The organism is Streptomyces sp. NPDC005070 (assembly GCF_053600395.1).
The window spans coordinates 1-55,537 of sequence record NZ_JBSFZS010000020.1 but is presented as its reverse complement, the minus strand read 5'-3'; the positions used below and the strand labels follow the sequence as shown (position 1 = coordinate 55,537).

The window sequence follows — 55,537 nt, the reverse complement described above, 5'->3', positions numbered from 1 at the left end:
CGACGCCGACCTGACGTTCGACGGCCGCGCCGACCTGCTGGAGCGCACGCCTTCCGGCGGTCTGTTCGAGCAGGACAGCAAGGGCACCTCGCTCGCCGCGCGCGCCTACCAGGGCAACGGCTGGCAGAACGCGAGCTGGGTCCTCCAGGCCGATCTGGACCGGGACTTCTACCAGGACCTGATCATGCGGGACAAGGGCGACGGCAAGCTCTACCGCAGCTACATGAACCACAGCTCGGGCGAGTTCGAGTGGATGCAGATCAGCTCGGTGTGGGGCGGCTACAAGTCGTACGCCGTCCCCGGCGACCTGACCGGTGACGCGCGCCCCGACCTGGTCGCGGTGGACGCGGACGGTTCGGTCTACCTCTACCCGGGCAAGGGCACCGGCCAGTTCTACGGCCGCGTCAAGATCGTCGACAGGGCGTGGAAGAACGTCAAGATCTTCGGTCACGGCGACCTGTCCGGCGACGGCCGCGCCGACCTGCTGGTCCGCAACAGCTCGGGCGTCCTGTACCTCTACCGGGGCACGCAGGTCGAGAAGACCCCGTTCTCGGCGCGCATCCAGGCCCGTACGGGCTGGAACTTCACCTCGAACGTGGCCAACGGCGACGTGACCGGTGACGGTGTCGCGGACGTCATCGCCCGCGACTCGGGCGGCACGCTCTGGCTCTACCCGGGCACCGGCAAGGCCTCCAGCAGCCTCTTCGGCACCCGCAAGAGCCTCGGGACCGGCTTCAACCAGTACAACCTGCTGTTCTAGGGCCTGAAGGCCTGAAGGCCTGAGGCCCTCTCGGTCCTCCCGGCCCGTGTCGGCACACAGAGATCCCCGCGTCCCTCAGGGCGCGGGGATCTTCGTCGTCCGGGTGGAAGGCGCGTGGGGCGGGCGGGCCGCCGGAGCGCGGCGGCCGGTCGCGGCCGCCGAGGGGCGGGCTACTCGCAGCCGCAGGACTGCCGTAGGACCAGGCGCGAGGGGAACAGCTTCAGCCGCTCGCGGCGGGAGCCGGGCACCCGCAGCCCGTCGTCCAGGACGAGGTCCACGGCCGCACGGGCCATCGCCGAGCGGTCCGATGCGATCGTTGTCAGAGGAGGGTCGGTCAGGCCCGCTTCCTTGACGTCGTCGAACCCGGCGACCGCGAGCTGTCCCGGCACGTCGATGCGCAGCTCGCGCGCGGCGCGCAGGACACCGATCGCCTGGTCGTCCGTGGAGCAGAAGATGGCCGGCGGCCGATGCGGTCCGGCGAGCAGTTCGAGGCCGACCTTGTAGGCGTCGTAGCGGTTGTACGGGGCCTCGAAGAGGCGTCCCTCGGTCGGCTTGCCGGCCTCCTGCATGGCGCGCCGCCAGCCCTCGACGTGGTCGGAGACGGGGTCGCCGACGGCGGGCGTCTCGGCCGTACCGCCGAGACAGGCAACGTACTCGTAGCCGTGCTCCAGGAGGTGCCGGGTGGCGAGCTGGGCGCCCCCTATGTCGTCGGTGACGACGGCGACGTCGTCGATCGCCTCGGGGCGCTCGTGCAGCAGCACCACGCGGGCGTCCCAGGCGTCGATCTCGGCGGCCGCGTGGTCGTTCAGCGCGTGGCTGACGAGGATCAGTCCGGAGACCCGCATGCCGAGGAAGGCCCGCAGATAGTGGACCTCGCGCTCGGCGATGTAGTCGGAGTTGCCGACCAGGACCATTTTCCCGCGCTCGGCGGCGGCCTGTTCGACGGCGTGCGCCATCTCCCCGAAGAAGGGCTGGCGCGCGTCCGGCACGATCAGGCCTATGAGCTCCGTCCGCCGCGAGGCCATGGCCTGGGCGACCCGGTCGGGCCGGTACCCAAGCTCCTTGATCGCGGCGAGAACGCGCTCGCGCGTGGCCGGGGCAACCGGCCGGGGTCCGTTGTTGATGACATAACTGACGACGGCGGTGGAAGTACCCGCCAGTCGCGCCACATCATCCCTAGTCACCTTGGCCACGCGCGGAGTCTACGCGGATGGACCTACCTCTGGGCAGGGCGTACGGCGGCTTCTTGGGGCTGCGCGGAGGCCTGCGTGGGAGCGGTCCCGTCCGGGCGCGCCGTCTCGTCCGCATCATCCGGCTTTGGCTGGGCCGCCTTGGCCTTCGCGGTGTCCGCGGCGCGCTCCACCTTCTCCGGAGTAACGAATCGATAACCGACGTTCCGGACGGTTCCGATCAGCGACTCGTGCTCGGGCCCGAGCTTCGCGCGCAGACGCCGTACATGGACGTCGACCGTGCGCGTACCGCCGAAGTAGTCGTAGCCCCAGACCTCCTGGAGGAGCTGGGCGCGGGTGAAGACGCGGCCCGGGTGCTGCGCGAGGTACTTCAGGAGTTCGAACTCCTTGAAGGTGAGGTCGAGGACCCGGCCCTTGAGCTTGGCGCTGTAGGTCGCCTCGTCCACGGAGAGATCGCCGTTGCGGATCTCCATCGGGGAGTCGTCGTTGACGATCTGCTGGCGGCCCATCGCGAGCCGCAGGCGCGCCTCGACCTCGGCGGGGCCCGCCGTGTCGAGCAGGACGTCGTCGATGCCCCAGTCGGCGGTGACGGCCGCCAGGCCGCCCTCGGTCACGACGAGGACGAGCGGACAGCCGGGTCCCGTGGAGCGCAGCAACTGGCACAGGCTGCGGACCTGGGGGAGGTCGCGTCGTCCGTCGATCAGGATCACGTCGGCACCGGGGGTGTCGACGAGGGCCGGGCCTTCCGCCGGAGCCACGCGCACGTTGTGCAGCAGCAGGCCGAGAGCGGGAAGCACCTCCGTCGACGGCTGAAGGGCGTTGGTCAGGAGCAGGAGAGAGCTCATCGAGCCTCACCCACTCGGGTCGTCCTGCCTTCGTGCACGGTTCGCTCGCCCATAACGTCTGGTTCCTCCTCGGTCCCTGCGAGGACGTTTGCGGCACTGCCCTGTACATACGGCTCCCGCGCCTCCGGGATCCGCCGTGCCTTCGCGGCCCGTACACCTGCGGTTTCCCGCTTCGTATACAACGCTTCTGAAAGCACAAAAGGACCCGGGGGCTACTCTGCCCGAGTCCTCATGCCCAGCAGAATAGCCCACATGAGCCCAGGTCCGGCAGGTCACATGACGCGTTCGTTCAAGAGTCCACGCCTTGAGACGGTTCCGCGCACCCCTCTGCGGAGGTTTCTGCGTACGGCCGACGGGGTGGACATCGACGCGGCCTACGACCCCGGAACGGAGTCGTCCGGTGACCTTGCGTTCATCGTCGCACACGGATTCACAGGCGATCTGGACCGTCCGCACGTTCGCCGGGCGGCCGGCGTCCTCGCCGGCGGCGGGGCGGTGGTCACCTTCTCCTTCCGCGGCCACGGCGGATCGGGCGGCCGTTCCACCGTCGGTGACCGCGAGGTCCTCGATCTGGCGGCGGCCGTCGCCTGGGCGCGTGAACTCGGGCACACCAGGATCGTGACGGTCGGCTTCTCGATGGGCGGCTCGGTGGTGCTGCGGCACGCGGCGCTCTACGGGGAGAACGGTCCCGGGGCCGCGGGTGGCGGACCGGCGGCGGCGCGGGAGCGCGAGGGGCGCGCGGAGGCACGTACGGACGCGGTCGTGTCGGTGAGCGCGCCGGCCCGCTGGTACTACCGCGGTACGGCCCCCATGCGGCGGGTGCACTGGCTGGTGACCCGTCCGGAGGGCCGGATCGTGGGCCGGGTCGGTCTGCGGACCCGAATCCACCACCGTGACTGGGATCCGGTGCCGGCGTCCCCGGTCGAGTGCGTCCCGCTCATCGCGCCGACCCCGCTCCTCATCGTCCACGGCGACCGGGACGGCTACTTCCCGGTCGACCACCCGCGCATGCTGGCCGAGGCCTCCGCCGGGCACGCCGAACTGTGGCTGGAGCACGGCATGGGTCACGCCGAGAACGCCGCCCCCGACGACCTCCTGACCCGCATCCGCGACTGGTCCGCGGCGCACGCGGGCTAGCCTGGCGGGGTTCACGCAAACAGGTGCGCGGACACCACACACCAGATCGCTTGATTGAGGAACGAGATGGCAAAGGGCACGGTGCGTTACTGGGCCGCCGCCAAGGCCGCGGCAGGCGTCGGCGACGAGCCGTACGACGCCGGCACGCTCGCCGAGGCACTCGACGCGGCCCGCGAACGGCACCCCGGCGCATTCGTCCACGTCCTGCGCCGATGCTCGTTCCTGATCGACGGTGATCCCGTGGGGACCCGCGGGCATGAGACGGTACGGCTGGCCGAGGGCGGCACGGTCGAGGTGCTCCCGCCGTTCGCAGGAGGGTGAGCGAGACGATGAGCAACCAGCCGTACGAGGGTCGCCGCGAGGCGTACGACCCCTATCAGCAAGCACAGCAGCACCAGTCCCAGGAGCCCCAGCAGCACGCCGACTGGCCGCAGCACACCCAGCAGTGGGAGGGGCGGACCTGGGAGACGCAGGCGCAGGCGCCGGTCCAGGAGGCCGACACCTCGTACCCGCCCCCGCAGGGGTACCAGGGCTACGGCGAGCCCCAGGGGTACGGCGGCGTCGCGGGCGCGACCCTGCCGCCCGAGGCCCCGGCGCAGCCGTGGAACCCGGCCCACGCGCCGGCCGCCGGCGGCCCGGGAGACCCCTCCCGCCCCGGCGGGACCCCGCGTGACGGCGGCACCTCGCCCGGGAGCGCGAGCGAGACCGACGTCGCCTACGGGCCCGCCACGGTCACCGGCCAGAGCCGGATCACCGACGCGCAGCGTGCCCGCGCCGAGGGACGGTCGCCGATCATCGAGCCCGGGATCCAGCCGGCCGCGCTGACCGCGCTGCTCGCGCTGCTGCTCTCCGGGACGGCGGTGATCGGGGAGTACGCGCTCGTCGTACCGCTCGTCCTGCTCCAGGCCGTCACCGCGGCGGGCTGGTTCCGGCTGAACGGGATGTGGCCCGCCCGGCAGGGCATCGCGCTGGCGTTCCTGGGCGCGGTGGCCGCCGACGTGGCGCTGCTCGCCGCCGGCCGGGAGAACGCGCCCGCCGCGATCCTCGGCACCCTCGGCGTATGGGTCCTGCTGACCCTCGTGCTCCAGCTCCGCAGCCACGCCGATCCGGACACCCGCATGTACGGCCTGATGGCGACCGTCGTCTCCGCGGCGCTGGCGATCATCGCGGCCGGTCATCTGGCGGCCGAGCCGGACGCCGTCACGGTGGGCGCGGCCGCGGTCGCCGCGGCGATCCTGGCCCGCGCGCTGCCGCTGCCCACGGCGGCCTCCGTGGTCGTCGCGCTGCTGGCCGCCACCGGCGCCGGCATCGCGGTCGGCGGGATGACGGACCTGGGCACGCACGGCGCCTTCCTCGGCCTCGGCGCGGGTGTCTGCGCGCTGATCGGCCACCGGGTGGCGAGCTACGACTACCCCTCTCGCTTCGTCCACTTCACCGCGGGCGTGGCGCTGCCGCTGGCCGCCGCCGCTCCGGCGGTCTACCTGCTGGGCCGCGCTCTGGGCTGACCCGCCCGCCGGGCGGTCGGTCGCGGTCCTCGGGCCGCGCCGATTCGTCACAGGTGATCGACAACTACCTTGAAGGGCCCCCGATTCGGGGGCCCTTCGGGGTTAGGCTCGCGTTCGGTGGCCACTCGGCCGTCCAGACGGGGCCGTCCCAGGTAGGGGAACAACGAGCATGCGCGCACTGCGAATAACCGTGGTTCTGTTGGTCGTTCTCGGCGGACTGTTCGTACTCGCCGACCGGGTGGCGGTCTGGTTCGCGGAGGACGAGGCGGCAGGCCGGATCAAGAGCAGCGAGGGCCTCGCGTCCACCCCCGACGTGTCCATCGGGGGCTTTCCGTTCCTCACCCAGGTCGCCTCGGGCGAACTCGACGACGTGAAGGTCGGCATCAAGGACTACGAGGCGTCGACGGGCGGCACGGGCTCCTCCGCGGGCACGATCCGCATCGACGACCTCAACGCCGAGATGCACGGCGTCGCCTTCAGCGGCGACTACAGTTCCGCGACCGCCGGCAGCGCCACCGGCACCGCGTCGATCTCGTACGCCGAGCTGCTGAAGGCCGCCAAGCCCGAGCCCCTGGACGTCGGGTTCGGCATCAAGACCCAGGTCACGGGCCTCTCCGACGGCGGCAACGGCAAGGTCAAGGTCGCCGTCGCGGTGACCGTCCCCGGCTCCAAGGCGTCCAAGACGCTCTCGGTGCTCAGCTCCGTGTCCGTCTCCGGCGACACCGTGAAGGTGCACGCCGATTCCCTGCCCAAGCTGGGTGTCCAGCTCGCCGAGGGCCGGATCCGCTCGATCACCGACTTCGAGCAGAAGATCGAGCAACTGCCCGGCGGGATCAAGCTCGACAAGGTCGAGGCGGCCCACGACGGCGTCGAGATCTCGGTGAAGGGTTCGGACGTCCGGCTGGTCGGGTAGAAGGCCGGACCGGAGGCGGGTGGAAGCCTGGCCTGAGGCGGGTGGGAGGCCGGCCTGAGACGGGCGGGAGGCCCGGCCGGAGGCGGGCGGGAGGCCCGACCGGAGGACGGCCGGAAGGGGCGACCGGACCGGTGGCGGGGCCCATCGGAAGGGGTCGTTGTCCGAAAGGCGAGACGACCCCGTCCGTACCGCAGATGGGCGGCCGGTACGGGGCCCGCGGAGCCCTCCGGAATCCGTGCGGGACGGGCTCCGAGGGCATGTTCGTATCAGAGTGCGGACGATCGTGTCTCAGCATCCGACACGCCGGTGACATGCCCGCCTGTCCGTCCCTACGATCGGACCCATGAAGCGACAGGCGGACCTCACGAAGCGGCGGGCAGTAGACCTGTGCCGCGTCGCCGCCATGCTCTGTCGCACCTTCTGAGCGGAAGCGTTCCCGTCTTCCGCGAGCCGGGCCCCTGGACCTCTCTTGTCCGGGCCACCATTGCGCCGCGCAGCCCTCACCGGCATGCAGCACCGCGCAGCCTCTCCATCGCACCACCCCGCCGCAACTGCCCCGGAGGAGAACGAGCATGAGCCGCAGCGACGTCCTGGTAGACGCCGATTGGGTCCAGGACCACCTGGACGACCCGAACGTGGCGGTCGTCGAGGTCGACGAGGACACGTCGGCGTACGAGAAGAACCACATCAAGAACGCCATCCGGATCGACTGGACCAAGGACCTCCAGGACCCGGTACGCCGTGACTTCATCGACCAGGAGGGCTTCGAGAAGCTCCTCTCGGCCAAGGGCATCGGCAACGACACGCTGGTCGTCCTCTACGGCGGCAACAACAACTGGTTCGCGTCCTACGCCTACTGGTACTTCAAGCTCTACGGCCACGAGAACGTGAAGCTCCTCGACGGCGGCCGCAAGAAGTGGGAGCTCGACTCCCGCGACCTGGTCGACGGCTCGCAGGTTCCCGACCGCGCCGCCACCGCGTACAAGGCCAAGGCCCAGAACACCGCCATCCGCGCCTTCCGTGACGACGTCGTCGCCGCGATCGGCTCGCAGAACCTGGTCGACGTCCGGTCGCCCGACGAGTTCAGCGGCAAGCTGCTCGCCCCGGCGCACCTGCCGCAGGAGCAGTCGCAGCGTCCGGGCCACGTCCCGAGCGCCCGCAACATCCCGTGGTCGAAGAACGCCAACGACGACGGCACCTTCAAGTCGGACGACGAGCTCAAGGAGCTCTACGCCGCCGAGCAGGTCGACCTCGCCAAGGACACGATCGCCTACTGCCGCATCGGTGAGCGTTCCGCGCTCACCTGGTTCGTGCTGCACGAGCTCCTCGGTGTGCAGAACGTCAAGAACTACGACGGCTCGTGGACCGAGTACGGCTCCCTCGTCGGCGTGCCGATCGAGCTCGGCGCCAACAAGTAACCCCCAAGGCCTGAAGGACGGAATCGAAATATGTGTGGAGCGAAGGCCGGCGGCCCCGACGCCTCGACGATCAAGCCCGGTGAGACCACGATCCAGGGTCAGGTGACCCGCGACGGCGAGCCGGTGACGGGCTACGTCCGTCTGCTGGACTCGACCGGCGAGTTCACGGCGGAGGTCCCCACCTCCGCGACGGGCCAGTTCCGCTTCTACGCGGCCGAGGGCACCTGGACCGTCCGCGCGCTGGTGCCCGGTGGCACCGCAGACCGCACGGTCGTCGCCCAGACGGGCGGCCTCGCCGAGGTCGCGATCGCCGTCTGAACGGCGGACCGCCGTCGATGACGGCAGTCGACTGAACGGCCGAAGGGCCGCACCCCCGGGGGTTGGACGCTTACCGGATCGGGGTGCGGCCCTTCGGCTTGCCCGCTCCCCGGCCTGCCGGCACTGCGCCGGACGGGTTGTCCGGGCCTACGCTGGTGGTATGTACGCGCGCAGGCGTCACCTGTACTTCGCCATGATGGGGACGTGCATCGTGCTGTTCGTCCTCGCCTGGGCGGTCGTACGGCTGTGGTCGGTTCCCGCGGCCGTCGCCATGTGCGTGGTGGCCATGCTGATTCCGCCGGTGGCCGCGATGGTGGCCAACCGGCGGGGGCCCGAGGACCGATGGTGGGACGACCCGTCCGGGGACCCGAAGTCCGACGAGTGGTGGGACGAGCTGGACGGCAAGAAGCGTCGGCAGCCGTGAACCGACGGCAGCCATAGGAGCGGAAAAGGCGTCTATGTCGCGTACGAGGTTGTCCACCGTGGTGTTCGACGCACCCGACGCCCATGAACTCGCCGGCTTCTACCAGAGGCTGCTCGGGTACGAGGTGCGGTCGGAGGAGCCCGACTGGGTGCTCATCGGCCCGCCCTTCGACGGGATCGCGCTCGCCTTCGAGACCGAGCCGCACTACACACCGCCGGTGTGGCCCGCGGGCCCCGGCGACCAGCGGATGATGCTCCATCTCGACATCGAGGTCGACGACCTCGCCGAGGAGACCGCCCACGCCGTGGAACAGGGCGCCCGGCTCGCCGAGCAGCAGCCCCAGGACGACGTAAGGGTGCTGTTCGACCCGGCGGGCCACCCCTTCTGTCTCTGGGTGGACACGCGCACGCGGCGCAGACGAGGTCAGTAGACGAGCGCCTGCGTCCCGTCCGTCATCGCCTCCTGCACGAACACCTGCGCACCCGCGATCCGCACGCCCTCCAGGACGTCCTTCTCCGTGATGTCGCGCCGGGCCGCGCACTGGGTGCACAGGGTGATGCGCCCGGCCGCCAGGATCGAGTCGATCAGATCGGGCAGCGGTGCCGCGTGCGGCAGCTCGAACTCGGCGGCGCGGCCCGGCAGCGCGAACCAGGAGGACTCGCCGGTCAGCCAGAGCGAGACCTCGACGCCACTGGCCACGGCCACCGCCGCGACGGTGAACGCCTGTGAGCAGCGCTCCGGGGCGTCGGTCCCCGCCGTCACCTTGATCACGAGCTTCTTCGCCATGGCCGCCATCGTAGTCCGAATCGTGATCGACACCGGTGCAACCCCATGTACGGACCATGAGTCTCCTGTGCGCGGATATGGAATCCGTGCTTCACCTTCTGTGGGGGGACGTCTTGGTAGTACCCGAAGAATCCGAATCACCGGAAAGACCGAGCGTGTCCGATGACACGCCGATTGTCGATCCGGGTACGACGTCGGACGCCCCGTCAGGGCCCAGGCCCCGTCGGCGAGGTCGTACGACGCTGCTCATCGCCACGGCCGCCGTGCTCGGTCTCGTCGCCGGTACCTGCGCCGGATTCCTGGTCCAGGCCCACCGCGAGCCGACCCGGCTGCCTTCGCTGTCACAGCCGGTGCTGACCCGCGCGAAGGGCCCCGCCCCCGAACCCCTGTCCGCCGCCCAGGACCACCGGGTGAAGACAGACGGCGACCTTCGCAAGCTGCTGATCCCCCGGCCGAAGGGCACGAAGGTGCCCGACTGGGCGCCGGAGACGGACGGTTGGCTTGACATGGCCGGCTACGCGGGCGAGCTGGAGCACTCGGACCGTGTGTTCGACCGCCTCGTCGGACAGGAGTTCCGGCGGGCCGCCGGCGCCACCTGGACCGAGACCTCCACCCGTAACGTCACCGTCCGGCTGGTGCAGTACCGCCAGGAGGAGGACCTCGTCGCCGAGGGCCGGGCCCACGGGTGGAAGACGGACGACACCCGCGGTTGGCCCATCACCAGCGGGAGCGACGGGACGGTCTATCTCTTCAAGCCCGAGCGCAAGGCGGGCTATCTGCCGCTCTACAAGGCGGGGGCGACCGCCGCGCGCGGTGACATCGCCATGGAGATCTGGATCTACGACTCCAAGCCGATCACGAAGTCGAAGATCATGGATTTGGCCAAGCGGCAGTTGGAGCGGCTGTGAACGAGCAATCCGAGAACCCTCAGGGCGCGGAGCCGGCGAAGCCCGTCGAACTCGCTACCGTGCAGGCCGCGTCCGAGCCGGCGCCTTCCGAGCCGGTATCTCCTGAGCCGACGTCCTCCGAGGTGACGCCTCCCGTGCAGGCCGCGTCCGACGCGGCCGCACCAGTACCCGAGTCCGGCAGGAAGCGCGCCCGCCGTGGCCGTATCGCCGCCGTCGCCGGTGCCGTGCTGCTCGTCGGGGCCGTGATCGCCGGCGGCGCCTGCACCGTGGTGACCGTGCGGGACGCCGACCGTGACGCGGGTGCGCCGTCCTGGAAGTTCCCGAAGTCCGCGAGCGGTGCGGTCGAGGAAGCCAAGCCCGCGTCCTCGCTCGCCGGCATGCTCGTGCCCTACGACGCCGGCCTGAACCGTGGTCCGGACATCGCCGAGTTCGGCTCCGAGGCGGTGCTCAGCGGCGGTAAGGCCGAGGCCCTGCGCAAGGAGGCGGTCCGTGATCTGCCCCGTTCCCGGCGGCGCGAGATCGAGAAGCGGATCGACGACCAGCACACCATGGGCATGGCGATGCGCAGCTACCTCGTCCTCGGCACCGCGCGGAAGGGTGAGGGCCCCTACGACGTCGAGATCGAACTGGCCCAGATCCAGGACAAGCGGGCCGTCCGGAACATGTCGACGTTCCAGAACGAGTTCTTCGACGCCCTCCAGATCTTCCGTGCCGGACCGAAGGTCGAGGGCCACAAGAACGCCAAGTGCTTCCTGTCCCCCAAGGACAAGAAGAGGAATCTCGACACGATGATCTGCTCCGCCTACCAGGGCGACGTGCTGGTCGGCCTGACCGCGTCAGGGACCGGTTCGATGGACACCGAGGGGGTCGCGCGACTGCTCCGCATTCAGCTCGACCGCATCCAGGAGCCGGGGGAAGCGGTATGACCGAGCAGACGAGACAGACACCGGCCGAGGACTTCGAACCTGAAGCAGGGTCGCGGGCCGAATCGCGGTCCGTCGAACCGGAAGCCGAAATGCAGGCAGACGAACCGCAGACGGCCGAACGACAGGCATCCGAACCATCGGCCGGGCCGGAGGCCGTGGTGCCTCCGCTGCCCGAGGCGCCGCCCGAGACCGCCGCGGTCGAGGGTGTGGCCGTCGAGGTCCTGGCTTCCCCGGTCAAGGTCAGGAAGGACCGTCGGGTGCTGCGCGCCGTCCTGCGCTGGACGGCCGCGGCCGTGGTCTTCGCGGCGGTCGGCTCGGCAGCCGCGTACGGCATCACGGGCATGGAGCGCACCGACGTACCTGGTCTTGCGACGAAGTCCGACGGCCGCTGGGACTATCCGGTGATCGTCAAGCCTCCGCTGCCCTCCGGCAGCCCGGGGCCGTTCGCCGAGTCGAACAAGGCGGGCTCCCACTACGCCGACCTGCGTGAGCTCCTGCTGCCGGCCCCGAAGGGCGCGAAGGCCGACGCGGCACTGCGCGGCGGGGACGGCTGGCTGGCGCGGAAGGACTTCCTGGCGCACTACGCGGAGCGGGGTGACCAGGAGACGGTCGGCAGGCTGCTGACCGACGACGCCGTGCGGCACATCGCCGCACGCGGCTGGACCACCGCCGACGGCACGTACACGCGGATCTTCCTGCTCCAGTTCGACACCGCCGCCGTCGCGGAGAACCTGATCGTCCAGGACCTGGCGAACTACGACTCCGCCGCGCTCGTGCTGCGCGGTGCCGCCCTGACGGAGCGGGACGAGGCGTTCCCCGAGCGCGCCAAGGTCGACCAGATCACCCGGTACGCGTACACGGAGAGCAGGCCGTACGGCGCCGAACAGGTCCGTGAGGCGTATCTGTCGGCCGGTGACGTGGTCGCCCTCGTCGTGCAGTCCCGCAAGGGCACCGCGCGGGAGATCCCCTTCCAGCAGACGGTCGTTCTGCAGAGCCAGCTCCTCGGCTGAGCGTGACGGGTCCGGCAGGACCCACCTGGAAGAGAGGGCCGGGCCCCAGCCGCGTAAGCTGGGGCCCGGCTTTTGTGTACTCCCCCATCTCGGCTGTGCCCGAGCGGGGACCCCGTTCCGCTCACCGAGGAGCACCCGCGTGGAGATCTTCTTCGAAACCCTGCTGGCCCTGGTCTGCGTCGGCGTGCTCGCCTTCGCCGCGCTGACCGTGAAGAAGCTGTACCAGGGCCAGCGCTGACCCCCACCAAGGAACTGTTCAGCTCATGATCGAGATCCCGTCGGACCTCCACAAGGACCTGGTCCCCCTTGTCTTCCTGCTCGGCGACTGGGCCGGAGTCGGTGTCCACGACTTCCCCGGCTCCGAGAAGTGCAACTTCGGGCAGGAGGCCAGCTTCACGCACGACGGGCGGGACTTCCTCGAGTACCGCTCGCACAGTTGGGTGCTCGACGAGAACGGCGAGAAAGTCCGGCCGCTGGAGACGGAGACCGGCTTCTGGCGCGTCGACGCCGACCGCAAGGTCGAGGTCGTGATGACCCGCGACGACGGCGTCGTCGAGATCTGGTACGGCGAGCTGGCCGACAAGAAGCCGCAGATCGACCTGGTCACCGACGCCGTGGCCCGTACGGCCGCCTCCGGCCCCTACAGCGGCGGCAAGCGTCTGTACGGCTATGTGAACAGCGACCTCATGTGGGTCGGCGAGAAGCAGACCCCCGAGGTCGAGCTGCGCCCCTACATGTCCGGGCACCTGAAGAAGGTCGTCACCCCGGAGGACGTCGAGCGCTGGGCCAAGGACCTGCCCGACGACATGCCGGACGACGGGATCGCCTTCTTCAAGTAGGACCCCGCCGCGCGCTCCCGGGCCGTCCTGCCGTTCCCCAGGGCGGCGTCCACGGGAATGGACCTAGACTTCCAGTGTGGTGAGCACCGACTGGAAGAGCGACCTCAGGCAGCGCGGCTACCGGCTGACGCCTCAGCGCCAGCTTGTCCTCGAAGCAGTGGACACCCTGGAGCACGCGACCCCCGACGACATCCTCGGCGAAGTGAGGAAGACGGCGTCGGGGGTCAACATCTCCACGGTCTACCGGACCCTGGAGCTCCTGGAGGAGCTCGGGCTGGTCAGCCACGCCCATCTGGGACACGGCGCGCCGACCTATCACCTGGCCGACCGGCACCACCACATCCACCTCGTCTGCCGCGACTGCTCGAACGTCATCGAGGCCGATGTCTCCGTCGCCGCCGAGTTCACCGCGAAGCTCCGGGAATCCTTCGGCTTCGAGACGGAGATGAAGCACTTCGCCATCTTCGGCCGCTGCAAGGACTGCCAGGACCTGCAGAAGTGACAGAAATAAAATCGGCGACCGCTCGGTCGTAGTGTGTATGTCCATGAAGAGTTCCCTCCTGTCCCTGCCCGGCGCCGTTCCCGCCGAGGGCGTGGACGAAGGCGTCGCCGCCCACTACGGCGACCTGTTCCGTGAGCAGCGTGCCCTCGCCGACGGCGTCGGCTTCGTGGACCTCTCGCACCGCGGTGTCGTCACCGTCACCGGGGACGACCGGCTGGCCTGGCTGCACCTGCTGCTCACCCAGCACGTCACCGACCTCCCGGCCGGCCAGGCCACCGAGGCGCTGATCCTCTCCGCGAACGGCCACATCGAGCACGCGCTGTACCTCGTCGACGACGGCACGACGGTGTGGATGCACACGGAACCCGACACCCAGGACGCGCTCGTCGCCTACCTGGAGTCGATGAAGTTCTTCTACCGGGTCGAAGTCGCCGACCGCACCGCCGACTTCGCGGTCGTCGAGCTGCCGGCCGGTTCGATCGCCGAGGCACCCGAGGGCGCCGTCGTCCGCGAGACGCCGTACGGCCGTGATCTCTTCCTGCCGCGCGCGGACCTGGACTCCTGGGCGGAGAAGGCCGGACCGCCCGCCGGGCTCCTCGCCCACGAGGCCCTGCGCGTCGAGCAGCACCGGCCCCGCCTCGGCTTCGAGACCGACCACCGCACCATCCCGCACGAGCTGGGCTGGATCGGTACCGCGGTGCACCTCCAGAAGGGCTGCTATCGCGGCCAGGAGACGGTGGCCCGCGTCCAGAACCTGGGCAAGCCCCCGCGCCGCCTGGTCTTCCTCCACCTCGACGGCAGCGAGGTCGTCCTGCCTCCGCACGGCACCGAGCTGCGCCTCGCGGACGAGGACCCCGCCGGCCGCACGATCGGCTTCATCACCACATCCGCACGCCACCACGAACTCGGCCCGATCGCACTGGCCCTCGTGAAGCGCAACGTGCCGGTGGACGCCCCGCTGATGGCGGACTCGACGGCGGCGGCACAGGAGGTCGTGGTCGAGCCGTAGGGCTCACCTCTCCGGAGCTCTAGGGCTCACCTCTCCGGAGCCGCAGGGCTCACATCTCCAGAAGGACGGTGAACGGGCCGTCGTTCGTCAGGGAGACCCGCATCTGGGCGCCGAACCGGCCCGTGGCCACCGTGGCGCCCAGGGCGCGGAGCTGGGCGACGACCTCGTCGACGAGGGGCTCGGCCACATCGCCGGGGGCGGCCGCGTTCCAGGTGGGGCGGCGCCCCTTGCGGGCGTCCCCGTACAGCGTGAACTGGCTGATGACGAGCAGCGGCGCGTCGATGTCGGAGCAGGACCGCTCGGCGGCCAGCATCCGGACGGACCAGAGTTTGCGGGCGAGTTGGGCCGCCTTCTCCTTGGTGTCCTCGTGGGTGACCCCGACGAGGACGCACAGGCCCTCGCCGCTGATCTCGCCGACCGTCTCGCCGTCCACGACGACGCTCGCGCCGTCCACTCTCTGCACCACCGCACGCATGCGGACCATGATGCCGTGTCATGGCTGCGTCGCGTGGTGCGGGCCCTTCGCGTGATTTTCCGGGGTAACCAACCCGCCATCTGGGGCTGATCGGGTCACTCGGTCACATAGCGGCCATCTGGGGTGGCACCATGCGGGGTGTTGCGGTCCGGCCGTTGGGCGGACCGCGCCGGTCGAGGGGACGGTAGAGGTACATGAGCACATCGAGGACCGGGCAGACCGGAGCCGTGTCATTGACCCGTACGAGCGCACGGGCGGAATCGATGACGGCCCGGACGCCGGTGCAGCGCACCGACAGCGGCCCGCTGGCCGTCGATCCTGCCCCGGCCGGCATCACCGTGCTCCGCCTGCCCGAACTGCGGACACTGCGCCGGGACGCCCAGCGGGACGAGGCCGACCTCAGCTATGTCCGGCGGCTGCTCCAGGGACGTATCGACATCCTGCGCGCGGAGCTCGCCCGCCGCGGGGAGCGCCGGATGCCCGCCACGGCCTCCGGACACCTCTCGCCCGTGGACAGGGGGAGGCCCTCGGTCGTGGAGCGGCTCTCGGAGATCCTCACTGACGCGCCGGCCCGGTACCGCTCCTCGGCCCGTCATGTGACCGTGGGAACGCCGCACGGCGAGGAATACCGGGCACTGGCCGCCGACATGCTCGCCGAGGTGGAGCTGTCGGACCTGGAGGCCCGTACGGACGACGAGCTGAGCGCGGGACTCGGCCGTCTCGTGCGGTACGAGCAGCAGGTCTCCCGGCAGCGCCAGCAGCTCCAGCACACGGCCGACGATTGCAGCGCCGAGATCGCCCGCAGGTACCGTGAAGGGGAAGCACAAGTAGACGACCTGCTCATGTGACGTGGCGGCCCCGGCGATCCCGGGGCCGAGGGGCGCGCCGGCATCCACGAGGCGCGCTTCCGCTCCGCGCGGGCGAGGGCGCCGCCCGGGGCACGACCCGGCCGCCGCCTTCCGAGCGGGTCCCCGTTCCGGAAGGCCACCGCCGATGTCCGCAGCCCCCCGCACGCCCGAAGGCTCGCCCATGTCCGACATACCCGACGGCACTCAGGGTGCACCGGGCGCCCCGAGCACGCCCCGTACGGCTCGTACGCCCGATACGGCTCCCGGCCCCGAGCGGACACCCCGGCCCGGCGCGTCCGGTGCGACCGGCCCATCCGGGACGCTCCCGGTGCTCGCCGAGGTCGTGCGGTCCGGCTTCGTCGAGGGGCACCACCGCGGCAGCCTGGTCGTCCTGGCCGCGGACGGCACGGTCGAGCTGGCGCTCGGCGAGGTGACGGCACCGGTCTTCCCGCGCTCCTCGAACAAGCCCATGCAGGCGGCGGGCATCCTGCGCGCGGGCCTGGACCTGGCCGCGGAGCGCCTCGCCCTGGCCGCCGCCAGCCACTCCGGCGAGATCTTCCACCGTGACCTGGTCCAGAAGATGCTCGTCGAGCACGGGCTGGACGCCGGACAGCTCCAGTGTCCGCCGGACCTGCCGCTGGACCCCGTCGAGGCCGAGACCTACCTCGCCTCCGGTGCCGTCCGCGACCGGGTCACCATGAACTGCTCCGGCAAGCACACGGCGATGCTCGCGGTGTGCGCGCAGCGCGGCTGGTCCACCGAGTCCTACCTCGATCCCGGGCACCCCCTCCAGCAGCTCATCCACTCCGTGGTCGAGGAGGCCGCCGGGGAGCCCGTCGCGGCGGTCGGCACGGACGGCTGCGGGGCGCCCCTGATGGCCATCACCCTCACGGGTCTCGCCCGCGCCTTCCGGTCCTTCGTCCTCGCGGCCCCCGGCTCCGCCGAACGCCGGGTGGCCGACGCCATGCGCGCCCACCCCGAGTACGTCGCCGGCACCCGGCGCCCCGACACCTGGCTGATGCGCGAGGTCCCGGGCGCCCTGTCCAAGATGGGCGCCGAAGCCGTCCAGGCGGTCGCGCTGCCCGACGGCCGCGCCCTCGCCTTCAAGATCGACGACGGCGGGACCCGTGCCCTGGGCCCCGTCCTCGCCCGCGGCCTGGACCTGCTGGGCGTGACGGGCCCGGTGGTGACGCGGATCGGCGCCGCCCCCCTGCTGGGCGGCGACCGCGCGGTGGGGGAGATCCGGGCGGCTTTCTGACCCGGGATCCGGGTGGGCGTTTGTGACCCGGGGATCCGGGTGGGGACGGCCAGGACCGGCCGGGAGGGGCCGTGCGGAAATCCGCGCGACACCCCGGCCGGGGTCCGCCTAGCGTGGCTTCATGACCCCGCACGAAGCTCTCGCCGCCCAGGACGCCAAAGCCGCCGGAGGCACGGGCGCGGCCGCCGACGCCGACGCGATCGACGTACGGCCGATCACCGCCCCCGACCTGCGGGACTGGCTGCGCGCCGTGAAAACGGGGTTCCTGCAGGAGCCGGCCGTCTCGGACGAGGACGTCGAGAACCGCAGATCGGCGTTCATCCCGGGGAGGACCCTGGGCGCGTTCGACGGCTCCCGCTGTGTGGCGACGTTCCGGTCGTTCCCGCAGGAGGTCACCGCGGTCGGCGGGGCGGCCGTCCCCGCGGACGCCATCTCGAACGTGACCGTCTCTCCCACACACCGGCGCCGGGGCCTGCTCACCCGCATGATGACGGCCGACCTGGCGGCGGCGAGGGAGCGGGGCGACGTCGTCGCGACCCTCATCGCCGCCGAGTACCCGATCTACGGCCGGTTCGGCTTCGGCCCGGCCACCACCTCCACCGAGTGGACCGTCGACGTACCGCGCACCGGTCTCGACCCGCGCTGGGCGGGCCCGGCCGACGGCGGCCGTATCGACCTCCTGGACGCCGAGGAGGTCCGCAAGGCGGGACCCGAACTGCACGAACGGCTCCGGCGCGGCCGGCCCGGCATGATCAACCGCGACGCCCGCTGGTGGCAGATGAACACCGGCCTGCTGAGGTTCGCCGGCTTCCCCTGGAAGGAGCCGTTCTACGCCGCCTACCGCTCGGCATCGGGCGAGATCGAGGGCCTTGTCTCCTACACCGCGGACGACGACTGGGGAGACTCCAACCAGCCCCACAACACGGCGGAGGTGAGGTGGCTGCTCGCGGTGACGACGGCGGCCGAGCGCGCCCTGTGGAACTACCTCTGCTCCATCGACTGGATCACCCGGGTCAAGACCGGCCGGCGCGCGCCCGACGACCTGCTGCCGCAGTTCCTCCCGGACCCGCGCGGCGCCCGCATCACCGGCCAGACGGACTGGCTCTGGGTGCGGATCCTGGATGTCGTACGGGCTCTGGAGGCGCGGACGTACGGCACCGCCGGGACGCTCGTGCTGGACGTGAGGGACGAGAGCGGACCGGACGGAGGCCGCTACCGGCTCCAGGCCGCCCCGGACGGTACGGCGACCTGCGAGCCGGTCACCGAGGAGGCGGACCTGTCGCTGTCCATCGCCGATCTGGCGACGCTGTGGCTCGGGGACGAGTCCGCGGTGCGGCTTGCGGCGCTGGGCCGCGTCCGGGAACGGCAAGAGGGCGCCGCCGCTCTGGCCGACGCCCTGCTGCGGACGTCCAGGCGACCGTGGTGCCCGGACATCTTCTGAACGGTGGGTGCCTGTAGGGGCGTTCTCCTTCCGTGCGGGTGGCGGGCGGTTGCTGCGACTGCCGATCCGTAGCGATTCAGTTGTGTGGTGCTGACTGACCGTGCTCCCGGCTCCCCTCCGGAGGGGAGCGCGGTCAGCCGGACTGGCGGACGGTGTCGTCCGCTCAGCCGGACTGGGCGAGCAGCATCACGAGGATCACGGCCCCGATGCCGCTGACGGTGGTGTTCCGGGCCTTGAGCCCGACGGACAGCGCGACGAACGCGATGATGCCCATCGGCCCGTACTCCCACTGGATGAGTTGCTCGAATCCGATGGCCAGGGCGGCGACGGCGAGGGCGACGAGCGGCATGACGGTCCCTCCTTCGGGACGGGGAGGCGGACCCCCGCTGAGGACCGTCCGCCCGGCCACCCGGCGTCCAGGTGGAACTTCGGCGGCCAACCCTCCGGAAGTTTGACCATGTTGTGCAAGTTGGCGACCAACTCACTGTTACTTATCTCCGTGTTGGGACGACTCATAACCACCTATCCGGCAACTGCCCAAAGATGGCGGGAAGTTGTAGTGTTCTGGTTGTGGAGCCGAAGCATGCCGTCGCCAACGGACGGAACAGGTCACCACGGCCGCCGAGGTCACACCGCGAGGTGGCCGACGAGCTGCGCAGCCGGATCAGGTCCGGTGAGCTGCGGGCTGGCCAGCGCATGCCGACCCAGGCCAGACTGGCCGACGAGTTCGGCGTCGAGCGCGGCGCGGTGCGCCAGGCGCTGCGCATCCTTCAGTCGGAGCACCTGCTCGTCAACGTGTCCAAGGGGAGCCCGGCGACGGTCGCGGACCATCCCGAGAGAGCTCTGACCGGGCCACAGGTGCGGCCGCAGTCGACCATGGTGGCGCTCGCCCCGCGGATCACGGCGGCCTTCGAGGTCCCGCACGTGGCGATCGACGCGCTGTGTCTGACCGCGGTGTCGCTCACCCTCGCCATGGGCGAGCCGTTGCGCGAGATTCACGCGGGACGCATAAAACCGGCCAGGGTCGACGTCCGGGTGCTGCTTCCCAGCCGCGACATCGACCTCGCGTTTCCCGCGCCGGTCGACGGCATGGCGGACGACCGCCCGCGGCGTCGCTGGCTGGCCCAGCGCAATGCCCAGGTGCAGGTGCTGCGGCACAACCTGCTGGCGCTGCGGGCCACACACTCCGTCGACGTGCGGGTTTCCTTCCGCGCGCTGCCCTTCACCCCGCCCGTGAAGCTCTACCTCCTCAACGAGGCGGAGGCGCTCTTCGCGTACTACACGCTGGCGCGGCGGGGCGAGGAGATCGACCACGAATACCTGGAGATGTACGACGCCGAGGGCACGCAGTCGATGCTGTTCCCCTTCGGGCAGGGGGTGGGACTGCGGGACACCACGTTCGTGGAACAGTCCCACCTCTGGTTCAACGCGTTGTGGGAGACGATCAGTTCGGAACCACTGATCACGAACTGACGGCCGGTCCCGCCACCAGCAGGGCCAGGACGACGGCTCCGATGGAGCTGCACGTGGGGTTCTTCGCCTTGATCCCGATGGTGAGCAGCAGCAGACCGACGATGCCCGTCGGTCCGTACTGCCATTGGACGAGTTGCTCGAAGCCGACGACGAAGACGGCGGAGAGGAGGGCGATGGCGGGCATGGTGGTTCCTCCTGCTTCTCTTCGGTGACCTGCTGGGGGTGCTGGGTGCCGTGGATGGGTGAGAGGAGGCAAAACTTCCGCCATCTTGGCCAAGTTGGTAACCAACTCTGGTTAGGTTGTCCCCACTTGGTAACTGTCCATAAACAACTTTCGAGTAACTCCCCAAAGATGGGAGAGAGTTGTACCGTTTGGTCGTGACTCAGGAGAACGTTGTGGTGAGTGACAGCAGCAGAAGGCTTTCGCCCCAGGAGATCGCCGAGGTCCTGCGGGAGCGCATCCGCACCGGCGAGCTGAAGGCCGGCGACCGTCTGCCCACCCAGGCGGAACTGGCCGACGAGTTCGGCGTCGAGCGCGGCACGGTCCGCCTCGCCCTGCGCGAGCTCCAGGAAGGCGGCCTGCTCAGCAACGTCAGCAAGGGCAGTCCGCCACGGATCGCGCAGGTCACTCCCAGCCGCAACGGACCGCAGCCGACCATGGTGGGCCTCGCCCCGCGTCTCACCGAGGCGTTCTCCGTCCCCCATGTGCGGATCGACGCGGCCTGTCTCACCGCGGAGACGCTGATGCTGGCGCTCAGCGAGCCGGTGCGCCAGATCCACGACGGAAGGATCCGCCCGGAGCGGATCGACGCCCGGATCCTGCTGCCCAGCCGGGAGATCAACCTGGCGTTCCCCATCTCCGTCGACGACCGAGGCGACGACGACCCGGTCCACAGGCGCTGGCTGGAGCAGCGCAACGCCCAGGGCCACGTCCTGCGCCACAACCTCCAGTCCCTGCGCTCCTCGCACGGCATCGAGGTCCATGTGACCTTCCGCGCCCTGCCCTTCACGCCGCCGGTGAAGCTGTACCTGCTGAACGGGACGGAGGCGCTGATCGCCTATTACATGATCGCCAGGAGGGAGGAGGAGATCTCTGCCGACGAGACGCTGGACATGTACGACACCCTCGGCACCGAGTCCCTGCTCTTCTCCTTCGAGAAGCGGTCCGGCGCGCGGGACACCGCCTTCGTGGACGAGTCCCAGAAGTGGTTCAACGCCCTCTGGGAAACCATCACCTCGGACCTGAAACTCAACTAGTGACTTCTGATACGACGCAGACTGATGCGGTGGCGACACAGACGGAGAACCTGCGGGACACGATCACCCAAGCGCGCTGCGTGCTCTTCGACTTCGACGGGCCGGTCTGCCGGCTGTACGCGGGGCACGCTGCCGAGAAGGTGGCCAGGGATCTGGTCGACTGGCTCGAACGACAGGGGATGCGCGGCCTGTTGACCTCGGAGGAGCGTGAACACCCCGATCCGCTGGTGGTCCTGCACGCGGTCGACCGGCGGCGTCCGCGCAGTGACCTGGTGGCCGAGCTGGAGGCGCGGTTCACCCAGCAGGAGCTGAAGGCGGTGGCCAAGGCCTGGCCCACCGAGTACGCCGACGCGGTGATACGGACCTGGCGGGCCGTCGGCGCCCGGCTGGCGATCACCACCAACAACTCGCCCCGCACGGCCGCCCGTTACCTGGAGAATCGTGGCCTGGCCGAATGCTTCGCACCCCACATCTACGGCCGCACCCAGGACCTGCACCACCTCAAGCCGGACCCCGACTGCCTGAACCGGGCTCTGAAGGCCCTCGGCGCGGAGCCGTCGAAGGCGCTCATGATCGGCGACGCCCCCTCGGACCTGTACGCGGCCCAGCGGGCCGGGGTTCCGTTCCTCGGCTACGCGCGTCACGAGGACAAGGAGAAGCAGCTCCGGGACGCCGGGGCCGAGCATGTGGTGACGTCCATGAAGACGGTGCTGCGGGCTTTGTGGGGTCAGCACTGAGCGCGTCCTGTGCCCCGACCGTGTGAACCGGAAAGAGGTCGCATCGTGGCCCACGGTGGCGTACTCGCTGCTCAGCGGCCGCTTTCCGGATCCGGCTCGTCCGTCCGCTCGGCGGATCAGCGGTATGTACAGCGGGTCTTCTGGAACTATGCCCATTTACGAGGAGCTGAGGAGTACGTTTCTCTCCTCTTTTCTCATCGGTTTGCGGTCACGTGAGAGCGGTCAATGGCACTCGAATCGGCTTCTTTGGCTTGGCGACGAGCCGTTGAGGTGAGTGGCGACGAGGCAGCGGTCGAAGGACCACTCCACGGCTACCACCACGAGACGTATGTCGTTCCGCTGCCGGGCGAACAGGTCCGCTGGAAGTGCCGGGAACCGAGACCCGGGCTGCTGTGGTTCGACCGGCGCTGTTTCGCGTCCGAGGAGGAAGTGCTCGGTGCGCTGCAGGGGCGCATCGCGGGTATCCCCGACCTCATCGAGGTGGCCCCCACCCGCCTCCAGCGGTTCATCGAGGGTGAGACGCTGGGGGCGCGGTACGGATCCGGCAGCCAGATCCCTTCGTCCCTCTTCGGACAAATCGTTTCCCTTTTCGGGCAGTTGGCCCTCGTGAAGCCCGATTCCCTGGCCGCGGAGCGGACATGCACGTCCGACGACCGGGCGGCCGAAGGTGATACCGCCGGGTTTTTGGAGCGGCTCGTCCTGTTCACGGAGAGGCGGGTGTACCAGCGGAATATGCGCAAGTTCGACGGCCTGTTCCGCGACCTGAATCTGCGCGCCGGTTCCTTCGGAAGCCTTCGTCGGCATGTGTCGGGACTGACCCCTCGCCCTTTCTGTCTGCTGCACGCCGATCTGCACCGCGAGAATTTCGTGGTCGACGGAGTGGGCCGGCTCTGGACGATCGACTGGGAGCTGGCGATGTTCGGCGACCCGCTCTACGACCTGGCCACCCACCTCTACCTGATGCGGTATCCGGAGGATCAGGAAGACCGCATGATCGAGCGGTGGTGCGAGACCGTCGAGGGCGTCGCCCCCGGCAGCTCGGCCGGCTGGGAGACGGACCTGCCCAAGCTGCTCGCCTACAAGCGGGCGCAGTCCGTCTTCACCGACGTCATCCGGACGGCTCTGTCGCTGACTGAGGAGCCGGAGGTCGACGAGCGCCTCCTGGTCCGTGCGGGCGGCGGCCTGCAGCGGGTGCTGCACGCCGCGACGGAACCGCTGGGGATCGAGTCGCCGACCGTGGAGGACGTCACGACCTCGCTCGAGAAGTGGTACTTCAAGAGCTACACGCCGGTCGGCGACAAGCGCCGGCCGTGACTCAGTCACCAGCTCCCGGCCATGCGTAGGCTCGTGACCATGAGTGACACCGGACTGCGCGAACGCAAAAGGCGACGGATGTACCAGTCCGTCTCCGACACCGCCATCGGCCTGTTCCTGGAGAAGGGGTTCGACGCGGTGTCCGTCGCCGAGGTCGCGGCCGCCGCCGAGATCTCCAAGCCGACGCTGTTCCGGTACTTCCCGTCCAAGGAGGACCTGGTCCTGCACCGGTTCGCGGACCACGAGACCGAGGCCGCGCGGGTCGTCGAGGAGGGCAGGGCGGCCGGGCGGTCCGCGATCGACGCGCTCCGCGAGCACTTCCTGGACGGACTGCGCCGGGAGGACCCCGTCACCGGGCTCAACGAACATCCCGGCGTTCTCGCCTTCCACCGGCTGCTCTACGGGACGCCCTCGCTGGTGGCACGGATGTACGGGTACCTGGAGCGGTCCGAGGCCGCGCTCGCCGAGGCCCTCGCGGAGCCGCTGGGCGCCGGGCTCGACGCACGGCTCGCCGCCGGACAGATCACGGCCGTGCGCCGCATCCTCGCCGAGGAGAACCTGCGGCGGATCGCGGAGGGGGAGAGCGTGGCCGCCGTACGGCCGGACGCGGTGGCGGCCGCCGAGCGGGCCTTCGCGCAGCTCGCGGCCGGATGTCCCGGGCTGGCCTGACCCGCTCACTCGGGCGGGCCCGCCCTGCCCCGAAAGCATTCCCTGGTTAAAAATGTTACTCGGTTACGTTACTCCGGTACCCTGGATGGAATGACGCCATCCGACCCCACCCGACGGCCTGCCCCGGACCTGCCGCCCGCCCGCTCCCTTTCCCGTTCCCTCTCCCGCGAACGCGCCTTTCACGACACCTGTCGTGCCGCCCTCGCCGCGATGGTCGACGGCGCCGAGGAACAGGTCGTCACCGGCGAGGACGTCTCCGCGTCCGGGGCCGACGCCGAAGTGCTCGGGTACCGGCTGCGCAGCCGGGCCAAGGAGATGCGGGAGCTGCCCCAAGGCCCCCTGTTCTTCGGCCGCCTGGACTTCCAGGACTCCGCGGCGGCGGCAGGCGATCACGCCGGGCAGAGCTATCACATCGGGCGGCTGCGGATCAGGGAACACCCCGCCGCCCCGCCCCTCGTCGTCGACTGGCGGGCCCCCGTCTCACGCGCCTTCTACCAGGCCGGCGCCCGCGACCCCCAGGGAGTGGCCGTCCGCCGCCGGTTCGGCTGGGCCCCCGGCAGCCGCGGCGACTCCGCCGACCTCACGGGCCTCGAGGACGAACCCATCGGGGTGGAGCGGCCGTCACCGGGCCCGCCCCCGCTGGAGGCGGCCGGCGCCGGGAGCGTGGGGGACGAGGCCGCTCAGGGAGGCTCGATCCTCACCGAGGAGATCGAGCGCCCCCGCGTCGGCCCCATGCGGGACATCGCCGCCACCATCCAGCCCGAACAGGACGATCTCGTACGAGCCGATCCGGCGGCCTCGGTCTGTGTGCAGGGCGCCCCGGGCACCGGCAAGACGGCCGTCGGCCTGCACCGGGCCGCCTATCTCCTCTACACGCATCCGCAGCGCGTCCGGCGCGGCGGGCTGCTGATCCTCGGCCCCAACCGCACCTTCCTGTCGTACATCGCGGAGGTCCTGCCCGCGCTCGGGGAGACCGGTGTGCGCCAGTCGACCATCGGGGAGGAGATCGCCCGCCGTCCGGTGACCGGGGAGGACGGCGAACGTGCCGCGGTCGTCAAGCACGACGCCCGGATGGCGCGGGTGCTGCGCCGGGCGCTGTACGGGAACATCGGCGTACCGGACGACGACCTGGCGGTGCCGGACGGCACCTACCGCTGGCGTGTCCCCGTCGCCGTGCTGCGCCGCATCGTGGACGACGTACGAGCCGAGGAACCGCCGTACGACGTGGGCCGGGAGCGGGTGCGGACGCGGGTCGTGCGCCATGTGCGGCAGAAGGCGGAGCTGCGGGGCGGGCCGCAGACGAACGCCTGGGCCCAGCGGATCTCGCGGGCCAGGCCGGTCGGCGCGTACGTCGACGCGGTGTGGCCGCGGGTGCGCCCCGAGGAGCTGCTCGCCCGTCTGCTCACCGACGCCGAGGCGCTGGAGCGGGTGGCCGACGGGATCCTCGACGCCGAGGAGCGGAAGGCGCTTCTGTGGGCGAAGCCGCCTCGGTCGTGGAAGTCGGCGCGCTGGTCGGCCGCCGATCTCGTCCTGCTCGACGAGATCGCCGGGCTGATCGAACACCCCGAGGGATACGGTCACTTGGTGATCGACGAGGCGCAGGACCTGTCGCCGATGGAGTGCCGGGCCATCGCGCGACGGGCCCCCTTCGGGTCGCTGACCGTGCTCGGGGACCTCGCGCAGGGCACGACTCCCTGGGCGGCGCGGGAGTGGGACGAACTCCTGGCGCATCTGGGCAAACCGGATGCCGCCGTCGTCCCGCTGACGGTCGGCTTCCGGGTGCCCGGAGCCGTCGTCGAACTCGCCAACCGAGTGCTGGACCGCCTGGACGTGGGCGTGCCTCCGGCCCGGTCCCTGCGCAGGGACGGCGAGTTGAGGATCCGGCCGGCCACCGACCTCTCGGCCGAGACCGTCGCGGCCGTACGGGAGGCGCTCGCGCACGAGGGGTCCATCGGGGTCATCGCCGCCGACGCCGATGTCGCGAAGGTGCGGGACGCGCTGTGCGACGCCGGGATGAGCGTCGCCGGAGTCGACGAACTCGGCGCCCGGATCGCGGTGCTGCCCGCGAGTCTGGCCAAGGGCCTTGAGTACGACCATGTGGTGGCCGTGGAACCGGCGGCGATGGCGGAGGCCGAGGCGCGGGGCCTGCACCGGCTCTACGTGGTGCTGACCCGCGCGGTGTCCCGCCTGGACGTGATCCACACCCGCCCGCTGCCCTGGTGACCCCGCGGCCGTTCCCGCGGCCCGGCGATTCGGCCGGTTCACCAGGACGGCGGCGGCCGTCGAGGAAGACCGCGAGGCCCACGGCCTGAGCGGGACAGACCGACGGCCGGTGCCCCGCCCAGGCCGCTCAGGCCGCCCAAGCCGTGCTGGGTGCGCTGGCCTCAGGCGCGCCCGCCCCGCACTACTGCCGGGCCGCGCGGCGCCGTACGAACAGGACCGCGCCCGCACCGGCGGCCACGGCTGCGGCCGAGGCACCCGCGAGGGACAGCGCCGGGCCGGATCCGGTGGCGGCGAGGTCACCGCCGGTGGTGGCGCTCCCCGAACCGCCGGTGACGTTCGCTCCACCGCCCGTGCTCCCGGATCCCCCTGTGCTCCCGGATCCCCCCGTGGTCCCGCCTCCTCCGGTGGAACCCGAACCACCCGTGGAGCCGCTCCCGCCGGTGGAACCCGAACCGCCGGCCGAGCCGGTCCCGCCCGTCGAACCGCCGCCCTCGACGTGGAGCAGGATGTCGGCCTTGTCGTTCGCCTTGTTCACGTCGTACGGGCGGGGTTCGGCACTGAGGGCCACCGCCCCCTTGGCTCCCGGCACCACCTTGTCGGTCTTCAACCGGAATGAGTAGGTGTTCACCTTGCCCGCCTCCACCCAGCCCTGCGCGACGTGGCAGGAGTAGGTTCCGGCTGCCGGGGTCTCGCAATGCCCGAGTCCCTTGACCGCGGTCGTACCCGCGGGAATCTTGATCAGGACCCTGGTCGTCACCGGAGGACCCGGTTGGTCCAGCACCCACCCGGGGCCGGCGTTGGTGAACTTCACCCGGGCGTCGACCGTGTCCCCGACCCGGCACTTCAGCTCCGTTCCCGACACCTGGAAGTCGGCCGTGTTCGCCGCGTTCACCCGCACCCGGGCCTCGGCGTGGTCCCCCGAGCCGCCGCCGGACAGAACGGAGCCGGGCCGCTCCACCAGCCGTGCCGCGGGACCGGTTCCGCGCACGGGCTCGTGGGCGAATTCGTCGCCGCCGTCGTCGTAGCTCTTGATGGCGATGTCGAACTGGTCGTACAGCGCCCGGTCGAGGACCTTGAGGGTCAGTTTCTCGGGCGCGTAGACGACACCCGGCTCGACGGCCTGGTCGAACTCGCAGGTCAGCAGGGTTCTGGCCGGCAACTCGTCGTACGAGTTGATGTTCCACCGCACGCAGTTCGAGGGCACGTCGGCGAAATCCAACCCCTGGGTGACGTAGTACGACAGCCAGACCTTCTCCAGCGCCTTGGTGCCCGTGGTGCCGAAGGTGATCGGCGACTCGAAGGTGCTCCCCGGCGTCACTCCGCTGATCGGTGCGATGTTCCCCAGCTCCAGCCCGGTCCCGGAACCGTCGGCCACGGCGCAGGGAGCGCTTCCCAAGCTGATCAGCGCCCCGGCGCCGATGACGCCGACGGCCCGGCGGAGTGTGCGGAGGCTGGGACGGGAGCGGAGCATACGGATACCTCTGGGTTGAAGTGGCGGAGACGCACGGTGAATTGCGGGTCGCAGGTCCCGAACACCAGACAGGCGCAGAGGTCGAACAGTTGTACCGGCGCCGTCGCGATCAGCCGTGGGGTCACGTCCTCGTGGCGTGGCGCACTTTTGCAAGCAGGTGCTTGCAATAGTTAGCGGCAATGAGGCAAGGTGGGGGCATGGCATCGCTCAACGTCGGCAATCTCGGTGAGTATCTGCGGGAACAGCGGCGCACCGCGCAGTTGTCGCTGCGGCAGCTCGCCGACGCCGCCGGGGTGTCCAATCCGTATCTGAGCCAGATCGAGCGCGGGCTGCGCAAGCCGAGCGCGGAGGTGCTCCAGCAGGTCGCCAAGGCCCTGCGGATCTCCGCCGAGACGCTGTATGTGCGAGCCGGCATCCTCGACGCCGAGCGGGACCGGGACGAGGTGGAGACGCGTGCCGTCATCCTCGCCGATCCCACGCTGAACGAGCGGCAGAAGCAAGTGCTGCTCCAGGTCTACGAGTCCTTCCGCAAGGAGAACGGATTCGAGATCGCGCCGGCGGACGAGGCCGGTCACGGCGGCGAGGTGCACGGCACCGACGCACCCGAGACTCAGGACATACCGGACGCCCAGCCTCCACAGGACACCGCCGTCCGCGGCCCCCGCACGGCCGACGGCAGCGATGCCGGTCCGCAGCAGAGCGCGAGCTGACCGCATGCGGATCACCAAACCCTCAGCTGAAAGCGATTACGGGAGGACCATCGTCATGGCCATCACCGACGACATCCGCAAGGCCGCCACGGACCCGACCCCGCTCTACTTCCTCGCCGGCACCGCCGACCTGGCAGTTCAGCAGGCGAAGAAGGTCCCCGGCATCGTGGAGCAGATCCGCGCCGAGGCCCCGGGCCGGATCGACACCGTGAAGAACATCGACCCCAACGCCGTCCAGGAGAAGGCCACCGCCCGCGCCAAGGTGGCGCAGGAGAACCTGCAGGCCAAGGTGACGGAGATCCTCAGCACCCTCGACACCGACCTGAAGAAGCTCGGCGAGTCCGCCCAGGACCTCGCCCTGCGCGGTGTCGGCGTCGCCGCCGAGTACGCCGTCAAGGCGCGCGAGACGTACGAGAAGGTCGCCGAGCACGGCGAGCAGACCGTGCGGACCTGGCGCGGCGAGGCCGCCGAGGAGATCGAGGACTTCGCCATCGCCGTCGAGCCGAAGGCCGAGCCGGTCGAGGTCAAGGAAGAGGAGAAGCCGGCGGCCGCCGCCGAGGACGCCCCCTCCAAGAAGAGCCCGGCGAAGAAGGCCCCGCTGCGCAAGCCGGTCGCCAAGAAGACGACTCCGCCCGCGAAGTAGGCGAGCGAAGCACCACGATTCCGCCGTGCGCGGACGGGCCGGGCACTCTCCGAGTTCCCGGCCCGTTCTCCGGGTACGGTGGCCGTAGAGACGACTCGAACCGGGCGGTGGACATTGTGCTGATGACGGCATTCGGCGGTCTGATGTGGCTGATCTTCACAGCCATGCTCGTGCTCGCCGTGGTGGCGCTGGTGCTGGCCGGGATCGCCCGCGAGGACGCCTACCGCGCCGCCGACAAGCAGAACAAGATGTTCTGGCTGATCATCCTCGGCGTCACCGTGGCGGTGAACCTGCTGGTGCCGATGCTCTTCCTCCAGCTCGCGGGTCTGGTCGCCACGATCGTCTTCTTCGTGGACGTCCGCCCCGCGCTGCGCCAGGTCTCCGGTGGAGGCCGTGGCCGCCGAGGCGGCAGCAGCAGCGACGGCCCGTACAACGGCGGCAGGTAAGCACCCCCGGCGTCCACAACCGCAACCCACCCACATCCGGGATCCGGAGCGCCGGCCCGGCAAACCGCACGAGGCACCCGCAGCCAGGAGCACACGGCCCGGAGTGCCGCGGCCCCCACGACGCACCTGCAGTCGGGCGCGCACGGAAGAAGCCGGCACGGCCCCCACGACGCACCCGCAGTCGGCGATTCGCGGGAGGGGACGTGCCGGTACATCAAATGCCCGCAGGCCGGACGGATCAGCACCCACCCGCACCTCGCAACGCCGGTGGGATCCGTTCGGATGCGGGCGGATGTACCGGCGCGGCCCCGACCCACCCACCGACCGGACCCGCGACCGCCAGAGGCGAGCGCCCGCAACGGGCGACCGCCAGAAGCGACCGCCAGAGGCGAGCGCCCGCTACGGACCCCGGTCCAGCAACAGCACCGCCACGTCGTCCGCCAGCTCCCCACCGTTGAGTTCCCGCGCCTCGTTCACCGCCGCACGCAGCAGATCCTCGCCCTGGAGCCCCAGCGCGAGCTGCCGCCGGACCATGGCCACCATGCCGTCCAGGCCCAGACGTTCCTTGCCCACGCCGGTGTGACCCTCGATCAGCCCGTCGGTGTAGAGCATCAGACTCCACGCGGCACCCAGTTCCACCTGCATCCGCGGCCAGCGGGCGTTCGGCAGCAGACCGAGCGCGGGTCCGTTGTTGTCGTACGGCAGCAGTTCGGCGGCCCGGCCCGGACGGGCGATCAGCGGGGACGGGTGACCGGCCAGGCAGAGCCCGGCCCGGCGCCCGTCCGGCGCGATGTCCACGGTGCACAGCGTCGCGAAGATCTCGTCGTTCTCGCGCTCGTGCTCCAGGACCTGCTGCAGCGTCGACAGGAGCTCGTCGCCGCACAGACCCGCGAACGTCAGGGCGCGCCAGGCGATGCGCAGCTCCACACCGAGCGCCGCCTCGTCGGGCCCGTGCCCGCAGACGTCGCCGATCATCGCGTGCACGGTGCCGTCGGCCGTCCGCACGGTGTCGTAGAAGTCGCCGCCGAGCAGCGCGCGGGAGCGTCCCGGGCGGTAGCGCGCGGCGAAGCGCAGCGAGGAGCCCTCCAACAGCGGGGTCGGCAGCAGCCCGCGCTCCAGGCGGGCGTTCTCCTGGGCGCGGAGCTTGGACTCGGTGAGCCGGCGTTCGGCCTTGTCGGAACGTTTCCGCTCCACCGCGTACCGGATCGCGCGGCTCAGCAGCCGGCTGTCCAACTCGTCGCGGAAGAGATAGTCCTGGGCGCCGACACGCACCGCCTCCGTGCCGCGCTCGGCGTCACCGGACGCGGTGAGCGCGAGGACGGCGTGGCCGGGCGCGAGCCGCAGGACGTGCTTGAGCGTCGCCAGCTCGTCGGCGCCCTCCGCCGCCCGGCCCGGCGCGGGCAGCGCGAGGTCGAGCAGGATGCAGTGGACGTCGTCGGTGAGGAGCCGCTCGGCCTCGGTGAGGTTGCGGGCGGTACGGACCCTGACCGGCTTGCCGGCCGCGTCGAGCATCTCGGGCACACCGAGCGACCCCGCCGGGTCGTCCTCGATGACCAGGAGCGTGAGATGGGTGGTGCCGGGGTTCGGGGTCGTGGTGCGGGCTTCCGGTGCTGTGCCGGCGGGGCCGCCGGTGGTGTCGCCGGATGGGCCGCCGGGTGAGAACACGGCTTGAGCCTGACCACTCTCCACGGCCGGGATCGCTCTCTGCCGCGGTACGGGTACGGGCATCGTCTGGGTTCCTTCCCTCCCCCCGAGGGCGTGGCGGGCGAAGGATCTCGACCCACCGACGGGGACCATAGCGCCCGCCGGTGCCGCAGCGGAATGGCCGACGGCGCGCCGTGGGGCAAAGGGCCACCGTCATATGCCGCATCCCGTAACGCATTTGGACAGGACGCGGTCCCGCCGGGGATGACGAAGGTCACGTCCCCGGGTTCGGGCGGCCGGGGCAACCGTGCGGTGGGTCACGTGCGGCGCGTCACGCCTGCACCCTCGGAGCGCGCCGTGCGCGGCGCAGGGTGCCTGTCGGGACGGCCCGCGCCACTATGCCGCCCGCCCGGCGCACCATCCGGACGGACGCACGGACCTGTCTCCGCGAACCGCGGACGGAACGCCGTCACGAGTGACGGCGCACCTCCTTCGTGGCGTCACCGCCCGACGAGGCGGCGTCCCGGTCCGGCCGTACGACGCCCAGGATCCGCATCGAACCCGCGCCCGTGATCGTCACCGTGCGTCCGGGGCGCGGGGCGTGCACGATCGCGCCGTCCCCTATGTACATCCCGACATGGCTGGCGTCGTCGAAGTAGATGATCAGGTCGCCAGGACGCATGTCCTTGATGTCGATGTGCTGGAGCTGCCTCCACTGCTCCTGCGAGGTGCGGGGGATGGGGTGACCGGCGGCCGCCCAGGCCTGCGAGGTGAGCCCCGAACAGTCGAACGTCTTCGGACCCTCGGCGCCCCACTCGTACGGCTTGCCGATCTGGTCGGTCGCGTACTTCACGGCCTTCTTGCCCTGTTCGGACGCGTCGCTCTTGATGTCGGCGAGGACGCCGGAGCTCAGCCAGGCCGACTGCGCCTGGTGGGCCGCCTCCTCCTCCAGCTTCGCGAGCCGCTCCTTCTCCTTCTTCTCCAGCCGGGACTCCAGCTTCTCGGCGTCGGAGATCCGCTGCTCGATCTTCTTCTGGGCCTCGGCCCGGGCCTCGCGGTCGGCCTCCAGCTTCCGCCACTGCGCGGAGGCGTCCTTCGCGTACTGCCGCAAGTCCTGCTGGGTGCGCGCCATCTCGTCCAGCAGTCCCTTGGTGGCGTGCTCGCCCTGCCGCACCCGCCCGGCGCCGTCCAGGAACTCCTCCGGGTCGTCGCTCAGCCACAGCCGTGCCTCGGGCGGCAGACCGCCGCCGCGGTACTGGGCACGGGCCGCGGCACCCGCGCGGTCCTTCAACGTGTCCAGTTTCGCCTGGCCCTTGACGATCTGCTGGGCCAGCCCGACGATCTCGGCGGACTGCTCCTGGGTCTTCTCCTCGGCGGCGTTGTACGCGTCCGTGGCGACCGCCGCTTCGTGGTAGAGCTTGTCGAGCTTCTTGCGGACCGCTTCAAGGTCCTTGTTGCTCACGGGTGTCGGGGTCGCCGTGGGAGTCCTGGTCGGCGCCGGCTTCGGTGCCGGGCTCGCGTAGGCCGTCCCTGACGGCGCCAGCACCACGCAGGCGCATGCGCAGGCCAGGGCCATGGCCGCCGTGGTCAGACTCCACTTGCCGGATCCCATCTCCGCCCCCCACCTGATTTACCGTCAGTAACTTACGGACGCCTGAGGGATCGTGCCATGTCGGCGCGCAATGCGACAGAGCCGGGCAAGAACTCCCTTCCCTCGCGCGCGAGGCAGGCAGGAACTCCCTTCCCCGGAGCCCGCGTCGGCATGACGATCTCATCCCCCCGCCTGTGTGACGTGCGACTCACCGAGATCGTTCCCCCCAGGCCACACAATGGTCGCCTCCCGGTCGCCGGACCCCCACGCTCCGTCAGGCGCGGGGCGCCAACGCCTCCCAGCGCACCGTCACTTCGCCCTGGCGCCAGCGGGCGGCCCCGTCCACGACCGACCAGTCGGCCGTCAGATCGCGGACCGTGCGTATCCAGCGCTGTCTCGCGCCGTACGCGGCGTACGGCGCGGCGGCCGCCCAGGCGCGGTCGAAGTCGCGCAGGAACGCGTGCACGGGCTCGCCCGGCACATTGCGGTGGATGAGGGCCTTCGGCAGCCGCTCGGCCAGGTCGGACGGGCGGTCCAGGGAGCCGAGCCGGGTGGCGAAGGTGACCGTGCGCGGGCCTTCCGGGCCGAGGGCGACCCAGACGTGCCGACGGCCGATCTCGTCGCAGGTGCCCTCGACGAGCAGTCCGCCCCGGGAGCCGGGGCTTGCCGGCGCGAGCCGCGCGCAGAGCCGCCGCCAGACGTCGGCGACCTGCTCCTCGTCGTACTGGCGCAGCACGTTCGCCGCCCGGATCAGATGCGGCCGGCCCGGCACCGGGACCTCGAAGCCGCCGTGCCGGAAGGAGAGGCCCTCGCGTTCGTAAGGGCGGGCGGCGGCGACCCGTGCCGGTTCGATCTCGATGCCGAAGACGTGGGTGCGGGGGGCGGCGGTGCGCAGCCGGGTCAGCAGCTCGACGGCGGTCCATGGCGCGGCGCCGTAGCCGAGGTCCACGGCCACCGGCTCCGGTGCCCGGCGGAGTTCGGCGCCGTGCACGGCCGCGATCCAGCGGTCCATGCGGCGCAGGCGGTTGGGGTTCGTCGTCCCGCGCGTCACCGTGCCCACGATGCGGGGGAGGGAGGCTGCGCGGGTTGTCATGCGTACGAGAGTAGGCGCCCCGCACCGGACCGGGTGCCCCTGTGGACAGCGGCGGCCACCCCCGCCACCCCGCTGTGGAAAACCTCGCCGGACTCGGCGCGGCCCACGGAGCAGACGCAACCCGCGATCGAACGGTTGAGCGACTTGGGGTAATGATTCGGCAAAGGGGAAATGGAGCGGACTCGTCCGGCGTTCCACCCCCTGGAGGGCGTGAACACGTCCTCCGACCGGCATGCCCGCAGCAAGGAGGATCGCCACGTGAGCCAGTACGTGAGCAGGCTCGGGCGTCGCTCCCCGGCAACGTCCTCGCGGCTCAGGCTGCACCGCAGGCCCCGCCGCGTGGCCATGCTCTCCGTGCACACCTCGCCCCTGCACCAGCCCGGAACGGGCGACGCCGGCGGCATGAACGTGTACATCGTCGAACTCGCCCAGAGGCTCGCCGCGATCAACATCGAGGTCGAGATCTTCACGCGGGCCACCACCGGGGCACTCCCGCCGGCCGTCGAACTGGCTCCGGGCGTCCTCGTCCGGCACGTCGACGCGGGCCCCTACGAGGGCCTGGCCAAGGAAGACCTCCCCGCCCAGCTCTGCGCCTTCACCCACGGCGTCATGCAGGCCTGGGCCGGTCACCGCCCCGGCTACTACGACCTCGTGCACTCGCACTACTGGCTCTCCGGCCACGTCGGCTGGCTGGCCGCCGAACGCTGGGGCGCACCCCTGGTCCACGCGATGCACACCATGGCCAAGGTCAAGAACGCGGCGCTGGCCGAGGGCGACACCCCCGAGCCCGCCGCGCGTGTCATCGGCGAGACCCAGATCGTGCGCGCCGCCGACCGCCTCATCGCGAACACCGCCGAGGAGGCCGACGAGCTCGTACGCCACTACGGCGCGGAGTCCGGCAACGTCGCCGTCGTCCACCCCGGGGTCAACCTCGACCGCTTCCGGCCCGCCGACGGCCGTGCCGCCGCCCGCGCGCGGCTCGGGCTCCCGCAGGACGCCCTGATCCCCCTCTTCGCGGGCCGCGTACAGCCCCTCAAGGCCCCCGACGTGCTGTTGCGCGCGGTCGCCGTACTGCTCGACGAGCGGCCCGAGCTGCGCCGCCGGATCGTCGTCCCCGTGGTGGGCGGTCCGAGCGGCAGCGGGCTCGCCAAGCCCGAAGGGCTCCAGAAACTGGCCGCGCGGCTGGGCATCGCCGACGTCGTACGGTTCCGGCCGCCCGTCGGGCAGGACCAGCTCGCGGACTGGTTCCGGGCCGCGAGCGTGCTGGTCATGCCCTCGTACAGCGAGTCCTTCGGGCTGGTCGCCATCGAGGCGCAGGCGGCCGGTACGCCGGTGCTCGCGGCCGAGGTCGGAGGCCTGCCTGTGGCCGTACGCCACCAGGAGACCGGCTTCCTCGTGCAGGGTCACCATCCCGCCGACTACGCGCGCGTGCTGCGAGAATTCGCCGACGACGAGACCCTCGTGGCCCGGATGGGCGCCGCCGCGGCACGCCACGCGGAGCGCTTCGGCTGGGACACCGCGGCGGCGGCGACGGCGGACGTGTACACGGCGGCGACCCAGGACCACCGGCGCCGCCTGCGCGCCCACCACGCCTGACGCGCCCATCCCGTGCCCGACGCGGGTGTGCCCCCTTCGGTGGGCCTCCCGCGGGTCACGTACGCTCGCCGCATGGCTGACGCATCGTCGATCATCGAGCAGGTCCTCACGGAGGCCGAGCTGGAGTGGGAGAGCCCCGGCGCGGGCTCGTACGTCGTGAAACTGCCCGGCACCCGCAAGCTCTCGACGACGGTCTCGCTGATCGTCGGCCGGCACTCGCTGTCGCTGAACGCGTTCGTGATCCGCCACCCCGACGAGAACCACGAGGCGGTCCACCGCTGGCTCCTGGAGCGCAATCTCAAGCTCTACGGGGTCGCCTACGCCGTCGATTCCCTGGGGGACGTGTATCTGGTCGGCAAGCTGCCGCTGACCGCCGTGACCCCGGAAGAGGTCGACCGTCTCCTCGGGTCCGTTCTCGAAGCCGCCGACGGCTCCTTCAACACCCTCCTGGAACTCGGTTTCGCTTCCGCGATCCGCAAGGAGTACGCCTGGCGGGTGTCCCGCGGCGAGTCGACGCGCAATCTCGAAGCGTTCACACATCTGACTCAGCGCCCTGCCCGCTGACGCTCTCCGTCCGGCGTTTCCGTCGAGACTCACCCTCGGTCAATTAGGCATTGCGGGACCCTTTCCCCGCCCGGGGTCTCCGTGGCATGCTCACCGCCGACGCAGATCTGAACATCGTTCACATCCATGAAAAGTCGCACGGAAACCGGAAGCGCATGGAAGGGCGGACGGGCATGAACGGCAGGCACGGGTACACGGGGACGGGGATCACCAGGCGGGCCCTGCTCGGCAGCGCCACCGCCGTGGCGGCCACCGCCGTCACCGGCACGACGGCCGCCGCGGCGGCGCCGGGGGCGGCTGAGCCGGTCCTGTCACTCGCCCCGGGCGCGGGCGTCGCCTCGTCCGGCGTCACCTCGTCCGGCGTCGCGCCGGGCACCTCCCGGACCGGAGAAGTCCCGGCACTCTGGCGGGAGTTCGCCCGCTCCCCGTTCACCCACCCGCAGATCCCGTACGTCGGCAGGTCCGGCGCGCACCGTGGGGCCGCCCGCCTGCCCCGCCGTCCCGTCGTGACCGACATCCGCGACCACGGTGCCGTCGCCGCCGACGGCACGACGGACTGCGCTCCCGCGATCAACCGTGCCATCGCCGCCGCCGGAAGGGCCGGCGGTGGCACGGTCACCATCCCTCCCGGGACGTTCCGCATCGACGGCCTGATCCACATCGGCCACTCGAACGTGGTCCTCCGGGGCGCCGGCAGCGGCCGTACGACTCTGTACGCGACCAGGAACCTCACCGAACTGATCGGCGCCTACGGATCCCGCTACGGTGGCGACAAGTCGTCCTGGTCCTGGGCCGGCGGCCTCATCTGGCTGGCCCCCGAGGCCCGTTGGGACTCCCTCGTCGCCGCCATCCGGGCGAAGGCCTGGCCCTTCGAGGGCTGGACCGGCAACACGCGCGACGCCTGGCGGACCGTCACGACCGTCGAGCCCGCGCGCCAGGGCTCCTGGACGGTGACCGTCGCGGACGCCTCCGGACTGCGCCCCGGCGCGCTCGTCCTGCTCCGCCTCGCCGACGACGCCGGCCACACGCTCCTGGAGCACATGTCGGGCGGCGGACCGGGACCGGAGGCGTACTTCTGGGACGACAAGACCAAGCTGACCTCGTACGTCCCCTACGAGTGGCCCGTCCGCGTCGCCCGTGTGCGCGGCCGCAGGGTGACCCTCGAACGCCCCCTCCCGCTCGACGTACGCCCGGAGTGGGACCCCCGGCTGACCACGCACGTCGAGGAGCTGACCGGCGCGGGGGTGGAGGGGCTGACCCTGGAGGCCGTGGAGACACCGCAGCCCCCGCACCTCCTCGACAAGGGCTACAACGGAGTCGTCCTGCAGTGCGCCTACGACTGCTGGGTGGACGACGTCACGGTCCGCCACGTCGACAACGGCTTCGGGCTCGTCGCCGCCTCCGCCTGCACCCTGCGCCGTACGACCGTCGCCGGACGCGGCTCGCACCACCCGTACTTCTGCCGCGAGGGCTCGCACGACAACCTGATCGAGGACTTCACGGTCGAGGAGCGCACCGTTCCCGCGCCCGCCGGAACCCAGTTGCACGGCATCAACGTCGAGGGTCTGTCCTCGTACAACGTCTGGTCGCGCGGCGACATGCGGATGGGCACCTTCGACTCCCACCGCGGACTGCCCTTCGCGAACGTCCGTACCGACATCACCGTCGACAACGACGGCCGGCACGGCGGCGACGCCTCCGCCGGTCCGCTGTTCGGCGCGCGCTTCACCCACTGGAACATCCGGGTCACCAACAGCCGGGCCGGTCTGATGAAGATCGACGGCCTCGCCCCCCGCAGCGCCACCGTCGGCGTCAACGAGGTCACCGAGTTCGACCAGATCGACGTCCCCGACTTCACCGGGGACCTGCGTTCCAGGCTGGAGCTGTACGGGACGACGGACGTCGTACGGCCACGCAATCTGTACGAGGCCCAGCGCGCCCTCTAGGGCCTGTGGCTCCGGGGTCTCGGCGTCCGTCCCGGCTCACGACCGTACGTACCGCCCCGGAGTCACCCCCACCAGCCGCCTGAAGTGACGGGTGAGATGGGACTGGTCGTAGAAGCCGGTCAGGGCGGCCACCTCGCCCGGCGGGCGTCCGTCGAGGAGCAGGCGGCGGGCGCGGTCCACGCGGCGGGACGTCAGGTACTGGTGCGGGGCGATGCCGAACGCGCCGCTGAACGCCCGGACCAGGTGCGCCGGGTGGGCGTTCACGAGCCGCGCGGCTTCCTCCAGGGCGATGCCCTCCACCACCCGCTCGTCGAGGAGTTCGCGCAGCCGGCGGGCGAGCGGCCGGTCGGCGGGCGGGAGTTCCCGCGCCGACCGGGGGAGGAGCAGCCCGCGCAGCCGGTCCGCGATCAGCGTCAGTCTGCTGTCGGCCTCCAGCTCGTCCCCGGGGCGGGCGAGCGCCGTGTGCACCTGGGCGACCCGGGCCCGCAGTACGGGATCCGCGAGGTCGGGGCCGTCCACGGCGGGGCCGATGAGGTCGTCGGCGAGGCGCGAGCCGTCGAGGTAGAGGACCCGCTTGCGGAAACCGCGCGCGGTGGCGGGCGCGCCGTTGTGCGGGATGTGCGGCGGCAGCAGCGTCACCGTGTCGCGCGGGGTGCCGTGCTCGTGCCGGTCGAGGTCGTAGCGGACGGCGCCGTCGTCGACGATCAGCAGGGTCCAGGCCTCGTGCACGTGCATCGGGTACGCGTACTCGGTGTAGTGCGCGTGAAAGACCTCGACGATGCCCGGGACGCCGGGGCGCCAGGCGGACGTCTCACGCTGGGGGGCCATGCAAAGAACGTACAAGACGACGCGGTACGCGGCTCGGCACTCTTCTCGCATGAGCAGCGAGACCGAGATGAACCCGTCCGGCGTCGGCGGTGCGCGCCTTCCGGACGCCGCGCCCGTGCGCTTCGACACCAAGATCACCGTCGTCCTGCGGGACGATCTGGAGCCCTGGCAGCGGCTCAATGTGACCGCCTTCCTCGTCAGCGGCCTGGGGACGGCCGTCTCCGAGGTGATCGGGGAGCCGTACGAGGACGCCGACGGAGTCTCCTACCTGCCGATGTTCCGGCAGCCGGTGCTGGTCCTCGAAGCGTCGAAGGAGACGCTGACCGCCGCCCACGGCCGCGCGCTGTCCCGGGCGCTGCCACGAGCGGTCTTCACCTCGGACCTCTTCGCCACGGGCAACGACCGGGACAACCGCGCGGCCGTACGAGCGGTGCCGACCGGCGAACTGGACCTGGTGGGACTCGCGGTGTACGGGCCCCGGAACGCGGTGGACAAGGTGGTGAAGGGGGCGCGGATGCATCCGTGAGATGCGGACACGTCCACGGAGGGGACTTCTGACCGGGGCGACGGGTCGGGGCTCAGGCCGGGGTGACCCCGGCTCCGGCTTCGGCTCCGGCGCTCCGGGCCGGCTCCCGCACAGAGCCAGGCACGGACTCCCGTACCGGTTCCCGCACGGACTCCCGTACGGAGTCGGGGACCGAACCGGCCCCTCGGACCGACTCCTCCGCCGGGAGCCGTCGCATGAGCAGCCCGTACCCGAGGCCCGCCGCCGTGCCGACCACCGCGCACAGTCCCCAGAGCCAGGCCGCGCCGAAGCGGTCGATGACGACACCGGACATCACCGGGGCGACGAGCGAGGCGAGGGCCCAGGAGAGGGTGTACATGCCCTGGTAGCGGCCACGCCCGTGGACGGGGGAGAGGCGGACGACGAGACCGGTCTGCGTCGGGGCGTTGACGATCTCGGCGAGGGTCCACACGCAGACGGTGAGCGTGAAGACCCCGACCGAGCCGGCGAAGGCGGTGAGCCCGAACCCGTATCCGGCGAGCAGCGACGAGATCACGAGCAGCGACTTGGGGTCCCGGTGCTCGATGAAACGGCCGACGGGGATCTGGAGCGCGACGATCATGAAGCCGTTGACGGCGATCGCCGTGCCGTAGTCGGCCGGGGTGAATCCGGCCCGGCCCATGGCGACCGGCAGTCCGACGGCGCCCTGCTGGAAGACGAGGGCGACGAGGAACGACAGCCCGACCACGCTCATGAACCGGCCGTCGCGCAGCACGGTCCCGAGCCCGACCGCGGCCTCCGCCGCTGCCTCCTTGGCGGCCTGCACCGGCTTGGACTCCGGGAGCTTCGCGAAGACGACGATCGCGCAGACGAGGGTCATGGCCGCCTCGATGAGGAAGCCCGCGAGGTAGCTGAACTCGGCGATGAAGCCGGCGCCCATCGAGGAGACGGCGAAACCGAGGTTGATGGCCCAGTAGTTGAGCGAGAAGGCGCGGACGCGGTCCTCGGGCCGGACGATGTCGGCCATCATCGCCTGCACGGCGGGCCGGGAGGCGTTGCTGGCCATGCCGACGAGGAAGGCGACGGCGGCGATGGCCACGGGATCGTGCATGAAGCCGAGCAGCGCGACCGAGGCGGCCGTCGACACCTGCGCGACGAGCAGTGTGGGACGCCGCCCGAACCGGTCGGTCATGACACCCGCGACGAGCGAGGAGATGACACCGCCGAGGCCGTGCAGGGAGGCGACCAGACCCGCGTACGAGGCGGAGTAGCCGCGGTCGAGGGTCAGATACAGGGCCATGAAGGTGGCGACGAACGCCCCGAGCCGGTTGACGAGTGTGCTCGTCCACAGCCACCAGAACTCGCGGGGGAGTCCTGAGACGGTCTCTCGGACGGCACGTCTCATGACGGCGGCAGGCATGGATCCCCCACGGATGTAAGCGGCTCGGGCGGTGGGCACAACTTACGAGCCGCCGGCCTCCGAGAGCCACTCAATTAACAGATGCCGTCAACTGAAGGGCGCCGGGGCGGGCGGGGGACGGCCGTCCGGGGGCTCCCGTGTCCGACTGATGGCCGAGGGCGCGAGCGGTCGCGGGGTTCGATTACGCTCGGAGCCATGGCCGACGCACCGTACAAGCTGATCCTCCTCCGCCACGGCGAGAGCGAATGGAACGCGAAGAATCTGTTCACCGGCTGGGTGGACGTCAACCTCAACGAGAAGGGCGAGAAGGAGGCAGTCCGCGGCGGTGAGCTGCTCAAGGACGCCGGCCTGCTGCCCGACGTGGTCCACACCTCGCTCCAGAAGCGCGCGATCCGCACCGCGCAGCTCGCGCTGGAGGCCGCGGACCGTCACTGGATCCCGGTCCACCGGAGCTGGCGCCTGAACGAGCGTCACTACGGTGCGCTCCAGGGCAAGGACAAGGCCCAGACGCTCGCCGAGTTCGGCGAGGAGCAGTTCATGCTGTGGCGCCGCTCGTACGACACCCCGCCGCCGGCGCTCGACCGCGACGCCGAGTACTCCCAGTTCGACGACGCGCGCTACGCGGCCCTGCCGCCCGAGGTGCGCCCCCAGACGGAGTGCCTCAAGGACGTCGTCGTCCGCATGCTCCCGTACTGGTTCGACGGCATCGTCCCGGACCTGCTGACCGGCCGTACGGTCCTGGTCGCGGCCCACGGCAACTCGCTGCGCGCCCTGGTCAAGCACCTCGACGGCATCTCCGACGCCGACATCGCGGGCCTGAACATCCCCACCGGCATCCCCCTCTCCTACGAGCTGGACGCCGACTTCAAGCCCCTCAACCCGGGCGGCACCTACCTCGACCCGGACGCGGCAGCGGCCGCGATCGAGGCGGTCAAGAACCAGGGCAAGAAGAAGTAGATTTTGTGATCATGCCTCCCACCTGCGCAGATGGCGCGGGCGGGAGGCATTTTCATGCTCTGGAACCCTTCTGGAGCCTCAGCCTTTGTGATCTTGCGGCCGGAGAACCGGCATCGCGGGCGGCCGCATAGACGCCGGCTCCCCTTGCCGCTTGTCGCGAAAGACAGTGCCTCACTACGGGAGTGTCTGGCACACGCTCTGACCTGTGAGCCGACAAGCGACAAGACAAGCGACAAGCGGCCCAGGCCCGGCAGCGGTCCGACAGCCTTACTCCCCTGCCGAGTTGCGGCGGAGCCGCCACTCAACCCAGCCCTTGGCGATCACGAAGAACACGCTGACCACGGCGAAGATGACGGCAGCAAGAGCGTGCGTCGCCGGCCTGGGGTCTTCCTTGCTGTTGCTATACCCCCAGAACCCCAGGGCGAGCACCGCGAACACCAGCGGCATCAACCAGCCCTTGAGTCGCATGTGAGGCAGGAGTGGCTGGAGATAAGAGGGGAGCGTTAGATCCCTCCGCGCCGCCGCGGCAATCACGTACTCGGGATCATCGGGCATGGAGGATCAGGGTCCCTTCAGGAGGTACACATGAGTTTTGGCCTGCGAAAAGCGCCGGTTCGGGACTACTGCCCGAGGCTCTGGGTCCTCTTCGCCTCCGCCTTCGCCTGCAGCGCGAGTGCCTTGGAAGAGTCTCCGTAGTACCACCACGTGTACCAGGTGATCACAGCGAAGAGCACGGCGAAACCAACCGCCCACGGCGCGACTCCGGCCGGCGAGGCACCCTGCATCATCCAGAACGCGGTAAGCCCCAAGACCATGGCAGCCCCTCTGGCCGCGGCAACCAGGGTGCGCTTCAAACGGTTCGACATGCCGCGCACTGTAAGGCCCCGCCGATCAGTCGGCAATCTCACCCAATGCCTGTAACGCCGACGGCTCTTGTCGCCGGGCCAGTGCACACGGCCGCCTCCCTCCTGAAGAGCCGTGGCGACCCACACAGAACGGAAAGAGACCCGACGACGCCCACCTGAGTCCGCCGGCCGCCGCTTGTGGGCGAGACGGCATCCGTGGATTTTTATCCAACTCAGGCTTGGCTACTGGGTACTGGGGTGCGCCCCACTACCCAGTAGGCACCCCGCTAGGGCGGTCCGATCGGTGCGGACCCTGACGATGAATGGTTGGCCGGACAGCGCTCCGTCGGCTGGCTCCTCACCTAGCACACGAATCAGAGACCCGCCGATCCAGGAAGACCGGGCAAGGCAGAGCTGCGCCCCAAAAGAGGATTGCTGGTGACGTTCAGCGTGCGGCGATACTCCAGCATGAGCAGAATCAGGCCGTGCCGCTTTCCCCCCAGAACGGGCGGGGACTTCCGGGGAACCGGGGCGCGGGGCAGGTAGGTCAGCCACGAGGCCATCGTGGGGGCGAGCGCATACGGAGGCACGGCGGGAACGGGGGGACTGTGAGTAGGAGACGCTACGTAGCCCGGGGCGTGCCAGGGGGATATCGGATCTGGGACAACCGGGGACGTCGATGGTGGGGGGATCTCTACGAGTTGTGTCCTGACGATCTCGTTGCCGAGCTGAACGGCCACGCGGACCACGCACGGATCACTGCGCTGATGAAGCGCTACAGGGCGCAGAAGCGATAGGTGCCACCGAAGCGGGGATGACGCAGCGCGCACCACGAGCGCGCCAGATCGGGCGGGGAACAGCGGGGAATTACGGTGAAAGCCGCCCCCACGACGACGCCACAGCCAGGCCGTTCGCCCGGCCGGCGTCCGAACCGGCGCGCGAGCCCACCGCTCCTGAGCAGCGATTACGCAGGTCACCAAGATCTACGACAAGACCCAGGGTGAGAAGAAGTAACGCGACACCAGCGAGCCCCCGACCTGCTGTTTCCTGGCAGGGCGGGGGCTTCTTGGTGGGAGGGCGGTCTCTGGGCTTCAGGTCGACTGGGAGGGCCGGACGTCACCGACAGAGCATTCCGACCGGCCCTGGCCTGTTGTGTGAGCGACTGGTGGTCGGCTTCAGTTGTCGCCGGGCTTGTCCGTGGCCGCGGCGGGAGCCGATTCCGTGCCGTCCGGCATGACCGCGGTGACCCAGTAGTGATGGGCGATGCCCTCAGGGGCGCTCGTGTCCGAGTAGAAGCGGGTGCCGGCGCTCAGCGGGTTGCTTGTCAGCCGTACGTACGACGAGGTGTGGCCGTCCCACCGGTAGACGTGGAATCCCGTTGCGCCGGCGCAGGCCTCGGTGTCACAGCTCCAGGTCAGCTCCGCCCATGCCTCGCTGATCGACCTCGCGGTGAGCCGCAGCGGCGCGCCGGGTGGCGTCGGAATCGTGGGGGTGGCCAGGTCGAGTTCGGTCACGGTGACGAAGGAGAAGGTCTCGCCCGTGTCGAACCGTGAGTTGCCCGACTCGTCGACGGCGACCACGGCGTAGCGCACGGTCTCACCGTCCGCGGGGGTTTCGTCGAAGTAGAAGGTGTCATCGCCGACGCCGTACCACTCTTCCCAGAGCAGGTGGTAGGTCCAGGTGCCCGCCGCGTACTCGCCTCTGTAGACCTGGTACTGCGAGATGTCCTCGCTCTTGCTCGGCTGCCACTCGACCGCGACGCCGTCCTCCTCCGGGGTGGCGCTCACCCCGGTGACGGGAGCCGGTGCCAGCCCTTCACGCGGGGCTACGACCGAGACCTTCACGGACTGCGCCGACTCGTTCGCCTGACTGTCCACGGCGGTGACCGTGTAGTCGTACTTCCTGTCGTGGAGCACATACGGGTCGGTGTACGTGGCCGTCCGCGGGTTGCCCTCCAGGAGTCGGCCATTTCTGTACACGTGATAGTGGTGGACGTCCTCGCTCGGCGAGGCGGTCCACTTCAGCACGATGCCGGTGCCGGACACGGGCGAGGCCGTGGGGCCGGTCGGAGGGAGCGGCGGGTGGTCGTCGCGGGTGACGCTGTCGACCGCTGACGGCGCGGACACATTGCCTGCCGCGTCCACGGCCGAGACGCGGTACAGGTGGTGCAAATGTTCCCGGGCGGTGGTGTCGGTCCAGGAGGCCGCGGTGACCGTGGCGACCTTGTTGTAGACGGGGGCCGAGTCGTCGTCCGTGATCTGGCTCGCCCGGTAGACGTAGTAGCGGGCGGCGCCCGTGACCGGCTGCCAGGCCACGGCGATGCCCGACGCGCCGTCAGTGACGTTGAGCCCCGTGGGTACGGGGGGCGCGGTCCTGTCGGTGGTGGTGACGGTCTGGAGGGACGAGCTGCCGGATTCGTTGCCGGCCTTGTCCACGGCGCGTACGACGTACTGGTATCCGGCACCGGTGGCGGGCGGGCTGTCGGTGAACGACGTCGTGGTGGGTGCGGCGATCCGGGTCCAGGCCGTGGCGCCGACGAGGCGCCGGTAGACGCGGTAGCCGGCGAGGTCCATCTCGGGTCTCTTCGCCCAACGGGTGCCGACCTTGAGGGTGGTGGGGTCGTAGGCCGTCGAGAAGCCGATGGGGGCAAGAGGCTTGACGGTGTCGACGGTCGCCGAAGTGCGGGGCGCGTAGCCGAACTTGACGTTGGCGTAGCCCGTCCACGCGACGAAGTCGACGCGGATGCTGTGACGGCCGCTCGGAATGCTGAGGTTGACGGTCTTGACCTGGGTCGTGGAGACGTTCTTCCACAGGTCGACCTTGCGGGTGCCGTCGACATAGACGCGGATGCCGTCACGGACGGCGACGCTGAAGCTGAAGGGTCCCCCGGAGCCGAAGTCGCGGGTGGTCTGCCAACGGACGCCGAAGTTGTCGCTGGGCAGTGTGACCCCGGCCGGGTCGCCGGTGCCGTAGTCCTCGTTGATCGAGGTGTCGCAGGTGGTCAGCCTGGGCGTACCGCTGAAGGAGGTATTCGGGTGGTACGTGGCCTTCCACACCCCGTCCGCGCAGGTGACGGCGGCGTGGGCGGTGGCCGGCAGGGCAAGTCCCGCGGTGGCCGCGGCGATGGTGGCGGCCGTGACGCGGGCAGCGCGGAAACGCAGGTGCATGGGTATCGGTGGATCGCTCTCGGTCATGGGGGCGTGAAGGACGGCGCCGAGCCATGGGGCGGGGAGCACCGGCGCGAATGATCGCACGTCCGTGCGGCCGCTGTCAGCGGGGTTCCCGTCAGCGGCTCGGCACGGTGGTGCGGAGCCAGTTGGTGAGGGTGGTGAAGTCGGTGCCGGTCAGGCCCTCGGACGGGGAGACGCGGTGCAGCAAGCAGGGGCTCCCGTGCTGTGCGGCCACCCACAGGCGGTCCATGGTGCCGATCTCGTCGTCGACCCAGATGAACGGGCGGCCCTCGGCCCGTTCGACGAGGGGACGGGTCTTCCAGTGCAGGCCCCGCGGCCCCGCCTCGGTGGCTTCGGGCCACTCCACCACAGGCAGCCGGGGCAGTCCGATCACTGGGCCCACCGATGCGTTCGCCTCCTCCATCCACGTCGTGGCCCACACCAGATCGCATCCGAGCGCCATCAGACGTGGGCCCACAGTCGGGTCGAGCCGCCTGAGCAGCGGGTTCCCCCCGTCGGGGAGTGCTTCGGAGACGGGGCAGGAGCCGGAGGTCTCGGGGCCGGTGGGTGACGGGCCGAACGGGATCAGGGGGCCGTCGACGTCGAGGAAGAGGAGGGGGCGTTCCATCAGTTCCTGGGTGGTTCCTTTCCGCACCGTCGGGGCGGTGGGTGCCGTCCCCGGCGGTGCAGTCAATCGGTCGGTCGAGTCCTGGTCAATCGGTCAATCCGTCAGGCGCAGGGCCGTTCGCGCGTCCTGGCCCTGCCAGCCGGACGCGGTTCGCCATACGACGTGGACGCCGAAGGCCTCCAGGATCGCGTCGGGAGCCCACTCCTCCGTGGGCGGCTCGGACAGGATCAGGTACCGGGTGTCCGCGGTGCGTGTTTCCACCCGGTCGAGTTCGATGAGGCGGGCGGCTCCCGCGCGCAACTGGGAGTAGCCGGAACGGTCGGCGCCGAGCACCTCGTAGCGGACGAAGCCGTCCGGGCCCTCCAGGGTCGCGTCGGAGACCCGGGAGTCCGAAGGCCGGAGTCCCGCTCGCAGGAGTGCGGCCTTCAGTTCGTAGCGCACGGCCTCGTGCGTGTTGCAGTCCCGGTCGGCCTGAGCCTCGACGTCCAGTCGCCGCGCGAGTGCCTCGCTCCACGCCGTCCCTCCCTCGGACGGGGCGGGCTCGATTTCCAGGAGGGCGGCAGTGTTCATGGGGTCGGTGTCCTTCGGTTCGAGTGTTCTGCGCGGCTCGGTGGGTGGGGGCGTGATCGTCCCGGGGGGTGCCGTGTCCGTGTCCGGTTCCCGTTCCGGTTCCGTACTCGTCTCCGGTCCCGTGTCCGGTTCCGGGTCCGTGCCCGTCTCCGGTTCCGTACCTGTCTCCGATTCCGCGTCCGTTTCGGTCGGCACTTCGGTTGGCGCTCCGGTCTCGTTCTCGGGCTCGTACTCGATGTCCAGCTCGGGCTCCGGCTTGGGCTCCGGCTGGGGGGCGGTCTCGGCCGGCGTCCCCGTTTCCGGGCCGGTGTGGAGCCGATGGCGGAGTTCGTCCCGGGCCCGGTCGAGGGTGTCGGTCCAGTGGCGGAACGCCGGGTCTTCCGTCAGGGCGGCTCGCAGGCCGGGAGCGTCCGACCCGATCGCCTGCCGGGTGTGCTGGGCGAGGTCCGCCAGCTCGCTCAGCCGGTCGCGGTCGGCGGACCCCAGCAGACGCCAGACGCTCAGCCAGTCGACCCGGTCGCGTCTCAGACAGCGGGCTGCCATGCCCTTCAGCTCCGAGAGCAGGGCCGTCGTCTCCGGCGAGGGCGGGACATCCCCGTGGGCGATGTCCCGCAGGACGCCGAGCGCGGCCTCGTAACGGGGGACCATCCGGGAGGAGATGGGGCGGCGGCCGAAGTCGCCGGCCGAGACCAGGCTCAACTGGCCTTCGTTCCGGGTCACCCAGCCGTCGAGCCGGGAGCCCGTGGCCGGAGTGGGTTCGCCGTGGCGCGGGACGAGGAGGACGGTTCGCTCGGTGGCGGGCGCGAGGACCTTCACCTTCAAGTGGGAACCAGGGCCGGGGCCGAGCACCCGCATCTCGACGGGCGTGCCCACCGGTAGGTCGTCGCCGGCGGAGCCGTTCGTGGTCGAGGCCTGGGGGTCGGAACCGCCGGATATCGTCCCCTGCGGCGACCGCGTCGCCGTGGGCGCCAAGTAGGCGTAGGCGGAGGTGACTTCACCGCTCACGTCGTCGTCCGGCCTGCCCAGCTCCGGCGGCAGCGGTGTCGTGTGGAGGACCGTCAGCGTCTGGGTGCTACGGGACAGGGCGACGTACAACTGGCGCAGCCCGGCCGGACCTTGGTCGGCCATGGCCGAGGGCTCCAGCACCAGGACGTGGTCGAACTCCATACCCTTGGCCTGGGCGGCGGGGAGCACGGACACGGTCCGCAGGGTCTCCTCGGTCATGCCGTCCACGAGGTCGACGCGCCGTCGGACCTCCTCCAGCCAGCCGGAGTCGTCGGGGACGACGACGGCGATCGACCTGGGGGTGCGGCCGTCGTTCGTGCCCGCGAGGAGTGCCGTACGGGTCGCCGCGTCGTCCAGCAGTTCCCACGGGGTGGTGGGGACGAGGCGTACGGCTCCGTCGCCGGCCCTTCGTACGGCTGTGGGGTAGGGAAGGGAGGGGGCGATGGCCCGGGCCAGGGGCGCCACGAACTCCATGATCTCCGCGGGGACGCGGTAGCTCGTGTTCAGCTCGGCCACGCGCCAGTCGCCCTGGGCGGACAGGATTCCGCCCAGTCGTTTCCAACTGGTGTAGGAGTGCGGTCCGGTGGCCTGGGCCAGATCGCCGAGCACGGTCATCGAGCCGGTCGGACACCGTCTGCGCAGCGACCTCGCCTGCATCGGGGTGAGGTCCTGTGCCTCGTCGACCACGATGTGCCGGTACCTCCGGGGACTCTCGCCCGCGATGAGGAAGCGCAGTTCTTCGAGACAGACCAAGTCGTCGACCGTCCACTGTTCTTCGGCGGCGCTGTCGGCCTTCCGTCTCTGCAGGGACGCCTGTTCGCCCTGATCGAGGATCCCCTCGGCGCACTCGCGCAGTCTGGTGGGGGAGTTGAGCAGACCGCGCAGCGCTTCCTCGGCGCTCAGCGCGGGCCAGATCCGCTCCACGAGGGTGGTGACCTGCCGGTTGCGCTCCAGCTCGCGGCGCACGGTGGCGTCCCTGCCGCGGTGCGGGGCGATGCCCGCGAGTTCACCCAGCAGCCGGTCCACGAGCAGCGTGCGGAACCGGTCCCGGCGCGCACGGTGACCCTCGGCTCCCTCGCGGGCGTCCAGGAGGAGACCGAGCACGTCCGAGCGCGCCAGACGCAGGGAGGTGCCGCCCACGACAACGACGAAGGCCGGTTCGTCCTGGGCGTGGGAGGGGGCGGAGACGACGGTGTCGAGGGCCTCGGGACGGCACTCGCCCTCCACCCGCCTGCGCAGCACGGCCGCCATCCGTTCGTCGGACTTCACCAGCCGGGCGGTGGGGGAGTCCGAGCCGCGGACCTCCCCTTCCCAGAGGCGGGCGAGCTGTACGGCGGTGACGTTCCGGGTGCCGAGGGTCGGCAGTACGCGCCCCACGTACTCCAGGAAGTTCTGGTGCGGGCCCACGACCAGGATGTCCTGTGCGCGGAAGTGGCCGTTGGTGACGAGCCAGGTCACCCGGTGCAGACCGACCGCGGACTTGCCCGTGCCGGGTCCGCCCTGGATGACGAGGATGTCCGTGGGGGAACCGGTGACCAGGGCCATCTGGTCGCGCCTGATCGTCTCGACGATGTCGCGCATCCGGCCGCTGCGGGAGCGGCGCAGCTCCCGCAGGAGGAACTCGTCGACCGGCTGTGGCTTTTGACGGCGCCGGCCGGGGGGCTGCCGCTGTGCCGGGATCGTTCGCGGCCGTGCGTGGCGGCCTCCGGCGGGCGAGGCGGTGGTGCCGTCCGCGTCCTCCGGGGAGTCCTCGCCGCCGAGGGCGTCAGGGCTGTCCAGGGCTCCGGGGGCTCCGGGGGCGGCTCCGGGGATCCCGGGAAGGCCCAGGGCTTCGAGCGGTGCGGGCTCGTCCGTGAACGCCGCCGGCAGGACGCCCTCCGGTCCGGGCTCCGGCAAGCCGGGGTACGGACCGGCGGGCGGGCCGATCTCGTCCAGGAAATCCTCGACCTGGCGCCCGGCGCAGCGTAATTGGCGTCTCAGGAGCACCTCGCCCGGTGTCTCCGGCCGGGCGTTGTACCAGCTCACGGCGATCGGGTTCGTCCAGGAGACGACCACCTGATCGCGGGTCTCGGTGTCGAAGACATGGCGTCGTCCGATGTAGAACGTCTCCGGCTCGGCGTCGCCCGCCTCCTGGACGTCGACACGGCTGATGACCAGGGCTTCGCCCCCGAGTCCGCCGTAATCCTCCGCCGCGCTCTCCGCCTTCTCGCGGACCGCTATGCCGTCCTTGCCGCTCGCGGAAGCCGAGGCCGCCGACGGCGACGTCATCTCCGCGAGCCTGGCCTCGTAGCAGTCGTAGGCGCGGTCGACAGCCTTCTGCTCGATGGCGATGACCGCGTCCCGTGGTGTCGTGCTCACGTGTGTCCCCTCCTGGCGACGCCCTTCGCGCCGCCGCGGGCCAGGGCCCGCCTCCCCTGTCTCAGAGGTAGCAGAGTTCGCCGGTCAGACCACGGTCAATCGGACAACAGCACCACAATCGAGCAGATTTCGGTCGGGCCCGAGCACATCCGGTCCTCGCGCGTACGTCTTCGCGCCTACGTCTTCGCGCGACGGGCAGAGCCGTGGGCGGCGGGCGGGATCGCGAGGCGGGGCCGGCGGCGGGTGAAGGACGAAGGGCCCCGTCGCGGTGACGGGGCCCTTCGGGACGTACGTACGTGATCAGCCGCACTGGCAGGGATTGCCCGACTGGCAGCCGCAGCCGCAGCCTGAGCCGCAGCCGCAGGCGCCGAACAAAGGGAGGTTCTTGATCTCGGCGGGCTGTTGGGTGTCGCGGTCCTGGGTCGGGTCGGGCGTGCTGGGGGATTCGGCCATGGGTCCCTCCTTCTCGCACGAAGGCGTCCGGCGCACACCGCGCCGCACGGCTTCCGTCGCCCATCTCATGCCCAGCCCGGCGGGCGCATCAACGGCGCACTGAGGCGTCTTACGCGCCCAGGGCGCGAATCCCGCGCGGGGCGGGCCGGCACGAGGCTGCGCCGCGCCGCCCACGCGGCGGAACCGGGGGCCGCCCCCGGAACGGGGCTCGTCGGCTTCCTCCGTAGGGCCCGGCACCCATCCAGAACAGACCGGCACCGCCCCTCCCCGGAGGCCCCGAGCACCCAGCGCCCGTCCCCCGGCAAGGCCGGCCACCGTCCTGGTTCGGTCGGCAAGGACTGATCGCCCGCCCGGGGCTGCGTGCCGTCCCGGCGTCCGCCCGCCAGGGACCGGGCACCGGGACGGCCCGCGCCCGGCAAGGGCTGGGCATCCTCCAACGGCAGGAGGCAGGCGCCCCCCCCGCTCACCTCTTGGCAGGGGCCGGGCACCGTCGCGGCCCGTGCCCGGCAAGGGCTGGGCATCCTCCAGCGGCAGGGGGCAGGCGCGCCCCGCGCACCGCTCGGCGGAGGTCAGTCACCGTCGCGTTCCGTGCCCGGCAAGGGCTGGCTCCCCGCGACACGGGGCCAGGCGCCGCCCGGCAAGGACCAGGTGTCAGCCCCGTTTCCCGCCCGGCAGGGGCCAGGTGTAAGCCCCGGTCCCCGCCCGGCAAGGGCTACGCGCCCTCGACCCCCGTGACCGGCTGGATGTCCGACTGGAGTTCGTCGGCGTGCTCGCCGGTGACCAGGTACACGACTCGCTTGGCGACCGACACGGCGTGGTCGGCGAAGCGCTCGTAGTAGCGGCCGAGGAGGGTGACGTCGACGGCGGTCTCGATGCCGTGCTGCCACTTGTCGTCCAGCAGGTGCTGGAAGAGCGTGCGGTGCAGGAGGTCCATCTCGTCGTCGTCCGCCTCCAGCTGCATCGCCAGGTCGACGTCCTTGGTGATGATGACCTCGGCGGCCTTGGCCATCAGGCGCTGGGCGAGCTGGCCCATCTCCAGGATCGTGGCGTGCAGGTCGTGCGGGACCGCGCGGTCGGGGAAACGCAGCCGGGCCAGCTTGGCCACGTGCTGGGCCAGGTCGCCGGAGCGCTCCAGGTCGGCGGACATCCGCAGCGAGGTGACGACGATACGGAGATCCGTCGCCACCGGCTGCTGACGGGCCAGCAGGGCTATCGCGCGGGCCTCGAGCTCGTGCTGGAGATCGTCGACCCTCTGGTCGGCGGCGATCACGCTCTCGGCCAGCTTCAGGTCGGAATCGAGGATGGCCGTCGTGGCGCGCCCGATCGCCGACCCGACGAGCCGGGCCATCTCGACCAGGCCGTCGCCGATCGAGTCAAGTTCCTCGTGATACGCGTCACGCATGTGGTCGTCCCTCTCGTACGTCAGCTTCCGGGGTCCGGGGTCCGGGACCTGCCAGTTCCGGCCACCGGCCGGCGGCCGGAGGGACCCTGGAACCCCACGCTCCCACGTTCGGCCCCGTACGCGTCCGTTTCCGGCATCTCAAGTGAATCAGTACTGGCTCCTGGGTGAACTCTGGGCGACGAGTGTTCGAGCTCGCACTCGGATGGCTGTGGCCAGGAGCTACGCCATGCCTAACCTGGGTGCATGGACGTGAACGCGGCGGTCGCCGCAGCAGCAGCGATCGCCGGAGTGCTCACCGGTGTCATCGCCATGCTGGCGTTCCGCTGGAGCGAACGCGACCAGAAACGCCCGACCCGCACCTCCCTGCACACGGACGCCGTGCTTCCGCCCGGCGTCGACACCGTGCTGTCCGTGCTCAGGTCGTCCGCGGTCGTACTCGACGAAGCGGACGCCGTGGTCAAGGCCAGCTCGGCGGCGTACGCCCTCGGACTGGTGCGCGGCGGCAAGCTCGCCGTCGAACCGATGCTCCACATGGCGCGTGACACCCGTCGTGACGGGGAGATACGTCAGGTGGAGCTGGACCTGCCGAGAAGGGGCACGGGACGGGGAGAGGCCCTCGCCGTCTCGGCCAGAGTCGCTCCCCTCGGATCCAGGCTCGTCCTCCTTCTGGTGGAGGACCTGACGGAGGCGCGCCGCATCGAAGCGGTGCGGCGGGACTTCGTGGCGAACGTGAGCCATGAACTGAAGACCCCCGTCGGAGCGCTCTCCCTGCTCTCCGAGGCCGTCATGGACGCCTCGGACGACCCGGAGGCCGTCGAGCGCTTCGCCGGACGCATGCAGATAGAGGCCACCCGGCTCACCAACCTCGTGCAGGAGCTCATCGACCTGTCGAGGGTGCAGAACGACGATCCTCTCGAGGACGCCGAGCCGGTCCGGGTCGACGAGCTGGTCGCCGAGGCGATCGACCGCTGCCGCCACCAGGCCGGCGCGAAGCAGATCACCATGGCCGCCGGCGGCACCGCCGACCTGAGCCTGTGGGGGAACCGGGGCCAGCTCGCCGCCGCCCTCGGCAACCTCGTCGAGAACGCCGTCAACTACTCGCCCGCCCGCACCCGCGTCGGCATAGCCGCCCGCCGGGTGACGGCACCCGGTGGCGAGCACATCGAGATCGCCGTGACCGACCAGGGCATCGGCATCTCGGACAAGGACAAGGAGCGCATCTTCGAGCGCTTCTACCGTGTCGATCCCGCCCGCTCCCGTGCCACCGGCGGTACGGGCCTCGGGCTGGCGATCGTCAAGCACGTGGCCGCCTCGCACGGCGGGGAGGTCACGGTGTGGAGCTCCGAGGGTCAGGGCTCCACGTTCACCCTGCGGCTGCCGGAGGCGAGTGCGGCCCGCGACCGTGTCACCACCGATCACCACATGCCCGGACTCGACGAAGAGGACGAGACCGGACAGCCCGACGGGACGACCACCGTCACATCCCCGTACGAACCGCTTCCTGCCCCGGAGGTCCTTCCGTGACCCGTGTGCTCGTCGTAGAGGACGAGGAGTCGTTCTCCGACGCCCTGTCGTACATGCTTCGCAAGGAGGGCTTCGAGGTCGCCATCGCGACCACCGGGCCCGACGGACTGGACGAGTTCGAGCGCAACGGCGCCGACCTCGTCCTCCTCGACCTGATGCTGCCGGGACTGCCCGGCACGGAGGTCTGCCGTCAGCTGCGGGGCCGCTCCAACGTCCCGGTGATCATGGTCACCGCCAAGGACAGCGAGATCGACAAGGTGGTCGGACTCGAAATAGGAGCCGACGACTACGTCACCAAGCCCTTCTCCTCCCGCGAGCTGGTCGCCCGTATCCGGGCCGTCCTGCGCCGCCGCGGGGAGCCGGAGGAGGTCGCCCCGGCCGCCCTCGAGGCCGGTCCCGTCCGGATGGACGTCGACCGTCACGTGGTCACCGTCTCCGGCGGCAAGGTCGAACTTCCGCTGAAGGAGTTCGACCTCCTGGAGATGCTGCTGCGCAACGCGGGCCGCGTGCTGACCCGCATGCAGCTCATCGACCGGGTCTGGGGTGCCGACTACGTCGGTGACACCAAGACCCTCGACGTCCACGTCAAGCGCCTGCGCGCGAAGATCGAGCCGGACCCGGGCGCGCCGCGGTACCTGGTGACGGTCCGCGGTCTCGGCTACAAGTTCGAGCCGTAGACCGGCCTCGTCCCCGAGCGGTACGACACGGCAGTACGCCGAAGGGCGGGACCCCCGGAGAGGGGTCCCGCCCTTCGGCGTCTGGACTGCTGTGCGCGTACGGGCCACGCGTACGGGCCACGCGTACGGGCCACGCGTACGGGCCATGCGGGTGGCGCCGGCCGTGTAGGGAGCCGGGGACCGGCCGACCTGGCGCGTGCCCGGCGTTACTGCCCGGCGGACGCCGACGTGGTGGCCGTCGCGCTCGACGACGCGCTCGTGCCGGCCTGGCCCGCCTCGGAGGCGGACGCGGACGGGGAGCCCGTGGCCGACTCGGACGGCGACGTGGCCGGGGCCGAGGAGGCGGCGGGCGCCGACGGGATGTCGCTCGGGCCCCAGTCGGAGAAGTAGCTCTCCGCCGGGACGACGAAGGCGCCCAGGCTCACGTCACCGGTCTCGCTGAAGGCGAAGGTCACCTTCTGGACGCTGCCGTTCAGGACGGTCTGGGAGGGGCTGGACAGCACCGCGGAGGCGTTGTCCTTGCCACCGATGACGATCGAGCCGCCGGCCGGGACGGTCAGCTTGCTCTTGCCGTCGGCGGCCTTGATCTCGGCGGTGCCCTCGCCCTCGACGTTGATCGAGTCCACGGTCTGGGCGGTGGTGCCGTTGTTGTACAGCGTCGCGGAGACCACGGCCGGGCCGGTGGCCTTCACGTCGGGCTGGGTGATGACGAGGGCGTTCTGGACCTTGATCACGCCCACGGAGGTGGCCGCGTTGTCCGGCTTGACCTCGAGCGTCTCGGCATTGCTGCCGGCACCGCACGCGGCGAGCGAGGCGATCGAGAAGGCGATGACGGCGGCGGCGAGAGAGCCGCGTCGAAGGCTGCTGCTCACGGCGGCGGCAACTCCTTGAACGTGGGCGAAGCAGGGCGACCTCTGTGTAAGGCCGCCCTAAGGGTCTGTCAGCGGCCTTAGGTTACCGATCCGTTCCCGCCCGACCGCACCCGACCCTCCCCAAGCCCCGACTTTGCTCACCCGAAGGAAACAACGGGGCACGGCTGGGGCGGCCGGCGCCGGGTCGCGGGGGTTGCCGGAGGGGCCACCTGCCTGCCGGCCACTGGCCCGGGTGCCCGAGTGCCCGAGGTGGAGCCGGTGGGGCTCTCTGTATTGCGCTCGGCTGCCCGGAGCCCGCTTCTGTCCGGTGGGCGGGCTGGTCGGCGCGGTGCCGGGTTCAGCTCCGGTGGGTGGGTCGGGGCCGTGCCGGTGCATCAGCCCGTCGCCGTTGGGTGAGGGGTGGGCGTCGGTGGCCATGGAGGAGGCGATGACGC

General features: G+C 70.9%; 56 protein-coding genes (1 of these 56 cut by a window edge). 36 read left to right on the top strand and 20 right to left on the bottom strand.

The genetic code is table 11. The features are described from left to right. Positions 1-760, top strand: the end of a protein-coding gene (locus ACWEBX_RS09950; RefSeq protein ID WP_451884405.1) for a trypsin-like serine protease. The gene continues 998 nt to the left of window position 1, outside the view; the window shows 760 of its 1,758 coding nt (coding positions 999-1,758); the start codon falls outside the window, past its left edge; it ends in the stop codon at positions 758-760. Between the two features lie 170 nt (positions 761-930). Here the strand turns inward: ACWEBX_RS09950 and ACWEBX_RS09945 are convergent, their stop codons facing one another. Together ACWEBX_RS09945 and ACWEBX_RS09940 are read right to left on the bottom strand one after the other, a co-directional pair. Beyond that, positions 931-1,953, bottom strand: coding sequence for a LacI family DNA-binding transcriptional regulator (locus ACWEBX_RS09945; protein ID WP_384798536.1), 1,023 nt, complete (start codon positions 1,951-1,953; stop codon positions 931-933). A gap of 23 nt (positions 1,954-1,976) precedes the next feature. Further along, positions 1,977-2,795, bottom strand: a complete 819-nt coding sequence (locus ACWEBX_RS09940; RefSeq protein WP_451884404.1) for a winged helix-turn-helix transcriptional regulator — start codon at positions 2,793-2,795, stop codon at positions 1,977-1,979. Positions 2,796-3,071: 276 nt separating this feature from the next. On the opposite strand from ACWEBX_RS09940, the gene ACWEBX_RS09935 reads away from it, so the two are divergent. The 9 genes from ACWEBX_RS09935 to ACWEBX_RS09895 all read left to right on the top strand — a co-directional run bounded on the left by ACWEBX_RS09935 (position 3,072) and on the right by ACWEBX_RS09895 (position 8,940). Beyond that, a complete protein-coding gene (locus ACWEBX_RS09935; RefSeq protein ID WP_451884403.1) occupies positions 3,072-3,932 on the top strand; it encodes an alpha/beta fold hydrolase in 861 nt (286 codons plus the stop codon). A 66-nt stretch (positions 3,933-3,998) separates the two neighbouring features. Then, complete coding sequence (locus ACWEBX_RS09930; protein WP_451884402.1) at positions 3,999-4,253, top strand: MoaD/ThiS family protein; 255 nt, start codon at positions 3,999-4,001, stop codon at positions 4,251-4,253. Between the two features lie 8 nt (positions 4,254-4,261). Continuing rightward, a complete protein-coding gene (locus tag ACWEBX_RS09925) occupies positions 4,262-5,437 on the top strand; it encodes a hypothetical protein (RefSeq protein ID WP_451884401.1) in 1,176 nt (391 codons plus the stop codon). Positions 5,438-5,606: 169 nt separating this feature from the next. Next, positions 5,607-6,350 (top strand): LmeA family phospholipid-binding protein, encoded by a 744-nt coding sequence (locus ACWEBX_RS09920; protein ID WP_451884400.1) that lies wholly within the window; start codon positions 5,607-5,609, stop codon positions 6,348-6,350. Between the two features lie 343 nt (positions 6,351-6,693). Further along, positions 6,694-6,774, top strand: a complete 81-nt coding sequence (locus tag ACWEBX_RS09915; protein WP_350310325.1) for a putative leader peptide — start codon at positions 6,694-6,696, stop codon at positions 6,772-6,774. A gap of 148 nt (positions 6,775-6,922) precedes the next feature. Continuing rightward, complete coding sequence (locus tag ACWEBX_RS09910) at positions 6,923-7,768, top strand: sulfurtransferase (RefSeq protein ID WP_355759858.1); 846 nt, start codon at positions 6,923-6,925, stop codon at positions 7,766-7,768. 30 nt (positions 7,769-7,798) lie between these two features. Continuing rightward, a complete protein-coding gene (locus ACWEBX_RS09905; RefSeq protein ID WP_054232391.1) occupies positions 7,799-8,086 on the top strand; it encodes a DUF1416 domain-containing protein in 288 nt (95 codons plus the stop codon). 160 nt (positions 8,087-8,246) lie between these two features. After that, positions 8,247-8,510, top strand: coding sequence for a DUF3099 domain-containing protein (locus ACWEBX_RS09900; protein ID WP_385399620.1), 264 nt, complete (start codon positions 8,247-8,249; stop codon positions 8,508-8,510). Positions 8,511-8,544: 34 nt separating this feature from the next. After that, on the top strand, positions 8,545-8,940 hold the full coding sequence (locus ACWEBX_RS09895; protein WP_451884399.1) for a VOC family protein: 396 nt from the start codon (positions 8,545-8,547) through the stop codon (positions 8,938-8,940). On the opposite strand, the gene ACWEBX_RS09890 is transcribed toward ACWEBX_RS09895, so the two are convergent. After that, on the bottom strand, positions 8,934-9,296 hold the full coding sequence (locus ACWEBX_RS09890; RefSeq protein ID WP_451884398.1) for a DsrE family protein: 363 nt from the start codon (positions 9,294-9,296) through the stop codon (positions 8,934-8,936). The two genes, ACWEBX_RS09895 and ACWEBX_RS09890, sit on opposite strands and share 7 nt — an antisense overlap. Before the next feature lie 155 nt (positions 9,297-9,451). On the opposite strand from ACWEBX_RS09890, the gene ACWEBX_RS09885 reads away from it, so the two are divergent. The 6 genes from ACWEBX_RS09885 (at position 9,452) to ygfZ (ending at position 14,490) form a co-directional block, all read left to right on the top strand. Further along, positions 9,452-10,204 carry a hypothetical protein gene (locus tag ACWEBX_RS09885; protein WP_451884397.1) on the top strand — a complete coding sequence of 251 codons (753 nt, stop codon included), beginning with the start codon at positions 9,452-9,454 and terminating at the stop codon, positions 10,202-10,204. Next, positions 10,201-11,130: a hypothetical protein gene (locus ACWEBX_RS09880; protein ID WP_451884396.1), complete on the top strand. Its 930-nt coding sequence runs from the start codon at positions 10,201-10,203 to the stop codon at positions 11,128-11,130. Before ACWEBX_RS09885 ends, ACWEBX_RS09880 begins: the two co-directional genes overlap by 4 nt. 89 nt (positions 11,131-11,219) lie before the next feature. After that, positions 11,220-12,140 (top strand): hypothetical protein, encoded by a 921-nt coding sequence (locus tag ACWEBX_RS09875; protein ID WP_451884395.1) that lies wholly within the window; start codon positions 11,220-11,222, stop codon positions 12,138-12,140. Between the two features lie 263 nt (positions 12,141-12,403). Further along, a complete protein-coding gene (locus ACWEBX_RS09870) occupies positions 12,404-12,979 on the top strand; it encodes an FABP family protein (RefSeq protein ID WP_451884394.1) in 576 nt (191 codons plus the stop codon). Positions 12,980-13,055: 76 nt separating this feature from the next. After that, positions 13,056-13,481, top strand: coding sequence for a Fur family transcriptional regulator (locus ACWEBX_RS09865; protein ID WP_355759844.1), 426 nt, complete (start codon positions 13,056-13,058; stop codon positions 13,479-13,481). A gap of 43 nt (positions 13,482-13,524) precedes the next feature. Further along, entirely contained in the window at positions 13,525-14,490 is a 966-nt protein-coding gene (gene ygfZ / locus ACWEBX_RS09860; RefSeq protein WP_451884393.1) for a CAF17-like 4Fe-4S cluster assembly/insertion protein YgfZ, read from the top strand. Between the two features lie 49 nt (positions 14,491-14,539). Here ygfZ and dtd read toward each other — a convergent pair whose 3' ends face one another. Beyond that, positions 14,540-14,965 carry a D-aminoacyl-tRNA deacylase gene (dtd, locus tag ACWEBX_RS09855; RefSeq protein ID WP_451884392.1) on the bottom strand — a complete coding sequence of 142 codons (426 nt, stop codon included), beginning with the start codon at positions 14,963-14,965 and terminating at the stop codon, positions 14,540-14,542. Between the two features lie 194 nt (positions 14,966-15,159). Here dtd and ACWEBX_RS09850 point away from each other — a divergent pair, with 194 nt between their 5' ends. From ACWEBX_RS09850 to ACWEBX_RS09840, 3 genes are all read left to right on the top strand, one after another. Continuing rightward, positions 15,160-15,813 (top strand): RsiG family protein, encoded by a 654-nt coding sequence (locus tag ACWEBX_RS09850; protein WP_451884391.1) that lies wholly within the window; start codon positions 15,160-15,162, stop codon positions 15,811-15,813. 181 nt (positions 15,814-15,994) lie between these two features. Beyond that, on the top strand, positions 15,995-17,071 hold the full coding sequence (locus tag ACWEBX_RS09845; RefSeq protein ID WP_451884390.1) for an asparaginase: 1,077 nt from the start codon (positions 15,995-15,997) through the stop codon (positions 17,069-17,071). A 121-nt stretch (positions 17,072-17,192) separates the two neighbouring features. Then, positions 17,193-18,512 carry a GNAT family N-acetyltransferase gene (locus ACWEBX_RS09840; protein WP_451884389.1) on the top strand — a complete coding sequence of 440 codons (1,320 nt, stop codon included), beginning with the start codon at positions 17,193-17,195 and terminating at the stop codon, positions 18,510-18,512. Positions 18,513-18,675: 163 nt separating this feature from the next. On the opposite strand, the gene ACWEBX_RS09835 is transcribed toward ACWEBX_RS09840, so the two are convergent. Continuing rightward, positions 18,676-18,861 (bottom strand): hypothetical protein, encoded by a 186-nt coding sequence (locus ACWEBX_RS09835; protein WP_037622368.1) that lies wholly within the window; start codon positions 18,859-18,861, stop codon positions 18,676-18,678. A 290-nt stretch (positions 18,862-19,151) separates the two neighbouring features. On the opposite strand from ACWEBX_RS09835, the gene ACWEBX_RS09830 reads away from it, so the two are divergent. After that, positions 19,152-19,985: a winged helix-turn-helix domain-containing protein gene (locus tag ACWEBX_RS09830; RefSeq protein WP_451884388.1), complete on the top strand. Its 834-nt coding sequence runs from the start codon at positions 19,152-19,154 to the stop codon at positions 19,983-19,985. On the opposite strand, the gene ACWEBX_RS09825 is transcribed toward ACWEBX_RS09830, so the two are convergent. Then, positions 19,975-20,169 (bottom strand): hypothetical protein, encoded by a 195-nt coding sequence (locus tag ACWEBX_RS09825; RefSeq protein WP_382792264.1) that lies wholly within the window; start codon positions 20,167-20,169, stop codon positions 19,975-19,977. The genes ACWEBX_RS09830 and ACWEBX_RS09825 overlap by 11 nt on opposite strands. A 188-nt stretch (positions 20,170-20,357) precedes the next feature. On the opposite strand from ACWEBX_RS09825, the gene ACWEBX_RS09820 reads away from it, so the two are divergent. From ACWEBX_RS09820 to ACWEBX_RS09800, 5 genes are all read left to right on the top strand, one after another. Continuing rightward, the gene (locus ACWEBX_RS09820; protein ID WP_451884387.1) at positions 20,358-21,242 is read left to right on the top strand and encodes a GntR family transcriptional regulator; all 885 of its coding nucleotides are present in this window, start codon (positions 20,358-20,360) and stop codon (positions 21,240-21,242) included. After that, positions 21,242-21,979, top strand: coding sequence for an HAD family hydrolase (locus tag ACWEBX_RS09815; protein ID WP_451884386.1), 738 nt, complete (start codon positions 21,242-21,244; stop codon positions 21,977-21,979). The genes ACWEBX_RS09820 and ACWEBX_RS09815 overlap by 1 nt, the downstream gene beginning before the upstream one ends. 270 nt (positions 21,980-22,249) lie before the next feature. Beyond that, positions 22,250-23,293: a phosphotransferase gene (locus ACWEBX_RS09810; RefSeq protein WP_451884385.1), complete on the top strand. Its 1,044-nt coding sequence runs from the start codon at positions 22,250-22,252 to the stop codon at positions 23,291-23,293. A 39-nt stretch (positions 23,294-23,332) separates the two neighbouring features. Next, on the top strand, positions 23,333-23,962 hold the full coding sequence (locus tag ACWEBX_RS09805; protein WP_451884384.1) for a TetR/AcrR family transcriptional regulator: 630 nt from the start codon (positions 23,333-23,335) through the stop codon (positions 23,960-23,962). 90 nt (positions 23,963-24,052) lie between these two features. Continuing rightward, a complete protein-coding gene (locus tag ACWEBX_RS09800) occupies positions 24,053-26,185 on the top strand; it encodes a HelD family protein (protein WP_451884383.1) in 2,133 nt (710 codons plus the stop codon). Positions 26,186-26,366: 181 nt separating this feature from the next. Here ACWEBX_RS09800 and ACWEBX_RS09795 read toward each other — a convergent pair whose 3' ends face one another. Then, positions 26,367-27,656 (bottom strand): hypothetical protein, encoded by a 1,290-nt coding sequence (locus ACWEBX_RS09795; protein ID WP_451884382.1) that lies wholly within the window; start codon positions 27,654-27,656, stop codon positions 26,367-26,369. Positions 27,657-27,853: 197 nt separating this feature from the next. Here ACWEBX_RS09795 and ACWEBX_RS09790 point away from each other — a divergent pair, with 197 nt between their 5' ends. The 3 genes from ACWEBX_RS09790 (at position 27,854) to ACWEBX_RS09780 (ending at position 29,455) form a co-directional block, all read left to right on the top strand. After that, positions 27,854-28,366 (top strand): helix-turn-helix domain-containing protein, encoded by a 513-nt coding sequence (locus ACWEBX_RS09790; protein ID WP_451884381.1) that lies wholly within the window; start codon positions 27,854-27,856, stop codon positions 28,364-28,366. A gap of 55 nt (positions 28,367-28,421) precedes the next feature. Then, positions 28,422-29,009 carry a hypothetical protein gene (locus ACWEBX_RS09785; protein ID WP_451884380.1) on the top strand — a complete coding sequence of 196 codons (588 nt, stop codon included), beginning with the start codon at positions 28,422-28,424 and terminating at the stop codon, positions 29,007-29,009. Positions 29,010-29,125: 116 nt separating this feature from the next. Next, positions 29,126-29,455, top strand: a complete 330-nt coding sequence (locus ACWEBX_RS09780; protein WP_451884430.1) for a DUF2516 family protein — start codon at positions 29,126-29,128, stop codon at positions 29,453-29,455. Between the two features lie 399 nt (positions 29,456-29,854). Here ACWEBX_RS09780 and ACWEBX_RS09775 read toward each other — a convergent pair whose 3' ends face one another. From ACWEBX_RS09775 to ACWEBX_RS09765, 3 genes are all read right to left on the bottom strand, one after another. Then, positions 29,855-31,183 (bottom strand): PP2C family protein-serine/threonine phosphatase, encoded by a 1,329-nt coding sequence (locus ACWEBX_RS09775; protein ID WP_451884379.1) that lies wholly within the window; start codon positions 31,181-31,183, stop codon positions 29,855-29,857. Between the two features lie 385 nt (positions 31,184-31,568). Then, on the bottom strand, positions 31,569-32,711 hold the full coding sequence (locus ACWEBX_RS09770) for an NlpC/P60 family protein (RefSeq protein ID WP_451884378.1): 1,143 nt from the start codon (positions 32,709-32,711) through the stop codon (positions 31,569-31,571). Positions 32,712-32,964: 253 nt separating this feature from the next. Further along, positions 32,965-33,783 carry a class I SAM-dependent methyltransferase gene (locus tag ACWEBX_RS09765; RefSeq protein WP_451884377.1) on the bottom strand — a complete coding sequence of 273 codons (819 nt, stop codon included), beginning with the start codon at positions 33,781-33,783 and terminating at the stop codon, positions 32,965-32,967. Positions 33,784-34,041: 258 nt separating this feature from the next. On the opposite strand from ACWEBX_RS09765, the gene mshA reads away from it, so the two are divergent. From mshA to ACWEBX_RS09750, 3 genes are all read left to right on the top strand, one after another. Then, positions 34,042-35,379, top strand: a complete 1,338-nt coding sequence (gene mshA / locus ACWEBX_RS09760) for a D-inositol-3-phosphate glycosyltransferase (protein WP_451884376.1) — start codon at positions 34,042-34,044, stop codon at positions 35,377-35,379. A 72-nt stretch (positions 35,380-35,451) separates the two neighbouring features. Further along, positions 35,452-35,943: a YbjN domain-containing protein gene (locus tag ACWEBX_RS09755; protein ID WP_451884375.1), complete on the top strand. Its 492-nt coding sequence runs from the start codon at positions 35,452-35,454 to the stop codon at positions 35,941-35,943. Positions 35,944-36,116: 173 nt separating this feature from the next. Continuing rightward, on the top strand, positions 36,117-37,889 hold the full coding sequence (locus ACWEBX_RS09750) for a glycosyl hydrolase family 28-related protein (RefSeq protein ID WP_451884374.1): 1,773 nt from the start codon (positions 36,117-36,119) through the stop codon (positions 37,887-37,889). 36 nt (positions 37,890-37,925) lie between these two features. On the opposite strand, the gene ACWEBX_RS09745 is transcribed toward ACWEBX_RS09750, so the two are convergent. Then, positions 37,926-38,717 carry an AraC family transcriptional regulator gene (locus ACWEBX_RS09745; protein WP_451884373.1) on the bottom strand — a complete coding sequence of 264 codons (792 nt, stop codon included), beginning with the start codon at positions 38,715-38,717 and terminating at the stop codon, positions 37,926-37,928. Positions 38,718-38,766: 49 nt separating this feature from the next. On the opposite strand from ACWEBX_RS09745, the gene ACWEBX_RS09740 reads away from it, so the two are divergent. After that, entirely contained in the window at positions 38,767-39,243 is a 477-nt protein-coding gene (locus ACWEBX_RS09740; protein WP_451884372.1) for a DUF2000 family protein, read from the top strand. A gap of 52 nt (positions 39,244-39,295) precedes the next feature. On the opposite strand, the gene ACWEBX_RS09735 is transcribed toward ACWEBX_RS09740, so the two are convergent. Then, positions 39,296-40,642 carry an MDR family MFS transporter gene (locus ACWEBX_RS09735; RefSeq protein ID WP_451884371.1) on the bottom strand — a complete coding sequence of 449 codons (1,347 nt, stop codon included), beginning with the start codon at positions 40,640-40,642 and terminating at the stop codon, positions 39,296-39,298. Between the two features lie 195 nt (positions 40,643-40,837). Here ACWEBX_RS09735 and ACWEBX_RS09730 point away from each other — a divergent pair, with 195 nt between their 5' ends. Further along, complete coding sequence (locus ACWEBX_RS09730; protein ID WP_451884370.1) at positions 40,838-41,599, top strand: phosphoglyceromutase; 762 nt, start codon at positions 40,838-40,840, stop codon at positions 41,597-41,599. A 267-nt stretch (positions 41,600-41,866) separates the two neighbouring features. Here ACWEBX_RS09730 and ACWEBX_RS09725 read toward each other — a convergent pair whose 3' ends face one another. Further along, the gene (locus tag ACWEBX_RS09725) at positions 41,867-42,154 is read right to left on the bottom strand and encodes a hypothetical protein (protein ID WP_451884369.1); all 288 of its coding nucleotides are present in this window, start codon (positions 42,152-42,154) and stop codon (positions 41,867-41,869) included. Between the two features lie 65 nt (positions 42,155-42,219). Next, on the bottom strand, positions 42,220-42,465 hold the full coding sequence (locus ACWEBX_RS09720) for a hypothetical protein (protein WP_451884368.1): 246 nt from the start codon (positions 42,463-42,465) through the stop codon (positions 42,220-42,222). A 587-nt stretch (positions 42,466-43,052) separates the two neighbouring features. Between ACWEBX_RS09720 and ACWEBX_RS09715 the strand changes: the two genes are divergently transcribed. Beyond that, on the top strand, positions 43,053-43,241 hold the full coding sequence (locus tag ACWEBX_RS09715; RefSeq protein ID WP_451884367.1) for a hypothetical protein: 189 nt from the start codon (positions 43,053-43,055) through the stop codon (positions 43,239-43,241). Between the two features lie 378 nt (positions 43,242-43,619). On the opposite strand, the gene ACWEBX_RS09710 is transcribed toward ACWEBX_RS09715, so the two are convergent. The 5 genes from ACWEBX_RS09710 to phoU all read right to left on the bottom strand — a co-directional run bounded on the left by ACWEBX_RS09710 (position 43,620) and on the right by phoU (position 52,030). Beyond that, entirely contained in the window at positions 43,620-45,611 is a 1,992-nt protein-coding gene (locus ACWEBX_RS09710; protein WP_451884366.1) for a fibronectin type III domain-containing protein, read from the bottom strand. Positions 45,612-45,729: 118 nt separating this feature from the next. After that, positions 45,730-46,242 (bottom strand): HAD domain-containing protein, encoded by a 513-nt coding sequence (locus ACWEBX_RS09705; protein WP_451884365.1) that lies wholly within the window; start codon positions 46,240-46,242, stop codon positions 45,730-45,732. 93 nt (positions 46,243-46,335) lie between these two features. Then, complete coding sequence (locus ACWEBX_RS09700; RefSeq protein ID WP_451884364.1) at positions 46,336-50,175, bottom strand: ATP-binding domain-containing protein; 3,840 nt, start codon at positions 50,173-50,175, stop codon at positions 46,336-46,338. A gap of 300 nt (positions 50,176-50,475) precedes the next feature. Then, the gene (locus ACWEBX_RS09695) at positions 50,476-50,628 is read right to left on the bottom strand and encodes a hypothetical protein (RefSeq protein WP_328451008.1); all 153 of its coding nucleotides are present in this window, start codon (positions 50,626-50,628) and stop codon (positions 50,476-50,478) included. 712 nt (positions 50,629-51,340) lie between these two features. After that, positions 51,341-52,030: a phosphate signaling complex protein PhoU gene (phoU, locus tag ACWEBX_RS09690; protein WP_451884363.1), complete on the bottom strand. Its 690-nt coding sequence runs from the start codon at positions 52,028-52,030 to the stop codon at positions 51,341-51,343. 243 nt (positions 52,031-52,273) lie between these two features. Here phoU and ACWEBX_RS09685 point away from each other — a divergent pair, with 243 nt between their 5' ends. Together ACWEBX_RS09685 and ACWEBX_RS09680 are read left to right on the top strand one after the other, a co-directional pair. Next, on the top strand, positions 52,274-53,554 hold the full coding sequence (locus tag ACWEBX_RS09685; RefSeq protein ID WP_355759776.1) for a sensor histidine kinase: 1,281 nt from the start codon (positions 52,274-52,276) through the stop codon (positions 53,552-53,554). Beyond that, entirely contained in the window at positions 53,551-54,231 is a 681-nt protein-coding gene (locus tag ACWEBX_RS09680) for a response regulator (RefSeq protein ID WP_451884362.1), read from the top strand. Before ACWEBX_RS09685 ends, ACWEBX_RS09680 begins: the two co-directional genes overlap by 4 nt. 206 nt (positions 54,232-54,437) lie before the next feature. Here the strand turns inward: ACWEBX_RS09680 and ACWEBX_RS09675 are convergent, their stop codons facing one another. After that, positions 54,438-55,103: a DUF461 domain-containing protein gene (locus ACWEBX_RS09675; protein ID WP_451884361.1), complete on the bottom strand. Its 666-nt coding sequence runs from the start codon at positions 55,101-55,103 to the stop codon at positions 54,438-54,440. Positions 55,104-55,537: the final 434 nt, after the last annotated feature.

Coding starts and splice junctions, on each gene's coding strand:
- ygfZ (WP_451884393.1), top strand. CDS start 13,525: ATGAAGAGTTCCCTCCTGTCCCTGCCCGGCGCCGTTCCCGCCGAGGGC.
- ACWEBX_RS09710 (WP_451884366.1), bottom strand. CDS start 45,611: ATGCACCTGCGTTTCCGCGCTGCCCGCGTCACGGCCGCCACCATCGCC.
- ACWEBX_RS09745 (WP_451884373.1), bottom strand. CDS start 38,717: ATGGCCCCCCAGCGTGAGACGTCCGCCTGGCGCCCCGGCGTCCCGGGC.
- ACWEBX_RS09735 (WP_451884371.1), bottom strand. CDS start 40,642: ATGCCTGCCGCCGTCATGAGACGTGCCGTCCGAGAGACCGTCTCAGGA.
- ACWEBX_RS09725 (WP_451884369.1), bottom strand. CDS start 42,154: ATGCCCGATGATCCCGAGTACGTGATTGCCGCGGCGGCGCGGAGGGAT.
- ACWEBX_RS09935 (WP_451884403.1), top strand. CDS start 3,072: ATGACGCGTTCGTTCAAGAGTCCACGCCTTGAGACGGTTCCGCGCACC.
- ACWEBX_RS09905 (WP_054232391.1), top strand. CDS start 7,799: ATGTGTGGAGCGAAGGCCGGCGGCCCCGACGCCTCGACGATCAAGCCC.
- ACWEBX_RS09925 (WP_451884401.1), top strand. CDS start 4,262: ATGAGCAACCAGCCGTACGAGGGTCGCCGCGAGGCGTACGACCCCTAT.
- ACWEBX_RS09800 (WP_451884383.1), top strand. CDS start 24,053: ATGACGCCATCCGACCCCACCCGACGGCCTGCCCCGGACCTGCCGCCC.
- ACWEBX_RS09845 (WP_451884390.1), top strand. CDS start 15,995: ATGTCCGACATACCCGACGGCACTCAGGGTGCACCGGGCGCCCCGAGC.
- ACWEBX_RS09775 (WP_451884379.1), bottom strand. CDS start 31,183: ATGCCCGTACCCGTACCGCGGCAGAGAGCGATCCCGGCCGTGGAGAGT.
- ACWEBX_RS09750 (WP_451884374.1), top strand. CDS start 36,117: ATGAACGGCAGGCACGGGTACACGGGGACGGGGATCACCAGGCGGGCC.
- ACWEBX_RS09730 (WP_451884370.1), top strand. CDS start 40,838: ATGGCCGACGCACCGTACAAGCTGATCCTCCTCCGCCACGGCGAGAGC.
- ACWEBX_RS09940 (WP_451884404.1), bottom strand. CDS start 2,795: ATGAGCTCTCTCCTGCTCCTGACCAACGCCCTTCAGCCGTCGACGGAG.
- ACWEBX_RS09685 (WP_355759776.1), top strand. CDS start 52,274: ATGGACGTGAACGCGGCGGTCGCCGCAGCAGCAGCGATCGCCGGAGTG.
- ACWEBX_RS09790 (WP_451884381.1), top strand. CDS start 27,854: ATGGCATCGCTCAACGTCGGCAATCTCGGTGAGTATCTGCGGGAACAG.
- ACWEBX_RS09835 (WP_037622368.1), bottom strand. CDS start 18,861: ATGCCGCTCGTCGCCCTCGCCGTCGCCGCCCTGGCCATCGGATTCGAG.
- ACWEBX_RS09755 (WP_451884375.1), top strand. CDS start 35,452: ATGGCTGACGCATCGTCGATCATCGAGCAGGTCCTCACGGAGGCCGAG.
- ACWEBX_RS09705 (WP_451884365.1), bottom strand. CDS start 46,242: ATGGAACGCCCCCTCCTCTTCCTCGACGTCGACGGCCCCCTGATCCCG.
- phoU (WP_451884363.1), bottom strand. CDS start 52,030: ATGCGTGACGCGTATCACGAGGAACTTGACTCGATCGGCGACGGCCTG.
- ACWEBX_RS09765 (WP_451884377.1), bottom strand. CDS start 33,783: ATGACAACCCGCGCAGCCTCCCTCCCCCGCATCGTGGGCACGGTGACG.
- ACWEBX_RS09920 (WP_451884400.1), top strand. CDS start 5,607: ATGCGCGCACTGCGAATAACCGTGGTTCTGTTGGTCGTTCTCGGCGGA.
- dtd (WP_451884392.1), bottom strand. CDS start 14,965: ATGCGTGCGGTGGTGCAGAGAGTGGACGGCGCGAGCGTCGTCGTGGAC.
- ACWEBX_RS09895 (WP_451884399.1), top strand. CDS start 8,545: ATGTCGCGTACGAGGTTGTCCACCGTGGTGTTCGACGCACCCGACGCC.
- ACWEBX_RS09740 (WP_451884372.1), top strand. CDS start 38,767: ATGAGCAGCGAGACCGAGATGAACCCGTCCGGCGTCGGCGGTGCGCGC.
- ACWEBX_RS09870 (WP_451884394.1), top strand. CDS start 12,404: ATGATCGAGATCCCGTCGGACCTCCACAAGGACCTGGTCCCCCTTGTC.
- ACWEBX_RS09825 (WP_382792264.1), bottom strand. CDS start 20,169: ATGCCCGCCATCGCCCTCCTCTCCGCCGTCTTCGTCGTCGGCTTCGAG.
- ACWEBX_RS09875 (WP_451884395.1), top strand. CDS start 11,220: ATGCAGGCAGACGAACCGCAGACGGCCGAACGACAGGCATCCGAACCA.
- ACWEBX_RS09770 (WP_451884378.1), bottom strand. CDS start 32,711: ATGGGATCCGGCAAGTGGAGTCTGACCACGGCGGCCATGGCCCTGGCC.
- ACWEBX_RS09840 (WP_451884389.1), top strand. CDS start 17,193: ATGACCCCGCACGAAGCTCTCGCCGCCCAGGACGCCAAAGCCGCCGGA.
- ACWEBX_RS09805 (WP_451884384.1), top strand. CDS start 23,333: ATGAGTGACACCGGACTGCGCGAACGCAAAAGGCGACGGATGTACCAG.
- ACWEBX_RS09890 (WP_451884398.1), bottom strand. CDS start 9,296: ATGGCGAAGAAGCTCGTGATCAAGGTGACGGCGGGGACCGACGCCCCG.
- ACWEBX_RS09915 (WP_350310325.1), top strand. CDS start 6,694: ATGAAGCGACAGGCGGACCTCACGAAGCGGCGGGCAGTAGACCTGTGC.
- ACWEBX_RS09720 (WP_451884368.1), bottom strand. CDS start 42,465: ATGTCGAACCGTTTGAAGCGCACCCTGGTTGCCGCGGCCAGAGGGGCT.
- ACWEBX_RS09900 (WP_385399620.1), top strand. CDS start 8,247: ATGTACGCGCGCAGGCGTCACCTGTACTTCGCCATGATGGGGACGTGC.
- ACWEBX_RS09695 (WP_328451008.1), bottom strand. CDS start 50,628: ATGGCCGAATCCCCCAGCACGCCCGACCCGACCCAGGACCGCGACACC.
- ACWEBX_RS09930 (WP_451884402.1), top strand. CDS start 3,999: ATGGCAAAGGGCACGGTGCGTTACTGGGCCGCCGCCAAGGCCGCGGCA.
- ACWEBX_RS09850 (WP_451884391.1), top strand. CDS start 15,160: ATGAGCACATCGAGGACCGGGCAGACCGGAGCCGTGTCATTGACCCGT.
- ACWEBX_RS09785 (WP_451884380.1), top strand. CDS start 28,422: ATGGCCATCACCGACGACATCCGCAAGGCCGCCACGGACCCGACCCCG.
- ACWEBX_RS09910 (WP_355759858.1), top strand. CDS start 6,923: ATGAGCCGCAGCGACGTCCTGGTAGACGCCGATTGGGTCCAGGACCAC.
- ACWEBX_RS09795 (WP_451884382.1), bottom strand. CDS start 27,656: ATGCTCCGCTCCCGTCCCAGCCTCCGCACACTCCGCCGGGCCGTCGGC.